54 protein-coding genes, 1 tRNA gene and 1 pseudogene (1 of these 56 only partly in view) are annotated in these 57,223 nt (G+C 63.4%); 30 read left to right on the plus strand and 26 right to left on the minus strand.

Annotated elements, in window-relative coordinates:
• Positions 1–34 precede the first annotated feature (34 nt).
• A complete protein-coding gene (locus YH3_RS20860) occupies positions 35–1,252 on the minus strand; it encodes an acetyl-CoA C-acetyltransferase (protein ID WP_019744600.1) in 1,218 nt (405 codons plus the stop codon).
• 121 nt (positions 1,253–1,373) lie between these two features.
• Positions 1,374–2,345 carry an SGNH/GDSL hydrolase family protein gene (locus YH3_RS20865; protein ID WP_042448870.1) on the minus strand — a complete coding sequence of 324 codons (972 nt, stop codon included), beginning with the start codon at positions 2,343–2,345 and terminating at the stop codon, positions 1,374–1,376.
• 71 nt (positions 2,346–2,416) lie between these two features.
• On the opposite strand from YH3_RS20865, the gene YH3_RS20870 reads away from it, so the two are divergent.
• The 3 genes from YH3_RS20870 (at position 2,417) to ilvA (ending at position 6,318) form a co-directional block, all read left to right on the plus strand.
• Positions 2,417–3,802 (plus strand): cystathionine beta-synthase, encoded by a 1,386-nt coding sequence (locus YH3_RS20870; protein ID WP_003943292.1) that lies wholly within the window; start codon positions 2,417–2,419, stop codon positions 3,800–3,802.
• 44 nt (positions 3,803–3,846) lie between these two features.
• Positions 3,847–5,019: a cystathionine gamma-synthase gene (locus YH3_RS20875; RefSeq protein WP_003943272.1), complete on the plus strand. Its 1,173-nt coding sequence runs from the start codon at positions 3,847–3,849 to the stop codon at positions 5,017–5,019.
• A 135-nt stretch (positions 5,020–5,154) separates the two neighbouring features.
• Complete coding sequence (ilvA, locus tag YH3_RS20880; protein WP_223304414.1) at positions 5,155–6,318, plus strand: threonine ammonia-lyase; 1,164 nt, start codon at positions 5,155–5,157, stop codon at positions 6,316–6,318.
• Positions 6,319–6,324: 6 nt separating this feature from the next.
• Here ilvA and YH3_RS20885 read toward each other — a convergent pair whose 3' ends face one another.
• The gene (locus tag YH3_RS20885; RefSeq protein ID WP_003943281.1) at positions 6,325–7,119 is read right to left on the minus strand and encodes an FAD:protein FMN transferase; all 795 of its coding nucleotides are present in this window, start codon (positions 7,117–7,119) and stop codon (positions 6,325–6,327) included.
• On the minus strand, positions 7,116–7,361 hold the full coding sequence (locus YH3_RS20890; RefSeq protein WP_153211881.1) for a hypothetical protein: 246 nt from the start codon (positions 7,359–7,361) through the stop codon (positions 7,116–7,118). Before YH3_RS20890 ends, YH3_RS20885 begins: the two co-directional genes overlap by 4 nt.
• A gap of 205 nt (positions 7,362–7,566) precedes the next feature.
• On the opposite strand from YH3_RS20890, the gene YH3_RS20895 reads away from it, so the two are divergent.
• Complete coding sequence (locus tag YH3_RS20895; RefSeq protein ID WP_003943296.1) at positions 7,567–8,667, plus strand: bifunctional lysozyme/C40 family peptidase; 1,101 nt, start codon at positions 7,567–7,569, stop codon at positions 8,665–8,667.
• 88 nt (positions 8,668–8,755) lie between these two features.
• Here the strand turns inward: YH3_RS20895 and greA are convergent, their stop codons facing one another.
• Positions 8,756–9,250 (minus strand): transcription elongation factor GreA, encoded by a 495-nt coding sequence (greA, locus tag YH3_RS20900; RefSeq protein WP_007726385.1) that lies wholly within the window; start codon positions 9,248–9,250, stop codon positions 8,756–8,758.
• Positions 9,251–9,477: 227 nt separating this feature from the next.
• Positions 9,478–9,903, minus strand: coding sequence for a DUF4307 domain-containing protein (locus tag YH3_RS20905; RefSeq protein WP_007726384.1), 426 nt, complete (start codon positions 9,901–9,903; stop codon positions 9,478–9,480).
• 303 nt (positions 9,904–10,206) lie between these two features.
• On the opposite strand from YH3_RS20905, the gene mca reads away from it, so the two are divergent.
• The 3 genes from mca to YH3_RS20920 are packed head-to-tail and all read left to right on the plus strand — an operon-like array spanning position 10,207 to position 13,443.
• Positions 10,207–11,085: a mycothiol conjugate amidase Mca gene (gene mca / locus YH3_RS20910; protein WP_007726383.1), complete on the plus strand. Its 879-nt coding sequence runs from the start codon at positions 10,207–10,209 to the stop codon at positions 11,083–11,085.
• A complete protein-coding gene (locus YH3_RS20915) occupies positions 11,082–11,396 on the plus strand; it encodes a hypothetical protein (protein ID WP_003943283.1) in 315 nt (104 codons plus the stop codon). Before mca ends, YH3_RS20915 begins: the two co-directional genes overlap by 4 nt.
• Before the next feature lie 19 nt (positions 11,397–11,415).
• Positions 11,416–13,443 carry a thioredoxin domain-containing protein gene (locus YH3_RS20920; protein WP_047270318.1) on the plus strand — a complete coding sequence of 676 codons (2,028 nt, stop codon included), beginning with the start codon at positions 11,416–11,418 and terminating at the stop codon, positions 13,441–13,443.
• Here YH3_RS20920 and YH3_RS20925 read toward each other — a convergent pair.
• Positions 13,410–14,078 (minus strand): hemolysin III family protein, encoded by a 669-nt coding sequence (locus tag YH3_RS20925; protein ID WP_042920879.1) that lies wholly within the window; start codon positions 14,076–14,078, stop codon positions 13,410–13,412. The two genes, YH3_RS20920 and YH3_RS20925, sit on opposite strands and share 34 nt — an antisense overlap.
• 172 nt (positions 14,079–14,250) lie before the next feature.
• On the opposite strand from YH3_RS20925, the gene YH3_RS20930 reads away from it, so the two are divergent.
• Positions 14,251–15,018 (plus strand): isoprenyl transferase, encoded by a 768-nt coding sequence (locus YH3_RS20930; protein ID WP_003945211.1) that lies wholly within the window; start codon positions 14,251–14,253, stop codon positions 15,016–15,018.
• Positions 15,019–15,024: 6 nt separating this feature from the next.
• Here the strand turns inward: YH3_RS20930 and coaA are convergent, their stop codons facing one another.
• On the minus strand, positions 15,025–15,957 hold the full coding sequence (coaA, locus tag YH3_RS20935; protein ID WP_003945270.1) for a type I pantothenate kinase: 933 nt from the start codon (positions 15,955–15,957) through the stop codon (positions 15,025–15,027).
• A gap of 172 nt (positions 15,958–16,129) precedes the next feature.
• Between coaA and YH3_RS20940 the strand changes: the two genes are divergently transcribed.
• The 5 genes from YH3_RS20940 (at position 16,130) to YH3_RS20960 (ending at position 22,682) form a co-directional block, all read left to right on the plus strand.
• Positions 16,130–17,326 carry a hypothetical protein gene (locus YH3_RS20940; protein WP_007726370.1) on the plus strand — a complete coding sequence of 399 codons (1,197 nt, stop codon included), beginning with the start codon at positions 16,130–16,132 and terminating at the stop codon, positions 17,324–17,326.
• A gap of 76 nt (positions 17,327–17,402) precedes the next feature.
• The gene (gene glyA / locus YH3_RS20945; protein WP_003945195.1) at positions 17,403–18,710 is read left to right on the plus strand and encodes a serine hydroxymethyltransferase; all 1,308 of its coding nucleotides are present in this window, start codon (positions 17,403–17,405) and stop codon (positions 18,708–18,710) included.
• A 152-nt stretch (positions 18,711–18,862) separates the two neighbouring features.
• Positions 18,863–20,296, plus strand: a complete 1,434-nt coding sequence (locus tag YH3_RS20950) for an amidase (RefSeq protein ID WP_007726369.1) — start codon at positions 18,863–18,865, stop codon at positions 20,294–20,296.
• A 26-nt stretch (positions 20,297–20,322) separates the two neighbouring features.
• A complete protein-coding gene (locus YH3_RS20955) occupies positions 20,323–21,039 on the plus strand; it encodes a LuxR family transcriptional regulator (protein WP_007726367.1) in 717 nt (238 codons plus the stop codon).
• A gap of 275 nt (positions 21,040–21,314) precedes the next feature.
• Positions 21,315–22,682, plus strand: coding sequence for a PhoH family protein (locus YH3_RS20960; protein WP_007726365.1), 1,368 nt, complete (start codon positions 21,315–21,317; stop codon positions 22,680–22,682).
• A gap of 60 nt (positions 22,683–22,742) precedes the next feature.
• Here YH3_RS20960 and YH3_RS20965 read toward each other — a convergent pair whose 3' ends face one another.
• The 5 genes from YH3_RS20965 to YH3_RS20985 all read right to left on the minus strand — a co-directional run bounded on the left by YH3_RS20965 (position 22,743) and on the right by YH3_RS20985 (position 27,567).
• Positions 22,743–23,147, minus strand: coding sequence for a carboxymuconolactone decarboxylase family protein (locus YH3_RS20965; RefSeq protein ID WP_003945227.1), 405 nt, complete (start codon positions 23,145–23,147; stop codon positions 22,743–22,745).
• A 30-nt stretch (positions 23,148–23,177) separates the two neighbouring features.
• A complete protein-coding gene (locus tag YH3_RS20970; protein WP_007726363.1) occupies positions 23,178–23,603 on the minus strand; it encodes a limonene-1,2-epoxide hydrolase family protein in 426 nt (141 codons plus the stop codon).
• A 17-nt stretch (positions 23,604–23,620) separates the two neighbouring features.
• Entirely contained in the window at positions 23,621–25,234 is a 1,614-nt protein-coding gene (locus YH3_RS20975) for a serine hydrolase (RefSeq protein ID WP_050656894.1), read from the minus strand.
• A gap of 97 nt (positions 25,235–25,331) precedes the next feature.
• Complete coding sequence (locus YH3_RS20980; protein WP_047270321.1) at positions 25,332–26,903, minus strand: MFS transporter; 1,572 nt, start codon at positions 26,901–26,903, stop codon at positions 25,332–25,334.
• Between the two features lie 97 nt (positions 26,904–27,000).
• Complete coding sequence (locus YH3_RS20985) at positions 27,001–27,567, minus strand: TetR/AcrR family transcriptional regulator (protein WP_064444014.1); 567 nt, start codon at positions 27,565–27,567, stop codon at positions 27,001–27,003.
• A 340-nt stretch (positions 27,568–27,907) separates the two neighbouring features.
• On the opposite strand from YH3_RS20985, the gene YH3_RS20990 reads away from it, so the two are divergent.
• Both YH3_RS20990 and YH3_RS20995 read left to right on the plus strand, forming a co-directional pair.
• Positions 27,908–28,363 (plus strand): nitroreductase family deazaflavin-dependent oxidoreductase, encoded by a 456-nt coding sequence (locus tag YH3_RS20990; protein WP_042920867.1) that lies wholly within the window; start codon positions 27,908–27,910, stop codon positions 28,361–28,363.
• A gap of 59 nt (positions 28,364–28,422) precedes the next feature.
• On the plus strand, positions 28,423–29,142 hold the full coding sequence (locus YH3_RS20995; protein ID WP_076948324.1) for an NADPH-dependent F420 reductase: 720 nt from the start codon (positions 28,423–28,425) through the stop codon (positions 29,140–29,142).
• A 49-nt stretch (positions 29,143–29,191) separates the two neighbouring features.
• Here the strand turns inward: YH3_RS20995 and YH3_RS21000 are convergent, their stop codons facing one another.
• Both YH3_RS21000 and glpX read right to left on the minus strand, forming a co-directional pair.
• Positions 29,192–30,595 (minus strand): class II fumarate hydratase, encoded by a 1,404-nt coding sequence (locus YH3_RS21000; protein WP_003945220.1) that lies wholly within the window; start codon positions 30,593–30,595, stop codon positions 29,192–29,194.
• Positions 30,596–30,696: 101 nt separating this feature from the next.
• Positions 30,697–31,731, minus strand: coding sequence for a class II fructose-bisphosphatase (gene glpX, locus YH3_RS21005; protein ID WP_003945202.1), 1,035 nt, complete (start codon positions 31,729–31,731; stop codon positions 30,697–30,699).
• 180 nt (positions 31,732–31,911) lie between these two features.
• Here glpX and YH3_RS21010 point away from each other — a divergent pair, with 180 nt between their 5' ends.
• A complete protein-coding gene (locus YH3_RS21010; protein WP_003945206.1) occupies positions 31,912–32,481 on the plus strand; it encodes a DUF4245 domain-containing protein in 570 nt (189 codons plus the stop codon).
• A 21-nt stretch (positions 32,482–32,502) separates the two neighbouring features.
• Here YH3_RS21010 and xseA read toward each other — a convergent pair whose 3' ends face one another.
• Together xseA and YH3_RS21025 are read right to left on the minus strand one after the other, a co-directional pair.
• Positions 32,503–33,801 carry an exodeoxyribonuclease VII large subunit gene (xseA, locus tag YH3_RS21020; protein ID WP_238592668.1) on the minus strand — a complete coding sequence of 433 codons (1,299 nt, stop codon included), beginning with the start codon at positions 33,799–33,801 and terminating at the stop codon, positions 32,503–32,505.
• A complete protein-coding gene (locus YH3_RS21025; protein ID WP_030536251.1) occupies positions 33,798–34,397 on the minus strand; it encodes a lipid droplet-associated protein in 600 nt (199 codons plus the stop codon). Before YH3_RS21025 ends, xseA begins: the two co-directional genes overlap by 4 nt.
• A 153-nt stretch (positions 34,398–34,550) precedes the next feature.
• Between YH3_RS21025 and YH3_RS21030 the strand changes: the two genes are divergently transcribed.
• Complete coding sequence (locus YH3_RS21030; RefSeq protein WP_003945273.1) at positions 34,551–35,564, plus strand: 4-hydroxy-3-methylbut-2-enyl diphosphate reductase; 1,014 nt, start codon at positions 34,551–34,553, stop codon at positions 35,562–35,564.
• A 453-nt stretch (positions 35,565–36,017) separates the two neighbouring features.
• On the opposite strand, the pseudogene YH3_RS37360 reads toward YH3_RS21030, so the two are convergent.
• A pseudogene (locus tag YH3_RS37360) lies at positions 36,018–36,389 on the minus strand (DUF6542 domain-containing protein); the annotation flags it as partial.
• A gap of 217 nt (positions 36,390–36,606) precedes the next feature.
• Between YH3_RS37360 and YH3_RS21040 the strand changes: the two are divergent.
• Both YH3_RS21040 and YH3_RS21045 read left to right on the plus strand, forming a co-directional pair.
• Positions 36,607–37,782, plus strand: a complete 1,176-nt coding sequence (locus YH3_RS21040; RefSeq protein ID WP_064444245.1) for an exonuclease SbcCD subunit D — start codon at positions 36,607–36,609, stop codon at positions 37,780–37,782.
• Complete coding sequence (locus YH3_RS21045; RefSeq protein WP_064444017.1) at positions 37,779–40,757, plus strand: AAA family ATPase; 2,979 nt, start codon at positions 37,779–37,781, stop codon at positions 40,755–40,757. The genes YH3_RS21040 and YH3_RS21045 overlap by 4 nt, the downstream gene beginning before the upstream one ends.
• Here the strand turns inward: YH3_RS21045 and YH3_RS21050 are convergent, their stop codons facing one another.
• Positions 40,758–41,951, minus strand: a complete 1,194-nt coding sequence (locus YH3_RS21050) for an AI-2E family transporter (RefSeq protein ID WP_003945249.1) — start codon at positions 41,949–41,951, stop codon at positions 40,758–40,760.
• Between the two features lie 152 nt (positions 41,952–42,103).
• On the opposite strand from YH3_RS21050, the gene YH3_RS21055 reads away from it, so the two are divergent.
• Complete coding sequence (locus YH3_RS21055) at positions 42,104–42,508, plus strand: hypothetical protein (RefSeq protein WP_003945253.1); 405 nt, start codon at positions 42,104–42,106, stop codon at positions 42,506–42,508.
• A gap of 6 nt (positions 42,509–42,514) precedes the next feature.
• Here YH3_RS21055 and YH3_RS21060 read toward each other — a convergent pair whose 3' ends face one another.
• The 3 genes from YH3_RS21060 to YH3_RS21070 form a co-directional block, all read right to left on the minus strand.
• Positions 42,515–42,724: a YbdD/YjiX family protein gene (locus YH3_RS21060; RefSeq protein ID WP_003945213.1), complete on the minus strand. Its 210-nt coding sequence runs from the start codon at positions 42,722–42,724 to the stop codon at positions 42,515–42,517.
• Positions 42,725–42,726: 2 nt separating this feature from the next.
• Positions 42,727–45,009, minus strand: coding sequence for a carbon starvation CstA family protein (locus YH3_RS21065; protein WP_064444018.1), 2,283 nt, complete (start codon positions 45,007–45,009; stop codon positions 42,727–42,729).
• Positions 45,010–45,121: 112 nt separating this feature from the next.
• Positions 45,122–46,699, minus strand: a complete 1,578-nt coding sequence (locus YH3_RS21070; RefSeq protein WP_064444246.1) for an FMN-binding glutamate synthase family protein — start codon at positions 46,697–46,699, stop codon at positions 45,122–45,124.
• 89 nt (positions 46,700–46,788) lie between these two features.
• Between YH3_RS21070 and YH3_RS21075 the strand changes: the two genes are divergently transcribed.
• Both YH3_RS21075 and ychF read left to right on the plus strand, forming a co-directional pair.
• Positions 46,789–47,292 carry a CD225/dispanin family protein gene (locus YH3_RS21075; protein ID WP_030536246.1) on the plus strand — a complete coding sequence of 168 codons (504 nt, stop codon included), beginning with the start codon at positions 46,789–46,791 and terminating at the stop codon, positions 47,290–47,292.
• Between the two features lie 70 nt (positions 47,293–47,362).
• Positions 47,363–48,442 (plus strand): redox-regulated ATPase YchF, encoded by a 1,080-nt coding sequence (gene ychF, locus YH3_RS21080; RefSeq protein ID WP_003945278.1) that lies wholly within the window; start codon positions 47,363–47,365, stop codon positions 48,440–48,442.
• Between the two features lie 18 nt (positions 48,443–48,460).
• On the opposite strand, the gene YH3_RS21085 is transcribed toward ychF, so the two are convergent.
• A complete protein-coding gene (locus YH3_RS21085) occupies positions 48,461–49,423 on the minus strand; it encodes a pseudouridine synthase (protein ID WP_064444019.1) in 963 nt (320 codons plus the stop codon).
• Positions 49,424–49,610: 187 nt separating this feature from the next.
• Here YH3_RS21085 and YH3_RS21090 point away from each other — a divergent pair.
• Positions 49,611–49,686: transfer RNA gene (locus tag YH3_RS21090), tRNA-His, on the plus strand.
• A 296-nt stretch (positions 49,687–49,982) separates the two neighbouring features.
• On the opposite strand, the gene YH3_RS21095 is transcribed toward YH3_RS21090, so the two are convergent.
• The gene (locus YH3_RS21095) at positions 49,983–51,080 is read right to left on the minus strand and encodes a glycerophosphodiester phosphodiesterase family protein (protein ID WP_172827019.1); all 1,098 of its coding nucleotides are present in this window, start codon (positions 51,078–51,080) and stop codon (positions 49,983–49,985) included.
• 62 nt (positions 51,081–51,142) lie between these two features.
• On the minus strand, positions 51,143–51,985 hold the full coding sequence (locus YH3_RS21100) for a PE-PPE domain-containing protein (protein ID WP_037126338.1): 843 nt from the start codon (positions 51,983–51,985) through the stop codon (positions 51,143–51,145).
• A gap of 107 nt (positions 51,986–52,092) precedes the next feature.
• Between YH3_RS21100 and YH3_RS21105 the strand changes: the two genes are divergently transcribed.
• The 7 genes from YH3_RS21105 (at position 52,093) to YH3_RS21135 (ending at position 56,747) form a co-directional block, all read left to right on the plus strand.
• Positions 52,093–53,058: an L-lactate dehydrogenase gene (locus YH3_RS21105; protein WP_039972672.1), complete on the plus strand. Its 966-nt coding sequence runs from the start codon at positions 52,093–52,095 to the stop codon at positions 53,056–53,058.
• Between the two features lie 40 nt (positions 53,059–53,098).
• A complete protein-coding gene (locus YH3_RS21110; protein ID WP_003945275.1) occupies positions 53,099–53,485 on the plus strand; it encodes a phage holin family protein in 387 nt (128 codons plus the stop codon).
• Positions 53,482–53,847 (plus strand): VOC family protein, encoded by a 366-nt coding sequence (locus YH3_RS21115; RefSeq protein ID WP_007726323.1) that lies wholly within the window; start codon positions 53,482–53,484, stop codon positions 53,845–53,847. The genes YH3_RS21110 and YH3_RS21115 overlap by 4 nt, the downstream gene beginning before the upstream one ends.
• Before the next feature lie 75 nt (positions 53,848–53,922).
• Complete coding sequence (locus tag YH3_RS21120) at positions 53,923–54,399, plus strand: SRPBCC family protein (RefSeq protein WP_030536240.1); 477 nt, start codon at positions 53,923–53,925, stop codon at positions 54,397–54,399.
• 32 nt (positions 54,400–54,431) lie between these two features.
• Positions 54,432–55,760, plus strand: a complete 1,329-nt coding sequence (locus YH3_RS21125; protein WP_030536239.1) for a WS/DGAT domain-containing protein — start codon at positions 54,432–54,434, stop codon at positions 55,758–55,760.
• Between the two features lie 20 nt (positions 55,761–55,780).
• Entirely contained in the window at positions 55,781–56,344 is a 564-nt protein-coding gene (locus YH3_RS21130; RefSeq protein ID WP_003945221.1) for a mismatch-specific DNA-glycosylase, read from the plus strand.
• A 52-nt stretch (positions 56,345–56,396) separates the two neighbouring features.
• Positions 56,397–56,747 carry a hypothetical protein gene (locus YH3_RS21135; protein WP_003945214.1) on the plus strand — a complete coding sequence of 117 codons (351 nt, stop codon included), beginning with the start codon at positions 56,397–56,399 and terminating at the stop codon, positions 56,745–56,747.
• A gap of 60 nt (positions 56,748–56,807) precedes the next feature.
• On the opposite strand, the gene YH3_RS21140 is transcribed toward YH3_RS21135, so the two are convergent.
• Positions 56,808–57,223, minus strand: the 3' end of a protein-coding gene (locus tag YH3_RS21140; protein ID WP_007726313.1) for a fumarate hydratase. The gene runs 1,282 nt beyond the window's last position; 416 of the gene's 1,698 nt are visible here — the last part of the coding sequence; its start codon lies beyond the right edge, outside the window; it ends in the stop codon at positions 56,808–56,810.

Below are 57,223 nucleotides of genomic sequence, written 5' to 3' on the forward strand. Positions count from 1 at the left end.
AAGCCGGGCGGCCGCTTTCGACGTGCTCAGGGGATCAGCTGAGGCGCTCGATCACCATTGCCATGCCCTGTCCGCCGCCGACACACATGGTCTCGACGCCGAAGGTCTTGTCCTGCTCCTGCAGGTTGTTGATCAGGGTGTTGGTGATACGGGCACCGGTCATACCGAAGGGGTGACCCAGCGCGATCGCGCCACCGGAGATGTTGAGCTTGTCCTCTTCGATGCCCAGTTCGCGAGCGGATCCGAGGACCTGCACTGCGAATGCCTCGTTGATCTCGAACAGGTCGATGTCGGAGATCGACTTGCCGGCGATCTTCAGGGCGTTCTTGACGGCCTGGATCGGGCCGAGGCCCATGATCTCGGGGGACAGGCCCGAGACGCCGGTGGAGACGATGCGAGCGAGCGGGGTCAGGCCGAGTGCCTTTGCCTTGGTGTCGGACATGATCACCAGTGCGGCTGCGCCGTCGTTGAGCGGGCAGGCATTGCCGGCGGTGACGGTGCCGTCGGGGCGGAAGACGGGCTTGAGGCCGCTGATGCCCTCGTAGGTGGTGCCGGCGCGGGGGCCGTCGTCCTTGGAGACGACGGTGCCGTCGGCGAGCGTGACGGGCGTGATCTCACGCTCGAAGAAGCCGCGAGCGATGGCTTCCTCGGCGCGGTTCTGGCTGCGAACTGCCCAGCGGTCCTGGTCTTCGCGGGTGATTCCGGTGGCGGAAGCGACGTTCTCCGCGGTCTGGCCCATGCCCAGGTACACGTCGGGGATCAGGCCCTCTTCGCGAGGATCGGTCCAGGCGACTCCACCTTCGGCGAGCTTGGCGCTACGGGCCTGCGCTGCGTCGAAGAGCGGATTCTTGGTGTTGGGGAGGCCGTCGGCGTTGCCGGTGATGAAGCTGGAGACGGACTCGACGCCGGCGGAGATGAAGACGTCGCCCTCGCCTGCGCGGATGGCGTGCAGCGCCATGCGGGTGGTCTGCAGCGAGGAGGAACAATAACGGTTGACCGTGACACCGGGGAGGAAGTCGTAGCCGAGCTGGACGGCGACGACGCGGGCGATGTTGAAGCCCGACTGACCGGCGGGCTGGCCGCAACCGAGCATGAGGTCGTCGATCTCGGTGGGGTCGAGCTCGGGGATCTTTGCCAACGCGGCGGCAACCATCTGAGTTGCGAGGTCATCCGGGCGGATGTCCTTGAGCGAACCCTTCATTGCGCGGCCGATGGGCGACCGTACTGCTGAGACGATTACTGCCTCGGGCATGAAAACTCCTTTTGTGTACTGCTCGAGGGCGGCTTGAAACGCCGTCGAGCAGGGCAAGTTGAATGCAGCTTCGACTTACAATTTACGTTGCCGCTCCCAGATGGTGGTCACGCAGTCTCACTCAGTTGACGTCGGGGCGCTGACCTGCAGGTTTGGTGCGTCTCGCGAAGGCTTTCCACTGGGTTGCCGCCGCCGTCAGTCGGGCCGCGACGGTGCGGGCTTGCGCCGCCTCCGAGACGTGGGGGAGTTCGGGTAGCGGGCCACCCTGCCATTCACCCAGAGCCGACGCGAGAACCGGGACGATCTGCTTCGCCGCGAGTTCGTATCCGGCCGCGGACGGATGGAAACGGTCGGCCGAGAACATCGTGTCGGGCGAGGCCAGGAATTCCTTGGCCAGCAGGTCGGCCAGTGGAACGGGATGACCCCCGGCGTTTCTGGTCGCGGCCGCCTGGGCGAGTGCGAGGCGATGGCCCCATTCGCGCACCACGGAGCGCAGAGGTTGCGGGATCGCCGTGACCACCCCCAGATCCGGGCAGGTGCCGACAACAACGACGGCGCCGCTCTCGCGTAAGCGTCGAACCGCGTCGCCGAGGCGTTTAGCCGACGCGTGAATCGCGTTCTTGGCGGTGACGTCGTTGGCGCCGATCAGGATCACCGCAGCGTCCGGGGGAGGACCGGCGACGAACATGGCGTCGACCTGCCCACTCAACCCGCGGGAGGTGGCGCCCCCGATGGCCTTGGTGCTCAAACGGATTCGCTTCCCGGTTTCACTCGCAAGCAGCTTCGCGACCTGAACACCCGGAACTTCCGAGGCCGTCAGCGCGCCCACGCCGGCCGCAGACGAATCGCCGAAGATCATCAAGTGGAGATCGAAGGGCACGGCCCGCCACCAGAGTTCCGGGTTGTCGGCGCCGGGCGCGTACACCCCGTCCGCCTCGGGTGGCTTGGCGATATTGCGACCGATCACCCCGCGGGCCGCCCCCGCCTGCGACATCAGATAGTTGTAGCCCAACCAGGAGAGCGTGCCTGCACTCGATCCGGCCACCACCGTGGCCACCGACGCTTTCAGTCCGGTTCGACTCACACTTGCCAATCTAGCCGGATTGCACCACCTTCGCCCGACGTCCGCGCGCACCGTTTTCTTTCATCTGGGAACATGGACGAATGCGCATCGCGGAACACGTCGTCGACCTCATCGGCAACACCCCACTCGTCAAGCTCACGTCCGTCACGGGCGAAAACTTCGGCACGGTGGCAGCCAAGGTCGAATACCTCAACCCTGGCGGTAGCTCCAAGGACCGCATCGCCGTCAAGATGATCGACGCAGCCGAGGCTTCGGGTGAACTGAAGCCGGGCGGCACCATCGTCGAGCCGACCTCGGGCAACACCGGAATCGGCTTGGCGCTCGTGGCGCAAAAGCGTGGATACAAGTGCGTTTTCGTCTGCCCAGACAAGGTCAGCGAAGACAAGCGCAACGTCCTGCGCGCCTACGGCGCCGAGGTGGTCGTGTGCCCCACGGCCGTCGCGCCGGACAACCCGAACAGTTACTACAGCGTCTCCGACCGTCTCACCCGTGAGATCCCCGGCGCCTGGAAGCCCAACCAGTACTCCAACCCGGGCGGACCGGAGAGCCACTACGAGACCACCGGCCCCGAGATCTGGGCCGACACCGACGGCAAGATCACGCACTTCGTCGCGGGCGTCGGCACCGGCGGCACCATCACCGGCACCGGCCGCTACCTCAAGGAAGTTTCGGGCGGCAAGGTCAAGGTCATCGGCGCAGACCCCGAGGGCTCCGTCTACTCCGGCGGCACCGGTCGTCCGTATCTGGTCGAAGGCGTCGGCGAAGACTTCTGGCCGTCGGCATACGACCCGTCCATCCCGGACGAGATCATCGCCGTCTCGGATGCCGATTCCTTCGAGATGACGCGTCGCCTCGCCCGCGAGGAGGGACTGCTGGTCGGCGGTTCCTGCGGTATGGCCGTCGTCGCTGCCCTCGAAGTAGCCAAGCGTGAGGGCCCCGACGCCCTGATCGTCGTCCTCCTCCCGGACGGTGGCCGCGGCTACCTGTCCAAGATCTTCAACGATCAGTGGATGGCGTCGTACGGATTCCTGCGCACCCCACTCGACGGCAAGACCAACGTCCCCACCGTCGGCGACGTTCTGCGTGGCAAGTCGGGCGAGCTGCCGGACCTCGTTCACACCCACCCGTCGGAGACCCTGCGCGACGCGATCGAGATCCTGCGCGAGTACGGCGTGTCCCAGATGCCCGTCGTGGGTGCGGAACCGCCGGTCATGGCAGGCGAGGTCGCCGGAAGTGTGTCCGAGCGGGATCTGCTGAGCGCGGTCTTCGAAGGCCGTGCGCACCTTGCGGATTCCGTCGAGAAGCACATGAGCAAGCCGTTCCCGCTCATCGGTTCCGGCGAGCCGGTCTCGGCTGCCACGAAGGCGCTCGGGGACACCGACGCACTCATGGTCGTCGACGACGGCAAGCCGGTCGGTGTCATCACGCGCCACGATCTCCTGGGTTTCCTGAGTTCGGATTCCTGAGTTCGGATTCCTGCGCCGGCACCGGCGCCATTAGGCTGGGGACCATGAGTGAGCAACGCAGCAAGGCCGACAACATCAGCTGGCAGGGTTTCTCCACGAAAGCGGTGCATGCGGGTTACGAACCCGATCCGCTGACCGGTGCGGTCAACGTGCCGATCTACGCGAGTTCCACCTTCGCCCAGGACGGCGTCGGTGGAATGCGCAGTGGCTTCGAGTACGCGCGAACGGGTAACCCCACCCGTCGCCCACTCGAGGCGAACCTCGCCGCGCTCGAATCCGGAACCTACGGCCGAGCGTTCAGTTCGGGAATGGCGGCCACCGACTGCCTGCTCCGTTCGGTACTTCGACCCGGCGATCACCTGGTCATCCCCGACGACGCGTACGGCGGAACCTTCCGTCTCATCGACAAGGTGTTCACGCAGTGGGGGATCGAGTACACCCCGGCTCCGGTGTCCGACGTCGATGCGGTGCGCGCGGCGATGAAGTCCAACACCAAGCTGGTCTGGGTCGAGACGCCCACGAACCCGCTGCTCAATATCGGTGACATCGAGCTCCTTGCCGAGGTCGCCCACGAGGGCAACGCAAAGATCGTGGTGGACAACACCTTCGCCTCGCCGTACCTGCAGCAGCCGCTGCAGCTCGGTGCCGACATCGCGCTGCACTCCACGACCAAGTACATCGGCGGACACTCCGACGTGGTCGGTGGCGCTCTCGTCTGCAACGACGAAGAACTGGACACCGCGTTTGCCTTCCTGCAGAACGGATCCGGCGGCGTTCCCGGCCCGTTCGACGCGTTCCTGACGTTGCGCGGAATCAAGACACTGGCGCTGCGCATGGAGCGTCACAGTGACAACGCGGAGAAGGTCGTCGAATTGCTCGACGGCCACCCCGCGGTTGCCGGCGTCATCTACCCCGGACTGGCTTCGCATCCGTCGCACAAGGTCGCGGCCAAGCAGATGCGACGCTTCGGCGGCATGATCTCCGTCCGCCTCAAGGGCGGCAAGGCGGCAGCTCTCGACCTGTGCTCGCGCACCGAGATCTTCACGCTTGCAGAATCTCTCGGCGGAGTCGAATCCCTCATCGAATTTCCCGGTGCGATGACCCACGCCTCGACGGCCGGTTCCGCTCTCGAGGTTCCCGACGATCTGGTTCGCCTGTCGGTCGGCATCGAAGACGCCTCCGATCTGGTCGGCGACATCGAGCAAGCGCTGTCCTGATCTTCGCTCTACAGTAATTCGACTTCGAATCTGCAGTGCGCCTTCACACCTCACGAGGGTGTGGAGGCGCACTTTCTGGAGGCATGCGTGAATCTCGAACAGATAAAGGCTGCACAGCAACTGCTCGCCCCGGTCATGCGACGCACCCCGGTCGTAGCCTCGCGAGTGTTGTCCGAAACCACCGGCTTCGCCGTGAGCTTGAAATGTGAAAATCTGCAGCGCACCGGCTCTTTCAAACCGCGCGGTGCGTACAACCGCATTGCCAATCTTTCCGCAGAGGAACGGGCAGCGGGCGTGGTGGCGGCCAGTGCCGGTAACCATGCGCAGGGAGTTGCCTGGTCTGCAACAGAATTGGGAATCAAGTCGACCGTCTTCATGCCGACGGGTGCGCCGCTGCCGAAGTTGGTGGCCACCAAGGCATATGGAGCTCAGGTCCACCTGCACGGTTCGACTGTCGACGAAGCGCTCGTGGCCGCTCGCGAATTCGCGGACCGAACCGGAGCAGTTCTGGTCCACCCCTTCGACCACGAGGACGTCGTGGCGGGGCAGGGGACTGTGGGGCTCGAAATCCTCGAGCAACTGCCTGAGGTCGGCACGATCCTCGTCCCCACCGGCGGCGGCGGGTTGATCGCCGGAGTGGCCGCAGCCGTCAAAGCTGTGCGCCCGCAGGTCCGCATCGTCGGAGTGCAAGCCGAGACCGCGGCTGCCTGGCCGGCGTCGTTGGCAGCCGGGAAGCCGACCGCCTTGGCGTCGATGTCCACGATGGCAGACGGTATCGCCGTTGGCTGCCCGGGCGAGGTTCCGTTCGCCGAAGTTGCCGCCCATGTCGACGCCGTGGTGACGGTCAGCGAGGAAGCGCTGTCCAAAGCGCTCCTGCTGTGCCTCGAACGCGCCAAGCTCATCGTCGAACCGGCCGGCGTCGCGGCCGTCGCGGCCTTGATGACCTGTACTCCGGAGGAGCTGGGACTGACAGGGCCGGTGTGCGCCGTGCTTTCCGGCGGCAACATCGATCCGCTACTTCTCACGCACGTCATCTCGCACGGTCTGCGAGCGGCCGGACGGTTCCTCGGAGTTCACATCACCATCGACGATCGGCCGGGCGCACTGGTCTCGTTGCTCGAAGTGGTTCGAGCGAACGGCGCCAGCGTGGTCGATGTCATCCATTCCCGTACCGGTGGCGAACTTGCACTCGACGAAGTGGAAGTCTTCCTCACCGTCGAGACGCGTGGTCCGGACAACAAGGCGGAACTTCTGACGGCCTTCGACCGCGCCGGTTACGCAGTACGACTGCAGAACTGAGGCGAGTTACTCGTCAGGCCAGCCGCCCAGAACCGTCACGCGGTACTCCTGGTCGACCAGCCTGGCGGGTACGTCGAGTTGATGTAGCCAGTCGATGGCCGAACCGCCCATGCCGACCGCAACCCGACTGAATGCGGCGGCCTGGGCGCAGGAGGATGCAATCACCGACACCGTGCGCCACATCGGCGTCGCTGTCGATTCGCGGTGCAGTGGCTTGACGGTGCTGGCCGTGGCGATCCCGCAGTCGGACGGAAGTGCTACCTGGCAGGTCGGGTCGCCGGGCAGGTCTTGCACCTGAATCTGCCAGCCGTCTTCCGGCGCCGGGCCGGCAACCGCGATGTCCCCGCCGAGGCCGACCAGAACGCCACACCCGAGAAGAGTCGCAGTGGACGCGGCACAGTGGTCCGCTGAACTGGCGCGGGCCGTCGCGGACAGATCGAGAACGACGTCGTCCGGGCTGTACACGCGGTTGTTCTCGACGCGAATCTTCCACCAGGAGTGAGGGTCTGCCGACCCGGCCGTCGGCGTGAGTTTGCCGTCGGTCAGTCGTGCGACAGCCAACGCGTCTTCGAGGAAGTGCGCGAACATCGGGGTCACGGCGACGCCGTCGACGTTGCTCGCGGCGCTGACATAGGTACGAATCTCGGAGTCGGCACGATCTCGATTGGTAGCGGCGTCGGCAGCGGTGAGGTACCCGCGAACCAGGCTGGCCGCGGAGGGAAGGACTTCAGGGTCGGTGACGACGACCCGGGCCTGAACCCCCCACGTGAGCCACTCGGAGGCCGAGCGCGGAGTACTCACGAACCGTTGGAGACGGCGTCCGGGGTTCCGAATCCGGCGACCACGACGGGCCGCTTCGCTACGGGATTCTTGGTGTGAGAAGCCGACGTGTCCGGCGCGAGTGCCGTGGCAGTGGGAGAAGAAACGAGTGAAAGTCCGCCGCTTGCGAGTGCTCCCGCCACAGCCGTGGCTGCGAGGGCGAGGCGAACGGGTCGATACACCGTAGTGCGTCCCCGGGCGGGTCGTGGCCGATCGTCGCTCATGGACTCAGCTTGCACGCCGAACCTGAGAAAAGCCTTGGCGTCTGTAGTCATTTGCGTAACGCCCGCCGAGATAAATGAGACATTGGTTACAGGAGTCGCGAGACTGAGCCGTGTCGAATGCATGTTCGAAAGAGTAGATGTTCGCACCGACAAGTTTCGGGTACGACCACGTACGTGGATTTTCAGAGGTTTATCGGAGGTTCGGATGGCAGTCGGTGTCCTGGCGATCGCTGTGTCGATCGGCACCGCACTGGGCGTGATGAGTGGAACTCTCGGAGCGCCCGCACAAGTCGAGAAGAACGAGTCTTCGAATGCTGCAGTCTCACTTGCAGCCTGGAACGGACCGGCACGAACTCAGGACACACCTGAGGGAATCGTGCCTTCCGTACCCTCCAACTTTCCGGGAGCGACATTGGCGCCCGTGGGAGCGGTGGCAGTGTTCGCGCCGTGGATCAAAAAGGCCGGTGCTCTGTGCTCGGAGATCACGCCCGCGGTGATCGCCTCGCTGTACTCGGTCGAGAACGGATTCAAGTACGGACCCGATACCGACATCTCACCGGAAGGTGGGCGCGGGCCTGGCCGCTTCACCACCGCAGCGTGGACGGCATACGGCAAGGATGGTGACGGCGACGGAAAGATGGACATCCTGGGCGTTGCCGATCCGGTGATGACAACCGGATACCGGTTGTGCGATCTCGTGAAGCAAGCGCAGTCCTGGCAGAAGTCCGGTGAGGTCGAGGGCGATACCGTCGACCTCGCGCTCGCTGCCTACGACGTCGGGCCGGACGCAGTTCGCGAAGCGGGCGGCGTTCCGGCAGACAAGTCGGGCGAGGTTCCTGCGGAGCAGGCGGTCGCCGCTCCGTTCGTCGCCCAGATCAAATCGTTGCAGGACTCGTTCGCCCTGATGCTTGCGCCCTTCGACTACAACAACCTCGCCGCAGCGGTGGGCGGCGTCGTCGAGGCCGGTCTGAAGTTTCTCGGATTGCCGTACGTGTGGGGTGGCGGAAACATCAACGGGCCGTCGATGGGCGGGTTCGACTGCTCGGGGCTGACGTCGTACGCGATCCACGCGGCCACCGGGGTGACTCTGCCCCGGACCTCGGAGACGCAGTGGGGTGTCGGCGTCGAGATCCCGCTGGATCAGGCGCAGCCCGGTGACCTGTTGTTCGGCAACTGGCAGGCAGGCGGCCCTGGCCACGTGGCGATCTACGTCGGCAACGGTCAGATGCTTCACGCACCCACGTTCGGCGACGTGGTGAAGGTCGGCCCGATCTTCGCCGGCATGAAGGCTCGCCGCGTGGTGTGAGTGGGCAGGAAACGGCGAGCGTCGACAGAGCAAGAAGCGCCACCCGACCGAGTCGGGTGGCGCTTCTTTTCAGAGCTGGTACAGCCGATCAGCTGTGGTAAGGCTCCGCGCTCAGCAGCGTGACCTTCATGGTGCTGCCGTTGGGCAGGTTGTACTCACGCGTGTCGCCGACCTTGGCTTCGAGCAGCGCGCCGCCCAGCGGTGAGTTCGGCGAGTAGACCTCGAGCTTGGCGTCACGTGCGCCTTCTTCGCGGGTAGCGATCAGGAACGTCTCGGTGTCACTCTCGTCGCCGTCGTAGTAGACCTTGACTACGGATCCGGGCAGTGCGACACCGGACTGAGTGGGGGCCTCGCCGACCTTTGCGCTGTTCAGCAGCTCCTGGAGCTGGCGAATGCGGGCTTCCTGCTGACCCTGCTCTTCGCGGGCAGCGTGGTAGCCGCCGTTCTCCTTCAGGTCGCCCTCTTCGCGACGCTCGTTGATCTCGGCGGCGATGACCGGGCGATTGGCGATGAGCTGGTCGAGTTCGTTCTTGAGCCTGTCATGTGATTCCTGGGTAAGCCAGGTCACCTGGGTCTCGGTCATCTCGATCACTCCCTAGTAGTCGGAGCCGGGGGCTCCCTCGACGATCGCTGCAACAGCAGCGAACAACGACACAGAAGCACCACCAGGGATGCAACCTTGCCGTCAAACCTTGCGTCAATGCAGCAATACACGGTTCCACCCGGAACCGTGTATCGGGCAATTCTATCACGCATGACTACCCGCCCTGTCCGGCGTCAAACGTCCGGCAGGGTGGGTGCGTTCCGAGGTCAGCTCTTGGTCAGGTACTCCGGAACGTCGAAGCTGCAGCCGTAGACGTCGGCCATGCCTGGCGGCTGGGACGTCTTGACCTCGGTGTTGAACTCGAGGGTCTGATGTTCCGACGACGGGACGTAGACCTCACGTCGACCGGTTTCGGAGCCGTCCTTCGAGCGTGCGCGCACGATGCACATCGCTTCACGCGACGAGTCGTCGCGTGTGACGGTGAAACGGATCTTCACCGTGGAGTCGTTGGCGATGTCGAACGAGATGGTCTCGGTCTCGATTTCCTTGACCGCAAATTTTCCGTACGCGTAGTACGCGATTCCGCCGCCTACGACGATGACGAGAGCGGTCAGAGCCCACACCATCCACTTGCGGGGACTGCCCGTGCGAGTTGTGCTCGGGTACCGATCTTGGGGAAGCGGTTTGCTCATCACTCTGCTCTCGAAGACTCGAGTTCGCGTGTCGTGCAGCAACTGACTGTGTCCCGCCGGATTACCGAAGGGGTCACGGCTGCGCCAGGAACTCTCGGGTGGAACTATAGAGGACGTATCCCGTCGCGCCGTCGGTAGGTTTGTCGGCAGTCGGTACGTTTGACGGCAACGGCCCGGAGTAATCCGAGCGGTGCACAGCGTGTGATTCGAAGACTGCCGGTGACGGCTACAGGTGAACTGCCGGTGACGGCTACAGGTGAACTGCCGGCAACGGCTACAGGTGAAGTTGAGGTGAACGAACACGTGAGCGGATTCCGGCTCATGGCCGTCCATGCCCATCCCGACGACGAGTCGAGCAAGGGTGCGGCCACCACCGCCCGTTATGCAGCCGAAGGCCACGAAGTGATGGTCCTGACGCTCACCGGGGGTGAGCGTGGCGACATTCTCAACCCGGCCATGGACGTTCCCGGTGTCCGCGATCGAATCAGCGAAGTTCGCCAGGAGGAGATGGCCGAGGCCGCTCGCATCCTGGGCGTGAAGCAGCGCTGGCTCGGTTTCGTCGATTCCGGGCTTCCCGAGGGCGACCCTCTTCCGCCGCTGCCCGAAGGGTGCTTCGCCCTCGTTCCGCTCGAAGAGTCGACGCGCGCTCTGGTCAAGGTGATTCGCGAGTTCCGTCCCCACGTCGTCACGACGTACGACGAGAACGGCGGATACCCGCACCCGGATCACATCCGGTGCCACGAGGTGACGATGGCAGCCTACGAAGCCGCCGCCGATCCCGAGTACTTCCCCGAGGACGGTCAGCCGTGGGAAATCAAGAAGGTCTACTACTCGCACGGATTCATCCGTAAGCGCCTCGAACTCTTCCAGGAGGAGTACGAGCGTCGCGGAGAGCCGTTCCCGATGGCGGACTGGCTCAAGAAGTGGAAGACCGAACGCGGCGACATGATGGTCCGGGTGACCACTCAGGTCACGTGCGGCGACTACTTTCCCCAGCGTGACGATGCTCTGCGCGCACACGCGACGCAGATCGATCCCAACGGTTCGTTCTTCGCTGTGCCGCTCGACATTCAGCAGAAGATCTGGCCCACCGAGGAATTCGAGCTCGCCAAGACGCGGGTCACCACGTCCATTCCGGAAACCGACCTGTTCGCAGGTCTCGAAGAGGACGCTCAGAAGTGAATGCTCTGTCCGCCGAGGTAGTTCTCGGCACCACACAATTTCTTGCTCAGACCCCGAGTAATCCATCCGGCCCGGAGTTCGGAAAGTCGTCTCCGGTCGGCCTGCTGGTGATTCTTGCGCTGCTCATCGGTGTGATCCTCCTGGTTCGGTCGATGAACCGGCAGCTCAAGAAGCTGCCGGAGACGTTCGAACCGGATCATCCCGAACTCGATCAGCAGGCAGACGAAGGCACCGACCGGGGAGCTATCACTGCTCCGAGCCCGGCGGACCCCAACGTCTCTACCGAGAAGAAGCCCAAGCAAGAATCCTGAGACGAACGAGGTAGCGGCGATGGACCCACGGATGCGGAACAACCTGGGTGGGTCCTCGAGCCCTTACCTGCGTCAGCACGCCGACAATCCGGTCCACTGGCAACAGTGGGGCGAAGAAGCGATGGAGTGGGCGCGCGAGCGCAACGTGCCGATCCTCCTCTCGATCGGATACTCGGCGTGCCACTGGTGCCACGTCATGGCGCACGAGTCGTTCGAGAACGACGAGATCGCGGCCGTCATGAACGCGAATTTCGTCTGTGTGAAGGTGGACCGAGAAGAACGTCCCGACATCGACGCCGTCTACATGAATGCGACGGTTGCGATGACCGGCCAGGGCGGCTGGCCCATGACCTGTTTCCTGACTCCCGACGGTTCACCGTTCTACTGCGGCACGTACTACCCGCCGACGCCTCGCGGCGGAATGCCCTCGTTCACACAGCTTCTCGAAGCGATAGTCGACACCTTCACGAATCGGCGCGACGAGGTCGACAACGCGGCGCAGTCGATCGTCACGGAACTTCAGCGCGCGTCGGGCGGGATTCCGTACGGCGGAGCGCCTATCGACGCCGAGCTGCTGAACGCGGCGGGTCGATCGATCCTCGGCGACGAGGACGTCCCGCGCGGGGGATTCGGTGGGGCACCGAAGTTTCCACCGTCGGCACTACTGGAGGGGCTGCTCCGACAGTACGAGCGAACGGGTTCGGGCGAGATCCTCGGCGGCATCGAGCGCACCGCCGAAGCAATGGCACGTGGCGGGATCTACGACCAGTTGGGTGGCGGTTTCTCGCGGTACTCGGTCGATGCCGAGTGGGTGGTTCCGCACTTCGAGAAGATGCTCTACGACAATGCGCTGCTCCTGCGGTTCTACGCGCACTGGGCGCGGCGCACCGGATCGGACCTCGCCACTCGCGTCACCGAGGAGACCGCAAGGTTCCTGCTCTCCGATCTGCTGACCGAGAACGGTTGCTTCGCTTCGGCTCTCGATGCCGACACCGACGGCGTCGAAGGCCTCACGTACGTATGGACGCCGACGCAGCTGGTCGAGATTCTCGGCGCGGAGGACGGGCAGTGGGCGTCGGAGTTGTTCCGGGTCACCGATACCGGAACCTTCGAAGAGGGTGCGTCGGTACTGCAGTTGCTCCGTGACCCCGACGACTGGTCGCGCTGGCAGACGGTCTCCGACGCTCTCCGTGCCGCCCGGGCTCAGCGTCCACAGCCTGGCCGCGACGACAAGGTGGTGACGGCCTGGAACGGGTTGACCGTCACGGCCTTGACGGAAGCCGGACTTGCCCTGGACCGACCCGACTGGATCACCGCGGCGGCCGAGTGCGCAGGCGCTCTTCTCGACCTTCACCTGGTGGACGGTCACTTGCGTCGCGCTTCCCTCGGCGGGGCTGTCGGCGCCCCGACGGGTGTGCTCGAGGATTACGCAATGTTGGCCACCGGCCTCCTGGCTCTATATCAGGCAACGGGATTGGCGCGGTGGCTCGATGCGGCGCAGCAGTTGCTCGACGTCACTGTCGACCACTTCGCTGATCCGGCCGAGCCGGGAAGCTGGTTCGACACGGCCGATTTCGCGGAGTCGCTCGTGACTCGGCCCCGAGACCCGTTGGACGGCGCGACGCCGTCCGGTGCGTCGAGCGTCGCGGAGGCTCTGTTGACCGCAGCGGCGTTGACCGATGCCGAGCGCTCTTCTCGTTACGCCCAGGCCGCGGCGGACGCGCTGGCGAGGGCCACGCTGCCGCTCGAGCGTGCGCCTCGGTCGGCGGGGCACTGGCTCGCGGTGGCGGAAGCGTCGTTGCGTGGTCCGATACAGGTGGCCGTCGTCGGGGAAGGTTCGCTGTTGGCCGATGCCCGCCAGCTTGCGCCGGGTGGTGCAGTGGTTGTCGGGGGTGCCCCGGATTCTTCACCGCTGCTTGCAGATCGACCCCTCGTCGACGGAGGTGAAGCCGCGTACATCTGTCGGGGATTCGTGTGTGATCGGCCGGTGACGACGGTGGTGGAACTGGCGAGTCAGTTGAACACGACGAGCCATACCGCGATGTAGTGGCAGATCGCTGCGACGACCGTCGCGGCGTGGAAGAACTCGTGATGCCCGAACGTCGTGGGCCACGGGTTTGGCCATTTCGTCGCGTACAGAATTGCGCCGACGCTGTAGAAGATTCCGCCGACGAGCAGCAGCACCATCGGCGCCACACCGACCTGGTGCGTCAGTTCACCGACCACGGGAACGATCGCCCAACCGAGGAGCAGGTAGAGCGGGACTCCCACCCATTTCGGGGCGGTGGGCCAGAGCATCTTGAGTGCGACGCCGGCGAGCGCGCCTGCCCACACGATCGCGAGGATGATCTTGCCGGTGTGAGTCGGGAGGCCGAGCATGGCGAACGGTGTGTAGCTGCCGGCGATGAAGAGAAAGATCATCGAATGGTCCGCACGCTTCATCCACGTACGGCCCTTGACCGTCTGCCACTGGATGCGGTGATACGTCGCACTGATGCCGAAGAGGCCGCAGATCGTGACGCTGTAGATCGCGGTTGCCCAAGCCGCTTTGGCGCCGACCTGAGCGCCGGCTACGGAGACGAGAACGACGCCCGCGACGACGGAGACACCGAGCGCCCACAGATGGATCCAACCGCGCATGCGTGGTTTGACCGGAAGCTCGTCGACCCCGAATGCCGTCATGTGCAACCCCTCTCGTTCCGTACTGTTGCGAACCGCGTAACCTACGGTACCGTAGGTTACGCATCAGTAGCATAACCTACCTGCGGGTTTTCGACGCGTACAAAAACCGTGACGGCGCTCGCATGTGGCTGTCACTGCCGGGCGTAGTCTTTGACACCATGGTGATGTCACGGTGAATCTGCGCGGACTGCTGTACAGCATCTACGAGCGACGACTCCTCAGTCATCTCGACGGTCTCGCGCACCCACGGCACGTAGCCGTGATGTGTGACGGAAATCGGCGATGGGCTCGCGAGAACGGCTTCACCGATGTCAGTCACGGGCACCGCATGGGCGCGCTCAAAATTGCCGAATTGCTCGAGTGGTGCGACGCCGCCGGAATCGAGATGGCAACCATCTACCTGCTCTCGACCGAGAACCTGCGCCGCGAGCCGGAAGAGCTCGACACCCTCCTCGAAATCATCACCGACGTCGTCGAAGAGATCTCCGGGCCCGGCAAGAACTGGAGTGTGCAGATCGTCGGTGCTCTCGATCTTCTGCCTCCCGAGCAGTCCAGGCGCTTGCGGGAAGCGGCGGCGGGGACGAGCGGCCGAACCGGGACACATGTCAACGTCGCGATCGGATACGGCGGGCGTCAGGAGATCGCCGACGCCGTCCAATCGCTCCTGCGCGACAAGATCGGTGCGGGTCTGAGCGGAGACGAACTGATCCAGGCCGTCACGGTCGACGGCATCGACGGGCATCTGTACACGTCGGGACAGCCCGATCCGGATCTGGTGATCCGAACCTCCGGCGAGCAGCGGCTCTCCGGATTCCTGTTGTGGCAGAGCGCCTATTCGGAGATCTGGTTCACCGAGGCGTACTGGCCCGAGTTCCGTCGAGTCGACTTTCTTCGAGCCTTGCGCGATTACGCGGCGCGCCACCGCCGGTTCGGCGCCTGAGCCGTCTCAGAGCTTGCGCAGCCGCAGCCGGTTGATCGTGTGGTCGGCGTCCTTGCGCAGCACCAGGGTTGCGCGGGGACGGGTGGGGAGAATGTTCTCCACCAGGTTCGGGTGATTGATCGAGTTCCAGATCTCCTTCGCCGCGATGGTCGCGTCACGGTCGGAGAGGCCGGAGTAGTGGTGAAAGTGGGCGTTCGGATCGGCGAACGACGTGTTGCGTAGCGCGAGGAACCGCTGGATGTACCAGGCTTCGATGTCCTCGATGCGGGCGTCGACGTAGATCGAGAAGTCGAACAGATCGGAGACCATCAGACGCGGGCCGGTCTGCAGGACGTTGAGGCCCTCGATGATGAGGATGTCGGGCTGGCGGATCAGGTGGTACTGGCCCGGGATGATGTCGTACGACGTGTGCGAATAGACCGGTGCCGCTACCTCTTCCGCCCCGGACTTGACTTCGGTGACGAAGCGCAACAGCTTGCGGCGATCGTAGCTTTCGGGAAAACCCTTGCGGTGCATGATGCCCCGACGCTGGAGTTCCCTGGTCGGATAGAGGAATCCGTCCGTGGTGACGAGGTCGACGCGCGGATGGTGATCCCAGCGGGCCAGGAGAGCTTGCAGCACACGAGCAGTCGTGGATTTTCCGACCGCGACCGAACCGGCGACGCCGATGACGAAGGGCACCTGACGGTCGGGATGCTTCTCGCCGAGGAAGGTCGCGGTGGCCGCGAACAGTCGTTGGCGTGCCGCTACCTGTAGGTGGATCAGACGTGCGAGGGGGAGATAAACCTCGGCAACTTCTTCGAGATCGATCTGCTCGCCGAGACCACGCAGGCCGTACAACTCGTCCTCGGTCAACACCAGTGGCGTCGACTTACGCAGTGTCCGCCACTGCTTGCGGTCGAACTCGACGTAGGGACTCGATTCGTTGGTGCGCGCCATCAGCCCAGCTCACCGGCACGTAGTGAACCCGGGGCCCGGCGGACGAAACAGCTATGCGAGCAAGCCAGGCGCGTGTGCGCACGATCCGAGTGCATAGTCGGATTGTGCTCGGTGCCACGTCCGGGACTTTCGCCGGGTGGCATTCCGGAGCGAGCGACTAGGCTCGGTCGTTATGGATCCAGACACACTTGTTCGCCAATACCTGCTGCTCGGACTGGGTTTCGACCGTCTCGAAGACGGGTTCGTCGACGCGTTCACCGGTGACCCGGCGCTGCGAAAGCAGATCGAGAGCGCCCCGAAGCCCGATCCGCGTGAACTTGCCCGCACGGCACGTGAATTGCGGGGCGAGTTGGCCGGAAGTGGTCTAAATGCCGAACGCTCCCACTTCGTCGACGTACACCTTCGCGCCCTGGAATGCTCCGGGCGCAAGTTCGCGGGTGAGGACATCGGCTTCGTGGACGAGGTCGAGGCGTACTTCGACGTCCGAATCGAGAAGGGAAACGAGGACGCCTACAGCGACGCTCACCGGTTGATGGGTGAAGTTCTGCCCGGTCCGGGACCGTTGGCCGAGCGGGTGCAGGCCCATCGCAAGGCCGACGAGATCCCCGCGGCGAAACTGAACGAATGCGTCGAGGCAATGTCGAGTGCGCTGCGCGATCTGGTCCGCGGCACGTTCGGGCTTCCCGCGTCGGAAACCGTCGAATACGAAGTGGTGGGGGACAAGCCGTGGTCCGGCTTCAACTACTACCTCGGTGACTACCGCTCCAAGGTTGCGATCAATTCGGATCTGCCGCAGTTCATGGCCAACCTGCCGCGGCTGATCGCGCACGAGTCCTACCCCGGCCATCACACCGAGCATTGCCGTAAGGAAGCCGGTCTGGTCGGTTCGGGCCAGCTCGAGCAGACACTGTTCCTGGTCAACACGCCGCAGTGCATCATGGCCGAAGGCCTCGCGGATTTGGCGCTGGAAGCGATTGTCGGCCCGGACTGGGGTTTGTGGGCGCAGGACATCTACGCCGATCTCGGCTTGTCTTTCGACGGGGAAAAGGCGCAACGGCTCTCCGCCGCGTCGGGGCAACTGCTGAGTGTCCGGCAGGATGCGGCGCTGATGTTGCACGACGAGGGGCGCAGCCTCGACGACGTGGCGCTGTTCCTCGAACGGTGGTCGCTGTCGACGCCGGAACGCGCTCGCCAATCGCTCAAGTTCCTGTCTTCGCCGCTGTGGCGGGCATACACCAGCACGTATGTCGAGGGATACCGGCTGCTCGGGGGCTGGCTGGACGAGGTGCCGGTGGGCGCGGAGCGCACCGAACGCTTCCGCAGGCTGCTCGACGAGCCGCTGGTCCCCAGCTCTCTGCGTGCTGCCTAGTGCCGGGTGGAGACGGCGGGAGCGAACTTCGTAGACTGGACGCATTCGTTTCCGCATCCAGCTTGGAGATTCCTCGATGACCGCTGTGCCCGGCTCCGACGTCAACTCTGCATCACTCGCCGAACTCGACCCCGAAGTCGCCGAGGCGATGGCTGGTGAATTGGCTCGTCAGCGCGACACGCTCGAGATGATCGCGTCGGAGAACTTCGTTCCCCGCTCGGTTCTGCAGGCTCAGGGCAGCGTCCTGACCAACAAGTACGCCGAGGGCTACCCGGGACGTCGTTACTACGGCGGTTGCGAGCACGTCGACGTCATCGAGGATCTGGCGCGCAACCGTGCGAAGGAACTCTTCGGTGCAGAGTTCGCGAACGTTCAGCCGCACTCGGGCGCACAGGCCAACGCTGCTGTTCTGATGGCACTGATGAACCCGGGTGAGAAGCTGCTCGGCCTCGACCTTGCACACGGCGGTCACCTCACGCACGGCATGAAGCTCAACTTCTCCGGCAAGTTGTACGACGTCGCGTCCTACGGCGTCAGCAAGGAAGATCACCGCATCGACATGGACGAGGTGCGCTCGATCGCCCTCGCCGAGAAGCCGAAGGTCATCGTTGCCGGTTGGTCCGCATACCCGCGTCAGCAGGACTTCGCGGCGTTCCGTGCGATCGCCGACGAGGTCGGCGCGTACCTGTGGGTGGACATGGCTCACTTCGCCGGACTGGTTGCCGCAGGCCTGCACCCGTCGCCCGTCCCGTACGCAGACGTCGTCTCCTCGACCGTCCACAAGACCCTCGGTGGTCCGCGTTCGGGCCTGATCCTGGCGAAGAAAGAGTGGGCCAAGAAGCTCAACTCCGCTGTCTTCCCCGGTCAGCAGGGTGGACCGCTCATGCACGCCATCGCGGCCAAGGCAGTCACCTTCAAGATCGCTGCCGGTGAAGAGTTCAAGGATCGTCAGGCACGCACCCTTTCCGGTGCGCGCATCCTTGCCGAGCGTCTGGGCAACAAGGACGTCGCAGACCAGGGCATCAGCGTCCTGACCGGCGGCACTGACGTCCACCTCGTGCTCGTGGACCTGCGTAACTCGCAGCTCGACGGCCAGCAGGGTGAGGACCTTCTGCACGAAATCGGCATCACGGTCAACCGCAACGCTGTTCCGTTCGATCCCCGCCCGCCGATGACCACCTCCGGTCTGCGTATCGGTACCGCAGCGTTGGCCACTCGCGGATTCGGTGATGCCGAGTTCACCGAGGTCGCCGACATCATCGGTACCGCTCTGGCCGGCAACGCGGATCTGCCGGCGCTGCGTGCGCGCGTCGCCAAGCTCGCTCTCGACCTTCCGCTGTACGACGGTCTCGAGAACTGGGGCCTGCTCAGCAAGAACGTCTAGGAATTCCTTCACCGACGGCCCGGTCCCTTTCGAGGGGCCGGGCCGCTGGTTTCTTTCCAGTCGCGGATTGTGGCATCGGTCACATGACCGATGGTGGCCGAGTTCGGTGCTTCCTAGCCTGAGAGCATCACCCCTCCGGCGAAGGAAACCCCATGACCGAACAGAATCTGCATTGGCTCTCCGCTACCGAGATGGCGGCGTCGGTCGCGTCGAACAGTCTCTCGCCCAACGAGATTGCCGAAGCGATGATCCAGCGCGTCGACGCCGTCAATCCGTCGATCAACGCGATAGTCCAGTTCGATCGCGAGCAGGTGACGCGCGATGCGGCCGAACTCTCACGGCAACAGGAAGCGGGCGAGAAACTCGGCCCGCTGCACGGCGTTCCGTTCACGATCAAAGATCTGACGGCAGTCGACGGGCTGCCGACCACGTTCGGGATGAAGCCGATGGCCGACAACATCGCGACGGGAAATGCCGTCGTCGTGGACAGGCTGCGAGGCGCCGGCGGACTGTTCCTGGGAAAGACGAACACTCCCGAAAGTGGTTACTACGGTGGCACGGACAACCACCTGTACGGGCCGACGCACAACCCGTGGAAGCTCGGCAACAGCGCGGGCGGGTCCAGTGGCGGTGCGTCGGCTGCCGTGGCTGCAGGCCTCGGGCCACTCGCCGAGGGCAGTGACGGCGCGGGATCGGTGCGTATCCCGTCGGCGCTCTGCGGGGTCGTCGGGTTGAAGCCGACCACCGGCGTCATCCCGCAGACCATCCTGGCCGGGCGCTTCTACAACTGGGCGTATCACGGTCCGATCACCCGGACTGTTGCCGACAACGCGCTGATGCTCGACATCATGGCCGGGCCGGACAATGCGGACCCGCTCTCGATCGAGCGTGCCGAGACCTCGTACGTCGAAGCCTCGAAGGGCGACGTGAAGGGCCTTCGCGTGGCGTGGTCGACGAATCTCGGTCTCGGCCATGTTGATCCGGAGGTGCTGGCGGTGTGTCTCGACGCGTTGTCGGCATTCGAGGAATTGGGTGCCCGGATCACCGAGGCGACCCCGCAGTGGGGAAATCCGTCGGAGTCGATGTGGAACGGCATCTGGGTTCCCGGTTTCGCTTCCGAATACGACTTGCTCGACTGGGAGAACCAGCGCGGCGAGGTCGACGACAACCTGATCGAGATCATGCACGAGGCCGAGCGGCTCACCGGTGTCGACGTCGGGCGGGCCGACGCATTCCGCGGCGTCATGTGGGACACGTGGACCGCGTTCATGAACGACTACGACGTGTTGGTCTCGCCGACCTTGGCTTCGGCCACGTTCCCGCTCAGTCAGTTCGCGCCGTCGTGGCTCGAAGGTGCGTCGTTGCGTGAGCAGTTGCTCGATTGGCTCTTCACCTACCCGTACAACATGCTCAACAACCCCGCGATCACCGTGCCGGCCGGATTCACCGCCGACGGTCGACCGGTGGGGCTGCAGATCGCCGCACGCCACCGCCAGGACGCACTGGTCCTGCGGACTGCCGCGAACTTCGAAGCGGTGCGTCCGTGGGCGGACAGGAAGCCGGCCGGTTCACTGGTGGTGGCCTAGCTCACACGATTGGCTAGATTGGTGTGATGACGTCTGTACTGCCTGATCGCGGCGCTGGACCTGACATGTTCGCGCCGCGATCGCCGGCGGCCGGGGCATACGGCATTCTCGGCCTGTGCGCCGAAGAACTCCGCGCACGTGGACTCGCGTACTCGGCTGCGGCGGTCACGTACCGGGACCCGTCGAGCGGACGGCATCGGGCTCTGGCGAGTTCCGGATACGACGCCAGGGTGCTCGAGTTCCTGCTCGACGACTTCGTCGCCGATCGCAATCTCTTCGGCATCATTCGCGAGGCTTCGGGCGTGCCCGTGTTCTGGCAGGACGTGCCACGATTCGAGCAGGTCGAGATGGTTACCGATGTTCTGCGGCCGTCCGGGTACGCCGAGGGCGCGTCGGTCGCATTGGGGTTCTCCGGCCGTGAGGTGACCGGATTGCTGCACATGAGCTTCGCGGATTCCGGCGTCGTCGACCGCGTGCGCGAGGTGGTGGCGGCGTCCAGCGCGGCCTGCTCGCGCGTCGTGGGGGACCAGGTGGCGCTCGATCGTGTCCATCTGAGCCCACGGGAGATCCAAGTACTGCAATTGGTGGCCAGGGGCGCGGGCAATGTCGAGATCGCCGAGGAGTTGTTCGTCAGCCGTCGCACCGTCGCCACCCACCTCGAGAACATCTTCGTCAAGACCGGAACCAATTCGCGGGTTCAGGCAGCGGTGCGCGCCGCCAAGTGGGGTCTGATCGAGTCCTGAGTGACGCCGAATCACACGAGTGGCATTTTGTTACCTGGCGTTCACCAGATGTGCGGCTCGTTCCGTGGCGCGAGTGTCCGATCCGCAGTACCGTCGGCAGTAACGAGTAACCAGAAGTTACTTGTGCGGGAGGTTCTGATCGTGACTGAAACACTCAGTACGAGAGGGCCGGCGCCCGGCCCTTGTTTCAGCTGACACAGCGTCACCTGACACCAGAGCCGTCCGGCCCAGCGAGCTGAGTTTGCGCGGGTGCCGCGCAGACCTAGGAGCCCAACGTGACTGCATCACGCTCCGTCTCTGCCCACTCGGCCCGGGCTGATCAATCAGCCGGGAATCATTCGGGAGATGCACTTCGCACGTACGTCTTGGATACCTCGGTACTACTGTCCGATCCATGGGCTGTCACTCGATTCGCCGAACACCACGTGGTACTCCCACTGGTCGTGATCAGTGAACTCGAAGGCAAACGGCACCACCACGAACTGGGATGGTTCGCCCGAGAATCGCTCCGCATGCTCGACGATCTACGGATCGAATACAGCCGCCTCGACCGTCCGGTGCCGATCGGCACCGAGAACGGGACACTGCAGGTCGAACTCAATCACACCGACCCTGCGGTGCTGCCCGTCGGATTCCGCACGGACAGTAACGATTCGAGGATTCTGGCGTGTGCGCTGAATCTTGCTGCGGAGGGCAAGGATGTAGTCCTCGTCAGCAAGGACATTCCGCTTCGCGTGAAGGCAGGCGCGGTGGGACTACCTGCCGACGAGTACCACGCTCACGACGTCGTGCCATCCGGATGGACGGGCATGACTGAGCTGGACGTCGCCTCGACGGACATCGACGAGCTGTTCAACGAGGGTTTCCTGGACCTCGACGAAGCGCGAGATCTGCCGTGTCACACGGGTCTTCGCCTGCTCGGTGGTTCGTCGAGCGCCCTCGGTCGGGTGACTCCCGACAAGCGCATCCAGTTGGTGCGCGGTGAGCGCGAGGCGTTCGGGTTGCACGGCCGCTCCGCCGAGCAGCGCATTGCGCTCGATCTCCTCATGGACGAGAGCATCGGCATCATCTCTCTCGGTGGTAAGGCGGGCACCGGTAAGTCGGCCTTGGCTCTGACGGCAGGTCTGGAAGCGGTTCTCGAGCGCCGCACTCAGCGCAAGGTTGTCGTCTTCCGTCCGTTGTATGCCGTTGGCGGACAAGAACTCGGCTACCTTCCCGGTAGTGAGAGCGAGAAGATGGGCCCGTGGGCTCAGGCCGTTTTCGACACTCTCGACGGGTTGGCCTCGCCAGAGGTTCTCGAGGAGGTTCTCGCCCGCGGAATGCTGGAAGTGTTGCCGCTGACGCATATTCGCGGTCGGTCGCTGCACGATTCGTTCGTGATCGTCGACGAAGCGCAGTCGCTCGAACGAAATGTTCTGCTGACAGTGCTTTCTCGTCTGGGAACCGGCTCGCGAGTGGTCCTCACGCACGACGTCGCGCAGCGTGACAACCTGCGAGTGGGCAGGCACGACGGAGTTGCGGCCGTCATCGAAAAGCTCAAGGGGCACCCGCTTTTTGCGCACATCACACTCACGCGCAGTGAGCGTTCGCCGATCGCCGAGTTGGTGACCGACATGCTCGAGGAGTTCGGCCCCACTTCCTGAGAAGTGATCTCCCCGTGCGGACTTCGGTCTGCACGGGGAGATGCCTGGGTTTGAAGTTGTTCAGTTTTGCAGCGGTCCCAGTTCGTTGTCGAGAACTTCCTGCACGACACGCATCGCCGCCAGCCCCGCCGGCGCGCCGCAATACGCGCTCGCGTGGATCACGGTTTCGACGATCTCGGTGCGCGTCAATCCGTTTCGCAATGCCCCACGTACGTGGCCTTTGAGTTCGTTCTCGGCGCGCAGCGCGATCAGCATCCCCAGATTGATCAGACTGCGACTGCGGCGATCGAGTCCGGGACGCGTCCATACCGAACCCCAGACGTTGGCCGTCACGAAGTTCTGCAGTTCTTCGCTGTCCGTTCCCCGGGTGCGCTCGAAGGCGGCGTCGACGAAATCGGCCCCCATGACTTCGGTGCGCACAGCCAATCCGGCGTCGAAGGAGTCAGGCGTGGTGTTTTCGGACATGGCAGGTTCGCTCGCTTTCGGCAGGTGATTTCAGGCCGGAGCAAGCCTACTTCGTGTCCCGGTCCCGACGACTGCGCGGCCGACCGCGGTCACCACGCCCCACGCGACGTCTCGCAGACTGAAGTAGTCCCGCCAGACGCAGACCTTGCCGTCGCGCAGTTCGAAAGTTCCGCATACCCAGAACTCGATGCGCAGCGGTCCGACGGTGAGGATGTCGGTGCGTTCGGTGAGCACCGTGGACTCGTCGCCGACGATGTGGTGCATCTCCGCCTCGAATTTCAGTGAAGGCTTGGTGACCAGACGTAGCGCTCGCACGACGGTCTTCTTGCCTCGCAGGGTGGGGAGCGAGACGTTCTGCCAGACGATGTCGTCTGTCATCAATTCGGCTGCGGCGTCCACGTCGAAATCGGTGAGGGCCGCGAACATTGCGTTCACCGTGGCTGTCGAACTACTCATGGGGTGTCCTTGGCTGATTATTCGGCCGGTGTTGCCCGGATGAAGGTACCGAGATGATCGTGATCGAAGTACTCCAAGGTTAGCGAGTTTCCGTCGAAGGTGGCCTTCGAGACCGTCCCGGCCGGTGCGTTCTCGCCGCTGAGCGGGAACGTGAAGGTGTTTCCGTCCCAGTGGGTCAGAGGGTACGTCGCGGCCGCGGGACCCATGGTCAAGGTCAGCGCACCGTTCTGCTGCGTCACGAGCGCGGGACCCCAGTACGGATTGCCGTAGTCGCCGGTCAATTGGTCTGTCGGTGGCGCGGGAGCGGGGGAGGCCGGCGGCGTCTTCCCGGCAAGTTCGCCCTCAGGGTCGGCCTGTGAGGCAAAGGACGCTTCGTACAGCGGGCGCCACTCGCGGGTGATCTTCCCGAACTGCACCAGATCGGCGAATTCAGCGGTCAAAGTCTCTGCGACGCCGGTGGGCGTGCCGTTGGTCAGAACGACTATGCCGACGTCAGCGGAGGGAATCGTCACGAAATTGGTCCCGGCACCGAGCAGGAAGGCGCCGGAGTGGCTGGCGGTCACACGGCCTGCCGCGCTGTCGGAAACGTTGAACCCGTAGCCGTAGAAGCCGGAACGTTCCCCGATTTCCTGCGCATGGCGCGAGACGATTTCCGGGTTGACTGCGGGCACGAGCGCATCCGTCTGAACGACCTGCTGCCCCTGATACCGACCGCCAGACAGCACCATGTCCAACCACTTGGCCATGTCGTTCACCGAGGAGCTGACTCCACCGGCGGGGGATTGGGCGTCGGCGTCCCGAACCGGCCCTACCTTGTACTTTCCGTCTTCGAGGATATGGCCGACTGTTCGATTTTCTCGGGCTTGGTAATCGGCGAACCGCGAAGACGTCGAAGTCATACCGAGCGGACCGTAGATCGTGTTCTGCGACAGCGTTTCCCAATCGGTGCCCGCCGCGGCTGCAACGGCCTCCGCACCGGCTGTGACGCCGAAGTTCGTGTACTCGTATGTGATTCGGAATGGATTGAGCGGTAGTTGGCGAAGTTTTTCGAGTACCTGGGCCCGGTTGTAGCCCAGGTCCTCCAGCCCGTCGCCGGCGTGGTCCGGTAACCCCGACCGATGCGTGTAGAGATCGGAGATCGTGAGGTGGTCGGTCACCCACGGATCGGCAAGCGCAAACCCCGGCAGTTTCGATATCACCGGAGTGTCCCAGTCGACGGTCCCGATTCCGACTTCGTGGGCGACCACCGTGGCCCCGACCGATTTCGACACCGATGCCAGTTGGAACACGGTGTCGGCATCGACGGTGGCGCTCTTACCCAACTCGCGAACCCCGAATCCCTTTGCGTACACAGTCTTACCTCCGTGCACCACGGCCACCGCCATGCCGGGAACACCGGAACTTGCCATGAGATCGTTCGCGAGGTCGTCGAGCTTCCCGACCGCGTCGTCGATTTGCCCGTCCGGGATCGGCACCCCGGCGTCGAGACCCGGGCTGGCGTCGCTGACGACCGGCCCGGGCGCCGAGGTGGTGTCTGAATCGGACGAGCATCCGGCGAGCAGGGCGACCGTCAGTACTACCGGAACCGCAGCTGCCGACAGTCGCGAGCTGTTTCTACTGGTGATGGACACGAGATTCTCCCTAGCAGGGTTGTCGTCGGTACCACTCGGTCAACCCAGTATCGGGGAACGGCGGGCTGATATTGGGACAAATCGGGAAACCTTGTAGCTACTTCGGGGTCTTGGTTGTCAGACTGCCGAGAATGGAGCCTTCCGTGACCGGCTTCCAAGGGAGCAACAACGCGACCAGCAGAGCGGTGATCAATGCTGCTCCGACCGTGAAGTACGACGCGATGGCGAAACCTTCCAGGCATGCGGTCTTCATCGTGTAGATCAGACTGTCCTTCTGCTGCTCGAAGAGCGGACTGATGTCGCGGGAGCGGATCTCGATGACGCTGAGCACGGACTCACGAGCGAAGCCTTTCTCCTGCGCCGACATCACGGCGTCGGGAATGGCGTCGACGATCGGAGCCACCTTGGACGTGTAGTACGAGGCGACGATCGAACCGATGACGGCGACGCCCAGGGTCCCGCCGAGCTCACGCGTCGTGTCGTTGACTGCCGAACCTGCGCCCGCTTCGTCGAGGGGCACCGAGGACATGATGGAGTCGGTCGCCGGTCCCTGGACAATTGCGAGGCCCAGGCCCATGAGGACCATCGAGATCACGACGGGTCCGAGGTAGGGCGTCTCGACGGTCGTCCGACCCGCCAGGAACATCCCGCCGCTGAGGACGAGGAGGCCGAACACCATCACTGCAGTCGTGCCGAGTTTCTGTGCCGCCAAGGTGGCGACTGGGGCGCCCACGGCGACAGCTGCAGCGAAAGGCAAAGAGTGGATGCCGAATTCGAGCGGCGAGTACTCCCGAACGCCCTGGAAGTACTGCGTGATCAGGAACAAGAATCCGAACATGCTGAAGTAGCTGACAGCAATAGCCAAGGCGGGGAAAGAAAACCGCCGGATTCGGAAGAGATTCATGTTCAGGATCGGCGCGTCGGTGCGCAGTTCCCACGCTACGAATGCGGCCAACAACACTGTCGCAGAGAGGTATCCCGTGATGCTGAATGTCGAGACCCATCCGCGATGTGGTGCGTCGATGATGGTCCACACCAGAATGACGATGCCCAGTAGCGACAAGATTGTTCCGACGAAATCGAATCGGCCGACGTGGAGCGCCTTCGATTCCGGAACAACCAGCAGCACACCCACGATGACCAACAATGCTGCCGGAACATTCATCCAGAACACCGAGTGCCAGGAGAAGTGCTCGAGAAGCCAGCCGCCCGCAGTCGGGCCGATGGCAATCGCGAAGCCGGCCATTGCGGTCCAGGCCGCGATGGCGATGGCTCGTTCTCTGGCGTCGGTGAAGATGTTGGTGATCATGGCCAACGTAGCCGGAAAGACAGCTGCGGCAAAGACACCCATGGCGGCTCGCGCCATGATCACCTGTTCGAGGTTGGAAGCCAAGGCGCCGACGAGCGACATCGCACCGACGCCGATCAAGCCGATGATCATCACTCGGCGGCGTCCGAAGCGGTCACCCAGGTGGCCGAAAGTGAGTAGGAACCCGGCGAAGGTCAACGTGTACGCGTCGACGATCCACTGCAGGTCGCTGACGCTGGCGAACAAGTCGACGCTCATCGTCGGCAGTGCGACGTTGACCACTGTGTTGTCCAGCACGACAAGGAGTTCGGCGAGGCAGATGAAGATCAGCGCAGTGAATCGACGGGACTTGGTCATCATGGGCGCCGAGGGCGCCGGTGCAAGTGTGTGAGACATGTTTGTACGCCATCTCTGCTCCTGCGCGGACGGCAGCAGCGGTTGGAAGAAAGAGGGTTGGTCAGCTCGGGGCCGAGACCAGAGCCTTGAGGTGAGCGCCGATGCGATCGAGAGGCGCCGTGGTGTGCTGAGCTTTTGCCATCAGCGTCGCGCCTTCGATTGACGCGATCACGACGGTTGCCCATTGTGCTGCAGTCTCGGACGGCTGTCCCTGCTGCCAGAAGAACGATGTGAGAAGCGATTCCCACGAGGTGAAGGATTCGCCCGCAGCAGTTAATGCCGCCGGCGTCGACGCGCCCTCCACTGCCGCGGCTGCGACCGGACAGGAGGAGGAGAAATCGCTCTCTACCAAGCTGTTTCGAAATATCGTGACAACCGCGTCGATGATCTCCGGTGGGGAAGACTGAGCGATCATCGAACTGATGGCGGCACTGACGCCCCGGCCGAAGTAGGCAACTGCTTCGCCGGCCAGCTGTCCTTTGCCCTCGGGAAAGTAGTGGTACACCGACCCGCGGGGAGCTCCCGAGCGTTCGACGATCTCGGTGAGCGAGGTCGTCGCGATCCCGTGTTCACGGAAGGCATTGATGGCGCCGACCAGCATCAGAGTGCGGGAATCGGAGTCGGCCATCCCGCCATCGTATGCAATCGCAGTGCTGTTCGAATCATCTGGTGCCGCTGATTCTCTTGGTACTCCCCACTTGCGACGCGCTGCGGCGATCGGACAACGCGTCTGCGGGCCGGTCATGGCAACGAGGCGTCTCGAGGTGTGTTCATCACTGCCTCCCAGTATGTCGATCGGTATAGGAACGAATCTGAGACTAGATGTAACTGACAGACACAGTCAAGTGTTGTGTGCAGGTGGTGGGTATCGACGGAGATTCTTGGTGGCAAAACTCCCCGAACAGTGGTTATATCGTGCGGTATAGAGCTGTTGCTTCGAGCACCAGCTTCGGAGGAGAGGAAACGACATGCCGGTACCGACGTCAGTTGCACGAAAACGAAGAATCGAAGTCGCAGTCGGGAAGTATTTCGCCAATCCGCTGGTCACCGGATTGAATCGGATCGGTTTGATGCCGTCGTTGATGACCGAGATCGAGACGGTTGGACGCCGAACCGGTCTGACCCGCCGAGTGCCCGTTGCGATCACCTACGACGGTGACGAGGCGTGGGTCATTGCGCAGCATGGCACCGGCACGGGGTGGGGTGCCAATATCTCTGCGACGCCGAAGGTTCGGATCCGTCGCCGCGGCGAGTGGGTGGACGGACAGGCCCAGATCATGCCGGACGACGACGTGCCGGCGCGGGTGAAGACATTTGCGTCGGGGAAGATCAGATCGGCGCTGACGGCCTCTGCCTTTCGCGGATTGCAGACCGACCCGGTCAGTGTTCGCATCAAACTCGCACTCGATTCGTCAACCGATTGAATCAACGGGAGTTGAAATGGCCGGTGCGGAATGACCCGGTGCGTTCTCGTCGTTGACGAATGCAGCGGTGGCGCGATCGCCACTGCACACGACGAAGGAGCAGGGTCATGCGCATCGGAATCATCGGAGCCGGTCAGATCGGTGGCACGCTCACACGTAGGCTCGCTGCGCTCGGTCACGACGTGCGCGTCTCGAACTCGCGGACACCGGACACGCTTGCAGAACTGGAAGCCGAGACGGGTGCGAAGGCAGTCCGCAGCACCGAGGCCGCCGAGGGTGCCGAGCTGGTCATCGTGAGCATTCCGCAGAAGAACGTGGTTGATCTACCGGCGGGGATTCTCAGCGGTGCGGTCGCCGGTGCCCCGGTCATCGAGACCAACAACTACTACCCGCAACAGCGTGACGGTCTGATCGCCGCCATCGAGGACGGACAGACCGAAAGCGGATGGGTGCAGGAACACCTGGGTGTACCGGTGTTCAAGGCGTTCAACGGAATCTGGTGGAAGCATCTCCTAGAGAAGGGCCTTCCCGAAGGTGCAGAGGGGCGCATTGCGCTACCCGTCGCCGGCGACGACGACGCGAACAAGCAGGTCGTCTTCGATCTGATCAATCAGTTGGGCTTCGATCCCGTCGATGCGGGAACGATCGACGATTCCTGGCGTCAGCAGCCGGGAACTCCCGTGTACGGCAAGGATTTCGATCGCGAAGCGACGCTGAAAGCATTGGCCGAGGCGAGCCCCGATCGCACCGACGAGTGGCGGGCAACCACTACGGTGTAGGGAAAAGAGTGGCGGTTTCCGAAGTGGAAACCGCCACTCTGTTGTTTGTTCAGTCCTTGACCTTCGCCATCGCCAGAACGTCGAGACGCTTGTCGAGTTCTTCCTCGCTCAGCTTGTCCGGGACGAGTCCGCGCTCGATGACGACCTGACGGATCGTCTTCTTCTCCTTGAGTGCCTGCTTCGCGACGGCTGCGGCTTCCTCGTAACCGATTGCCGAGTTGAGGGGCGTCACGATCGACGGCGACGATTCGGCGAGTGTCTTGAGGTGCTCCTCGTGCGCGACCAGTCCGCTCACGCACTTGTCGGCGAACAGTCGAGAGACGTTGGCCAGTAAGGTGAACGACTCCAGCAGGTTGCGAGCCATGACCGGGATGTAGACGTTGAGTTCGAAAGCTCCGGCTGCGCCACCCCACGCGATGGCGGCGTCGTTTCCGATCACCTGAGCCGCAACCTGAGTAGTTGCCTCGGGCAGGACCGGGTTCACCTTTCCGGGCATGATCGAGCTACCCGGCTGCAGATCGGGGAGTGCGATCTCGCCGAGCCCGGTCAGCGGACCCGATCCCATCCACCGAATGTCGTTGGCAATCTTCGTCAGTGAGACGGCGATGGTCCGCAGCGCGCCCGATGCCTCGACCAGTCCGTCACGCGCGGCCTGCGCTTCGAAGCTGTTCTTCGCCGGAGTCAGCGCGTCGACACCGGTCGACTTGACCAGTTCGGCAACAACTTTGGGGCCGAATCCATCCGGAGCATTGAGACCGGTGCCGACTGCTGTTCCGCCGATCGGCAGCTCGCCGAGGCGGGGGAGTGTTGCGTTGACGCGCTCGATGCCGGCCTCGATCTGACGTGCGTAGCCGCCGAACTCCTGACCGAGCGTGACCGGCACAGCGTCCATCAGATGGGTGCGTCCGGATTTGACGACGGTCTTCCACTCGGTCGCCTTCGTGGCAAGCGCAGCATGCAGATGTTCCAGTGCCGGAACAAGATCGGTGACCGCTGCTTCGGTAGCTGCGACATGCGTGGCGGTGGGGAAGGTGTCGTTGGAGGACTGCGACATGTTGACGTGATCATTGGGATGTACGTCCACACCGGCGGCCTTCGCGATGGATGCGATGACCTCGTTGGCGTTCATGTTCGAACTGGTTCCCGAGCCGGTCTGGAAGACGTCGATGGGGAACTGATCGTCGTGCTTGCCTTCGGCGATCTCGTTCGCGGCGGCGATGATTGCGTCGGCCTTGTCCGCGTCGAGGAGTCCGAGGTCCTTGTTGACCTGCGCACACGCTGCTTTCAGCAGGCCCATTGCGCGGATCTGGGTGCGCTCGAGCGGGCGCCCGCTGATCGGGAAGTTCTCGACTGCACGCTGGGTCTGTGCTCGCCACAGTGCGTCGATGGGCACCCGAACTTCGCCCATGGTGTCGTGTTCGATTCGGAACTGTTGATCGTTGCTCTCCGTCATGGCTCCACATTGCCACTTTTCGAGAGCGGGTAGGGGACTACGTCCCCCGTGAGCGGTTAAGGAGTGCAGGGACTCCCTAACCACTCACGGGGCGGAGCCCATCAGAACGTCGGGGGAACCGCGCCCTCTTCGCCGTCGAAGTCGACGGAGCTGTACTCGCGCAGCTTCTCGAGACGGTGGTACGCGTCGATCATGCGAACGGTGCCGGACTTGCTACGCATCACGATGGACTGCGTGCTGGCGCCGCCGCCGTAGTAGCGGACGCCGCGCAGGAGGTCACCGTCGGTGACGCCGGTGGCGCAGAAGAAGACGTTCTCGCCCGAGACGAGATCTTCGGTGGACAGGATCCGATCGAGATCGTGACCGGCGTCGATGGCCTTCTGACGCTCTTCGTCGTCGGTGGGGGCCAGCTTGCCCTGCAACGATCCACCCATGCAGCGCATGGCTGCTGCGGCGATGATGCCCTCTGGCGTTCCGCCGATGCCCACGAGCATGTCGGTGCCGGACTCCGGACGCGCTGCGGCGATCGCGCCGGCAACGTCACCGTCGGAGATCAGACGGATACGAGCGCCGGTGTCGCGAACGTCCTGGATCAGCTGGTTGTGACGCGGGCGGTCCAGGATGCAGATCGTGATGTCGGAGACCGACGCCTTCTTGACCTTGGCCACGCGCTTGATGTTCTCGGCGATCGGTGCGCTGATGTCGATGACATCTGCGGCATCCGGCCCGACAGCGATCTTCTCCATGTAGAACACGGCCGACGGATCGAACATCGCGCCGCGCTCGGCAACAGCCAGAACAGAGATCGCGTTGGGCATGCCCTTGGACATCAAGGTGGTGCCGTCGACCGGGTCGACGGCGAAGTCACAGTCGGGGCCGTCGCCGTTTCCGACCTCTTCGCCGTTGAACAGCATCGGCGCTTCGTCCTTCTCGCCTTCACCGATGACGACGATGCCGCGCATCGAGACTGAGGAGACGAGCTGACGCATGGCGTCGACGGCTGCTCCGTCGCCGCCTTCCTTGTCGCCGCGGCCTACCCAGCGGCCGGCAGCCATAGCACCGGCTTCGGTGACTCGGACCAATTCGAGTGCGAGGTTACGGTCCGGGGTCTCACGATGAGTGCTGCTGGCCGTCATGTGCGGTGCCTCCTGGCGCGGTCGCGGTCGACGGGGTGTGTCGACGCAGTGGTTTCTTCAGGCGTCATTGTCCCAGATGGGAGCGGCTACGTGCGCTGTCGGGTCGCCGCAGAGACGTTTTGTCTCGCTCGAGGGGGACCGGGAATCGTATCTACTGCGGAGTACCTGGATACTGGGGGTGTGGCATCGAAGAAACCCCGCATTCTCGAAGACAACAAAGACATGGTCTGGTCTCTCGTACCGTTGGTGCTGTTCTGCATCATCATTGCGGGCATCGCCAGCCAGTGCACGTTCAGTCCTGGCGGCCCGACACAGGGGCCTATCCCGAGCGTCGACGTGGACGCAGCTCTGAACTACGACGCGAAGGAACTCGGATTTCCCATCCGTAATCCCGGTGTTCCGGACGGGTGGACTCCGAACTCCGGCAGTCGCAAGATCATCTCCGGCGACGGCGGCGGAGATTCGAGCACTGTGGGATTCATCACGACCAGTGGTCGCTACATCCAGCTGACACAGAGCAACGCCGAGGAATTCCCGTTGGTGTCACATGTTGCCGGTGGACAGCGATTCGCGACCGGAGTCGAGACCGTCGGTGCCGATACGTGGAACGTCTTCGGCGGCGAAGGTGTCGAGTCGATCTGGGTCACGGACGTCGGGGATGTTCGCCTGTTGCTCACGGGCGCGGCGACGCCGGAAGAGTTCCGGATTCTTGCCGAGAAGGTCGGTGCAGCGCAGCCGATCACGCCATAGGATTTGCGGTCGGAGCGGACGTTACTCGTCCGCTTCGGCCAGAGCCTTTTCGACGCGGGCCCTCGCGCCGGCCAAGTGCTCTTCACAGCGCTTGGCCAACGCTTCGCCTCGCTCCCACAGTGAGAGTGACGCGTCGAGGTCCAGACCGCCCTGTTCGAGAATCTTCACGACGCTCACCAATTCGTCGCGGGCTGCTTCGTAGCCGAGTTCGTTGATGTCGGTGTCGGTGGCGTTGCTCATTTTTCTCTTCCCATCACTGCGGCGCGAACGGCGCCGTCTGCAAGTCGAACTCGAATCTGGGTTCCGGGTGGCGCGTCCTCGACCGAGCGCAGAACCTCCGGATCGCCGTCGGCGACAACACGTTGCACGACTGCGTACCCGCGGGCCAGCGTCGCGGCGGGGCCCAGCGTGGTGAGCCGGGCGCGCAGATGCTCGATCGTTCGGGACATCCGCAACCAGGGCAGCTTCCGCAACCGCGTCGGGTACGACGCGCTTGGCCGCGTCCGTGGGTGTGGCTGCGCGCAGGTCGGCGACGTGGTCACTGAGCGGGCTGTCCGGCTCGTGTCCGATGGCACTGACGATCGGCGTCGTGCAGGCCACGATGGCGCGGCACAGCGCTTCGTCGGAGAACGGCAGGAGATCCTCGACGCTACCGCCGCCGCGAGCGAGGATGATGACGTCGACTACCGGGTTGGCGTCGAGTTCCTTCAGCGCTTCGATGATCTGGGGAACAGCAGTCGGGCCCTGAACCGCGGTGTTACGCACCGCGATGGCAACTGCTGGCCAACGACGATGGGCGACTGAGACGACATCCTTCTCGGCCGCACTGGCTCGGCCCGTGATCAGGCCGATCGTGCCGGGCAGAAACGGAAGCGGCCGTTTGAGCCGCGGATCGAACAAGCCCTCGGCGGCGAGCAAGGCGCGCAGTCTCTCGATGCGGGCAAGCAGCTCACCGATACCCACGGCGCGAATCTCGGTGACACGCAACGACACCGTTCCGCGTCCGGTGTAGAACGAGAGCTTGCCGAACATCACGACTCGCGAGCCCTCGGTCAACGGCACCGGGGAGTTGTGCAACAACTGCGGTGAGCACGTGATCGACAGCGACATGTCTGCCGACGGATCACGCAGGACGAGAAAGGCCGTTCGGGTGCCGGGGCGTGCATTGATCTGGGTGATCTGACCTTCGACCCAGATACTGCCGAGCCGATCGATCCAGCCGGCGACCTTGGCGGAAACCGTGCGGACCGGCCACGGCTGCTCAGCGCTGCTGGCGCCGGACGATCGCTGCGATGAAGCGGGGGGCGTTGCGGAAGTCACTTTGCCTTGGCTGTGGTGATGCGGTTAGTGAGCATGGTCTGGAACGGTGCGCGAGCGAGCGTCGCATTCTCGTAGTCCAGGACTGCGGTCAGCTCGTCGATGCTGAGCGTCCGGATGCGCGCACGGAGCTGTGCGAGTGTGAGGTTGGGGTAGTCGAGTTCGGTGACGATCTCGGGCTCTTCGGCAGGTCCGTCCGTCGTAGCTGCCGTGGATTCGGACTCGGCGACGGGTGCGGGTTCCTCGATGGGGGCAGTCGGCTCGAGCGAGTAGAGCGCGAAGCGACCGGCGTTGGTCGGGGTGTCAGCGGTGGTCGATCCGGTGGAAGGCGTCGGGTCAGCAGGCGCATCGACGTCTTCGTCGAAGACCGCCCACTCGGGCTGTTCGTCCTCGGAAGACCAATTGATCAGTGCAAATGCCTGATCGCCCTTGATCGCCAGCGAGGTGATCGACTGCTGCACGCGCATGCTTGTCTGCAGCATCTGGCTCACGGCGGTCATCGGCAGGGCGACGGCGGTGGTGGGCAACTTCTTTGCCTCTTCCATCGCGGTGACGGCGAGTCCCGCGGCAACGCGCGCCACGAACGGTGGTCGGATCATTCCCACAGCTTGCCGCAAAGCTCCGACAATCGGTAGCCGACTTGCCTGTGACGGCTGTACTCGTTTACTTCGGAACCTTCGATCGGAGCCCGAAACCGAGGTGTTCACGTTTGCCGGAGTGTCTCACGTTCGAGGTGCCAGTAGGCTGATCACATGTCTTCGGCTGTTCCTCTCAATCTCGGTATCGCGCACTCGGCTGATTCGCCGTCCACCCGCAAGGGCAGCGCCAAGCGCGTGCTCCTCGCCGAGCCTCGCGGCTACTGCGCCGGCGTCGACCGCGCGGTCGAGACCGTCGAGAAGGCCCTCGAGAAGCACGGCGCTCCCATCTACGTGCGTAAGGAGATCGTCCACAATCGCCACGTCGTCGAGACGCTCGAAGATCAGGGCGTGATCTTCGTCGACGAAACCGACGAGGTTCCCGAGGGATCGTTGCTCGTGTTCTCGGCGCACGGTGTGTCGCCGGCCGTCCACGACTCGGCTGCCGAGCGGAACCTGCGCACGATCGACGCAACGTGCCCCCTGGTCACGAAGGTGCACCAGGAAGCGAAGCGATTCGCCCGCGACGATTACGACATTCTGCTCATCGGCCACGAAGGCCACGAGGAGGTCGAGGGCACCGCAGGTGAGGCTCCCGATCACGTCACCATCGTCGACGGCCCGGATTCGGTCGACGCGGTCACGGTTCGTGACGAGTCGAAGGTCATCTGGCTTTCCCAGACCACACTGAGCGTCGACGAGACGATGCAGACCGTCGCGCGCCTGCGTGAGCGCTTCCCCAATCTGCAGGACCCGCCGTCCGACGACATCTGTTACGCCACGCAGAACCGTCAGGTCGCGGTCAAGGCGATGGCTCCCGAGTGTGATCTCGTGATCGTGGTGGGTTCGCGGAACTCGTCCAACTCGGTTCGCCTGGTCGAGGTCGCGCTCGGGGCGGGCGCTGCCGCGTCGTACCTGGTCGACTACGCCCGTGAGGTCGATCTCGCGTGGCTCGAGGGTGTCCAGACAGTCGGCATCACGTCAGGCGCATCGGTACCCGAGGTGCTCGTGCGCGGCGTGATCGAACTTCTTGCCGAGCACGGATACAACGACGTTCAACCCGTCACCACTGCCAACGAGACTCTGGTGTTCGCCCTTCCCCGTGAATTGCGAGCAGCGCGCACGTCCTGAAACAAGAAAATGCGGGGCACCTTCCATCTGGAAGGTGCCCCGCATTTTTTGTGCTACCGGGCGCGTCTGTTCAGGGCTCTTCGCGATCGCGGTACCGAACTCGCGGCGGCGGATACGCGGGAAGATCGACTCCGGGTGGGCGGCGGCGAGGGGGCAGCGGCGGCGATACGTCGTCACCCGAAGCGAAGAAGGGCTCCATCCGCTCCTCACGTCTGGGCGACGGAGTGGGCTCGGGCGCCCGGCGGCGACCGTACGACGGGTAGTCGTCGTCTGCCACGGGCCGACTGTCGGGCTGGGGGCGACGCGTAGGCGGTTGGTGCGTGCGATCGACCCTGGGTGGCTGAGGGCCGAGCGGCGGGAGCGGGTCGAGCGCGCGGGCCCGGTGGGGCGCTGATTGAGCAGGAAGTACCGGAAGCCACCGATGATCAGCACGACCACGGTTGCGGCCAACATGATCGGAAAGCGGTTGACCAACGGGTACGCGATGTTGATCGCGATATCGCGCAGCGCGGTGCTGTTGTCCTTGCCGATGAGCGTGTGCCCGATCGGCACCGCAGCGAAGAGCAGCAACGGCGGTTGGGCCATCGCGGTGAAGAGGGCCTTGTTCGAAGCGGCAACCACAGCGAAGAGACAGCCCAGGAAGTAGAACGTCGAGAACACCGCGGTGAGCTCTCCGCCGCCTCCGGTGGCATCGATCAGTACGCCGACGGCGGTCACACCGGCAGCAAGCAGGATCACTCCCCACCAGGGCAGGCCGGGGACGGTCACGATGAGCGATCGCTTGTCCAGCGGTACCCCGGAGCGAGCACGTTGGGTTGCAGACACATAACGACATTAGCGGTTCTTGCGTTGTCGGCCGTGTTTGTGCGGGTCGTGGCTGGCGCATTTATCGACGCGATGGCGCGATGGTTTCGGGTTCTTCGCCAAACGAACCGGACGGATTGTGTGCAGGGTCACCGGACGCTCGTGGGTTGGGGCACACCGACGAAGCCGTCAGCGTGGGAGATCGGCGGTGTCGGTGGGCTGCTCTACCGTCGGATTCATGAAGATTCTGCACACCTCCGATTGGCATATAGGTCGCACCTTTCACGGCGTCGATCTGCTGGCCGATCAGGCGAGTGTGCTCGGTTCCATCGCAGATTCCGTCCGCGAACACGGCGTCGACGTCGTGGTCGTGCCGGGGGACATCTACGACCGCTCGATTCCCAGTTCCGACGCGGTCACCGTGTGCAATCGAGGCTTCGAGGCAATCCGGGCGGCGGGGGCGGTCATCGTCGCGACGTCCGGCAATCACGATTCCGCGGTGCGGCTCGGAGCCGGGGCATCCTTTGCCGCTGCCGGCGGCTTGCACTTGATCACCCGAGTCGGCCAGATCGGTACTCCGGTGATGCTGAGCGATCAGTTCGGGCCCGTCGCCTTTTACGGGATTCCGTATCTCGAGCCGGAGATCACGCGCGTCGAGTTGGACGTGCCCCGGGCTCGTACTCATTCCGACATCCTCGGAGCGGCCATGTCGCGTGTTCGGCGAGATCTCGCCGAACGAACGGCTGCCGACCCCGCGACTCGATCGGTATTGCTCGCCCATGCCTTCGTCGTGGGCGGTGAGGCCTCCGAATCGGAACGCTCCATCTCGGTCGGCGGAGTGGAGACCGTCGCAGTGGGCGAATTCGACGGCGTCGACTATGTCGCCCTCGGACACCTGCATTCTCCGCAGATGCTCTCGGAGAGTGTGCGGTACTCAGGTTCACCGTTGCCGTATTCGTTCGGTGAGCGCAGCCACCGCAAGGCTGCGCTTTTGATCGAACTCGACGCAGCCGGTCTGTCGTCGGTGCAGCGCCTCGATCTTCCGGTGATTCGAGGGCTGAGCCAGGTGACGGGAACTCTCGAGGAACTTCTCACCGAGTCGAAGTACGCCGATTCCGAGCAGTGCTACGTCTCCGCTTTGCTCACCGACCCGGTTCGTCCCGTCGATGCCATGAGGCAGCTCCAGGCACGTTTCCCCTTTGCCGTTCACCTCGAATGGCAAAGGCCGGAAGGACAATCGGATCTCAAGTATCGCGACGCGGTACGGGGTCGAACCGACATGGAGATCGCCCGCGGCTTTGTCTCGGCCGTGCGTAGTGACCCGTCCGAGCGGGAGGTCACGTTGATGGCCGAAGCGCTCAGCGCTGCCGCGCGCGCCGAGGAGTCCACGGTAGAACTGAGTGAAACCGCGTGAGGCTGCACAAACTCGAAGTCAGCTCTTTCGGGCCCTTTGCCGACACTGTCGAGGTCGACTTCGACCGACTGGGTGCAGACGGGCTGTTCCTTCTGCACGGCGACACCGGTGCAGGCAAGACCACGATCCTCGACGCGGTTTCCTTTGCCCTGTACGGGCGGGTTCCGGGTGCGCGCAACGAGGGCAAACGGCTACTGTCCGATCACGCGCCCGCCGGTTCGGTGCCGCGCGTGGAACTCGAAGCGACCATCAGTGGTCGCAGAATCAAACTTGTTCGTAGTCCAGAGTATTCGCGCCCGAAGAAGCGTGGCACCGGTTCGATCACAGAGAATGCAAAGGCCACACTGACGTGGTTGGACGGCCGCGGCGAGAATCTTTCGCGCATCCCTGACATCGGTGACGAGATCAACCGCCTCATGGGCATGAGCGCTGATCAGTTCTTCCAGGTGGTGCTCTTGCCGCAGGGTGAGTTCGCCAAATTCCTGCGTGCCGAGAGTGACGAGCGAGGCAAACTGCTCGAGCGTCTGTTCGACACCAAGCGTTTTGTCTCCGTCGAGGCATGGTTCGACGCCAAGCGAAAGGCAAGTGCGACCGCGCTCGCGGCCAGGGAGCAATCCGTGCGGCTGCTGCTCGCGAAGGTCGAGACAGCTGCGGGACTCGAGGTAGGCGCCGAGGCACACCCACTGGAATGGTCGCGCAAACTCCTCGCCGAGGCTCAGGACACCCGCGATACAAGTCTTGCGGAGCTGGTGACCGCGAAAGATGCAGCAGCCGAGGCTAATCGGGTTCTGTCGGCGGCGCAGCGAACCGCAGATCTGGTCGCTCGCCGTAATCGTGCGACCGCTGAACTCGCAGCATTCAATACGGGCGCCGCCCAAAGAGCTGTGATCGGCGCTGAACTCGAGACCGCCAAGCGCGCACTGCCGGTGGCCGCTGTCGCCGGCGATGTGGACGCTGCCGGCTTGCACCTCGCTGCCGCACTCGAATCGATGACCGCAGCGATGTCGACCTACTCCGCAACGGGCGGTCCGGAGATTTTCGTGCCGGAGGTGTGGCCACCCACCGACGACGAGCGTCAACGCGTCGTAGCTCGGATCCGGACCTGGCGTGACGAGATCGTTCGTCTCGACGCGATGGCGGAGGACGCTCGCAGAGCCGATGCGGCGGAAGCCGAGATCGAGAAACTCGGAGTTCGGCGAGACGCCCTGTCCGAGCGCATGGATGCCATCGCGGTTGAACGAACTCAACTACCGGAACTGGTGCGCTCGGCCGGCCAAAGATTGGACGATGCGCAACGCGCGCATGCCACTCTGCCCGGCCTCGAAGCTGCACTGGCCAAAGCATCGGATGCTGCGGCAGCGGCTCATGAATTCGTCTCTCTGCGTGCGCAAGCCGAGAAGATTCGTGTGCAGGTGTTGGATGCGCGCGACGCCCATCAGAGTGCTCGCGGGCGCTGGCTCGACCTCGTGCAGAAGCGTATCGAGGGCATGGCGGCGGAGTTGGCGAGTTCACTCGCGCCCGGTGACCCATGCCAGGTGTGTGGTTCGCGTGAACACCCTGCGCCGGCGCAGTCTGATGTCGTGACGGTCACCGAGCCCGATCTGGAAGTCGCGTCCGCAGCCGAGCGTGCGGCCGAGAAAGCCCTGAGCAAGGTAGTCGACCGCCAGGTAACCGTCGACCGTGACATCGACCGGGTGATCGCCCGCGGCGGGGACGGCGACGTCGCAGAACTCGACAGGCTCCGCGCCGCGGCTCGGAACGCCGTTGACGAGGCGACCCACTCTGCCGGTCAGGTTGGAGGGTTGGCCGACAAGCTCGGGCATCTCAACGAGCGTGACGGCGAGCTGCAACAGGAATCCGCTTCTCTGACGGCCGAATTGGCGGCACTGACCGAGCGTACGACGACTCTGTCGGCCACGGTCGAGCAGATTCGAGCGGCGATCGTCGCTGCGGTGGGAGAAGATTCGACCATCGCTGCTCGGCGCTCGTGGTTCGAAAGGCTTGCCTCCGCTGCCTCGGCGGCGTCTGAGATGCGTGACGACGCCGTTCGTGCGCAGGCGCGATCGGCGGAACTGTCGACCAAACTGGCCGCTGCGGCGGCCGCTGCTGGATTCGATTCGGTCGAGGCTGCGATCGAAGGGGTGAGATCGCCGGCCCGAATCGCGGCGATCGAAACGGAACTCGCCAAAGCACGCGACCTCGAGGTGGCCGCTCGGACGGTCCTCGACGACCCCGAGGTCGTTGCGGTGAGCGAAGTCGAGACAGTCGACGTCGACGGTCCTCGCGAGCGTGCTCTTCAGTGCGCCGAGGTGGTGAACTCGGCTGTTGCAGCTGCTTCCCTGGCCGAGAACCGTGTGTCGGATCTCGAACGGTTCAGCGGACAACTCGAGAAGGCATACGAAGCGGTTGCACCTGAGCGGGAACTGCACGACGAACTCGCGGCGCTTGCCGACGTGATCGCCGGTAAAGGGCAGAACAGTCGCAAGATGTCGCTGAGGGCTTATGTACTCGCGTCGCGGTTGGAAGAGATCGCCGTGTCGGCATCGGTTCGGCTGCAGCGGATGTCCGGGGGCAGATACGAGTTCGTGCACAGTGACGAGGCAGGTTCTCGGGGTCGCCGCGGCGGTCTGGGGCTCGACATCCGGGACGACTTCACGGGTGTCGTTCGCTCGGCGAAGACGCTCTCGGGCGGTGAATCATTCTTGGCGTCATTGTCTTTGGCCCTCGGACTTGCCGATGTGGTTGCGGCGGAGTCCGGCGGAATCGTTCTCGACACGATGTTCATCGACGAAGGATTCGGCACTCTCGACGCCGACACCCTCGACTCGGTGATGGCTGTGTTGGACGAGCTTCGCGACGGTGGACGAGTGGTGGGCATCGTCAGTCACGTGGACGAGATGAGGCAGCGAATCCCGAGTCGCCTGCACGTCATTCGCGGACGTGCAGGCTCCTCGGTGAAGGTGATCGCGGGCTGATCAGGCCTTTTTGTTCTCTACCTCTGACTCGGCGTCGTCGTCTTGATCCTCGAGGATGTCCGACGCATCGCCGGCGGGCATCGGCTCGTTGTCGCTTGCGCGTTCGTCGATCTGCTCGCCGATGTACCGGATGACAACTGCTGCCACAGCGGCGACGGGCACTGCGAGGAAGGCGCCGACGATGCCGTACAGCGAGCTACCGGCGGCCACGGCAAGCAGCACGATGACGGCGTGGAGTTTCATCGACTTGCTCTGCAGCACAGGCTGAAGGACGTTTCCTTCGATCTGCTGAACGGCCAGGATGATGATCAACACGATGATGGCGGTGGTGAGACCGTTGGCCACCAGCGCAACCAACACAGCCAGGGCGCCGGCGACAAAGGCACCGACGATCGGGATGAAGCCACCGATGAACGTGAGAATTGCCAGCACCGGTGCCAGCGGGACCCCGAGTATCAGCAATCCGGCGCCGATGAAGACCGCGTCGATCAGACTCACCAGTGCTTGTGTCCTGATGAATCCGCCGAGCGTGTCCCACATGCGGGTGAGGACCTCTTCGAGATGCCGACCGGCGCGGCCGCCGCCGACAGCGTGGAGCCAGGGGATGAACCTCGGTCCGTCCTTGATGAAGAAGAAGGCGAGAATCAGGACCAAACCGAGCGTGACCAACAACGAGCTCGCTGTGCTCACGCCGCTGAAAACGCCTGAAGCGATGGCGGTTCCACTTTCCTGCACCTTGGTGATGACGGCATGGACGGCGTTGTCGATCTGGTCGTCCTTCAGGTTCAGCGGCGGACCCTGGAGCCAGTCCTGAACCTGGTTGATGCCCTCGGTGGTCTTGTTCGCGAGCTCGGGGGCCTGGCTGACCACTGACGGAACGATGCCTGCGATCACACCGGCGAGGATTCCGATCGAGAGCACCAGGGTGATGCCGGCTGCTGCGGCCGGTGGCATACCGCGCTTGATCATGCCGCGGGTCGGCGGCCACATGACTGTCGCAACAACGATAGCCAGAGCCACCGGCAGGATGATGACCCAGAGCTTTTCGATCAGCCAGCCGAAAATCCAGGCGCCCAGCGAAATCGACGCCAACACCAACGACCATTTTGCGAGCCACATACCCCCTTGCCCGATGATCTCGCCGCGGTCGCGCTTGCGCACCCCTGCGGACGTCCCCTTGTCTTGCTCGCTCACTGATCGTCCTTTCCGTCGGCGCAGGGATCTCCTCGCCGATGTGCGAATCCGGTGATCTAGCTGAGCTGATCGTAACGACTGCATGCGATAACTCGTGTGTTGCGCTGCAATACTGTGTTTTGAAGCATGCTGATCGGACTAACATTTCCGTCATGAGAATCGCAGCAGCAGTCGGGGCAGCAGCAATCGTCGTTCTCGGGCTCACCGCGTGTAGCACCGAGGATCAGGACAACGCGCAGAACAAGATCAGCGAGGCAGTCACGAGCGGGCAACAGGCGCTCGAGACGGCGAAACAGTCAGCGGGCAACGCCATCGATCAGGGCAAGACGGCGCTGTTCGTCGCCACGTTCCGTGGGGCTTACGCACCGTTGGCGGAGAACCGCGACGACGCAGACATCGAGGAGATCTTGACGACCACGTGTACCGAGGTCGCCAACGGCACTGACGAGGCGGAGGTCAAGACCAAGATCACCGACCTGGCCGAGAACAACGGCAACAAGCCCACCGACGAGCAGGCCGGCCACATTTACGAACTCGCGAAGGCCACCTGCCCCTGACCGGATTCAGCAGCAGCGGGCGCCTGGGTTGGCGTCGGCTGCTGCGTGACGGCGGCGCCAGAACTCTCGTTCGCTGATCACCGGTGAGTCGGCGTGGTGGCGTCGGGTGTGCTCGACGTAGCGCTGATAGTCGAGATCACCCATCACCGAGCGAACCCACCACAGCGTTCCGCGGAACGCTGTGGTGAGTTTTGCCGTCATGGTCGCCGTCGTCATGGTCAGTGCCCACCTCCGTGTGCGGCGCCGGGCGCCCGGACTTTCCCGGCTTTGATCAGCTCGTCCCATTCTTTCTGGATTTCCTTCTCCGCGGGCGTCGGAATGAAGCTGGCGGGTCCGAAGATTTTCGACGGTTCTTCCGGGGACTCGGTGGTCGGCAGCCCGCCCGCTCGGATTGCCTTGGCACATACGATGATCCCGGCGATGACCACGACGATCACCAGTGACGCGAAGATGATCGACAACGTGCCCTGGATGAAGGTGTTGCGAATGACGGCATCGATGGCCTCCGGAGTCTTCGCGGAACCGTGCGCCGTCTCGCCGGCAGCCTTCGCGTCCTTGAACACGTTGTGCTGAGCCCAGTACCCGATCGCGGGGTTGTCGGAGAAGATTTTCTGGTACGACGCGGTCATGGTTACGACCAGGTCCCACACCAGCGGGACGCCGGGAATCCAGGCCCATTTGAACAGGCCCTTCTTCATGACGATCGTCATGACCACCGTCAGCGCGATCGCGGCGAGTAGCTGGTTGGCGATGCCGAAGAGCGGGAAGAGTGTGTTGATCCCGCCCAGCGGATCGGTGACACCCATGAGCAGAATCGCGCCCCAGGCAGCGACGACGATCAGCGAGCACAGCCACGCGCCGATGCGCCACGACGGGTCCTTGAACTTCTTTGCCGGACCGCCGAAGTTGCCGAGCGAGTCGGAGAGCATGAATCGAGCGACGCGGGTGCCGGCATCGATCGTGGTGAGGATGAAGAGCGCCTCGAACATGATCGCGAAGTGGTACCAGAACGATTTCAGCGAGTCGCCGCCGAAGACGTCGCTGAGCACTTCGGACATTCCGAACGCGAGCGTCGGGGCGCCGCCGGTTCGCGAGATGATCGATTCTTCGCCGACGGCCTCGGCTGCCTGAGTCAGCACGTCCGGTGTGATGGGGGCAGTGCCGAGGGGCAGATTGTTGACGTATTCGGCTGCGGTTTCCGGTGTTCCACCGGTCAGTGCCGCGGGAGCGTTGAGTGCGAAGTACAGGTGCTGATCGAGGATGCAGGCGGTGACCAGAGCCATGATCGCGACAAACGATTCGGTCAGCATGCCGCCGTACCCGATCATCTTGGTCTGGCTTTCCTTCTCGAGCAGCTTCGGCGTCGTACCGGACGCGATCAGTGCGTGGAAGCCCGAGAGCGCGCCACAGGCAATGGTGATGAACAGGAACGGGAACAGTGAACCGGCAAAGGCCGGGCCTTCGCCGTTGGAGGCGAACGGCGTCACTGCCGGCATGTTCAGCGCGGGTCGTGCGACCAGAATTCCGATGGCCAGCAGCGCGATGGTGCCGACCTTCATGAACGTCGACAAGTAGTCGCGCGGTGCCAGGAGCACCCAGACCGGCAGCACCGATGCGGCGAATCCGTACGCGATCATCAGCCACGCGATGGTGACCTTCGAGAGTGTGAACCAGTCTGCGCCCCAACCGGTATCGGCAACCCATCCGCCGGAGACGATGGCAAGGAGAAGCAGGACGACGCCGATCAAGGAGACCTCGGAAACCTTGCCCGGCCGCAGATACCGCAGGTACACGCCCATGAACAGCGCGATGGGGATGGTCATCGCGATCGAGAACACTCCCCACGGGGACTCGGCGAGCGCATTGACGACCACAAGTCCGAGCACCGCGATGAGGATGATCATGATGACGAACACGCCGATCAGTGCGGCGACGCCGCCGACAAGGCCGAGTTCTTCGCGGGCCATCTGACCGAGGCTGCGCCCGCGGCGCTTCGACGAGATCCACAGGACCATGAAGTCCTGCACCGCCCCGGCGAACACGACGCCGACGATGATCCAGATCGTTCCCGGAAGATATCCCATCTGCGCGGCCAACACGGGTCCGACCAGGGGACCGGCACCGGCGATTGCCGCGAAGTGGTGACCGAACAGCACCCGACGGTCGGTCGGCATGTAGTCGGCGCCGTTCTCCATGATTTCGGCGGGAGTTGCGACGTCGTCGCGAGGCTTGACGATTTTGCGTTCGATCAACCGCGCATAGAAGCGGTAGGCGATCAGATAGGTACAGATTGCGGCCAACACGAACCACACAGCGCTGATGTGTTCACCGCGGACGATCGCAATCATGTACCAGGCGCCCGCGCCGACCAGTCCGAGAACAAGGAAGACGACGCGCGCAGTCGTGGAGATGGGTGTTTTGTCGATGACGCCGACAGGTGGCAGGTCAGGATCGGTTTTCAGGTACTCGACATTTGGTTCCGGCGCAGTCGTCAAGCTCATCGTCGAACTCCGTCCACTAGTGCACGTGTGGCCGCCGTCACAGCGGGCCATCTGTCACTGTAGGACCAGAAGGGTGAATCCGCGCGATCTGAAACGCGGGAGTCGACCGACGTCAGAATCGGTGAGCGTCGGCGTCGATCCAATCGGTGAGCCAGCTCTGCGGCGGGGAGTCGAGCAGTTCGCCCGGCATCAGCCAGTCGAACAGGTCGGCATAGGTGCGAGTGGTGAGACCGTCGACGCGGCGGTTGAGCATTCCCGGTTGCAGTTGGTCGAAGGAATCGATGCCCATCGACGCGATCATCTGTTGCGCGCTGGCGACGGTTGCCTTCTGGAATCGGTAGACGCGCTCGCTCTTGTCGGGGATGTCGAGTGCGCGGGTGCGTGCCGGATCCTGAGTGGCAACGCCGACCGGGCAGCGGTTGGTGTGGCACATCTGGGCCTGAATACAGCCCACTGCGAACATCATTGCGCGGGCCGCCATCGTGAAGTCTGCGCCCTGGATGATGCGTTTGACGATGTCGGAACCGCTCGCCACCTTTCCGGAAGCGCCGACTTTCACGAGAGGGCGCAAACCAGTTCCCACCAGAGCGTTGTGCACCAGCATCAGGCCCTCGGTCAACGGCATGCCCATGTGGTCCTCGAACTCCACCGGACCTGCGCCGGTGCCGCCTTCGGAACCGTCCACGATGATGAAGTCGGGCGTGATGCCGCGTTCGATCATCGCCTTGCAGATTCCGAGGAATTCACGACGCGAGCCGACACACAGTTTCATCCCGACCGGCTTGCCTCCCGACAGTTTTCGCAGGGTCGCGATGAAATCGACCAGTTCGACCGGGGTGCTGAACGCGGTGTGCGCGGGTGGCGAAATCACAGTCTGGCCGACGGGTACCCCGCGGGTTTCGGCGATTTCGGGGGAGACCTTGACTCCGGGAAGCACGCCACCCAACCCGGGTTTCGCACCTTGCGAGAGCTTGATCGAAATGGCCTTCACCTGATCGAGTCCGGCACGCTCGGCAAAACGGTCAGGATCGAATCGGCCGTCCTCGGTTCGGCATCCGAAGTATCCCGAGGCGATTTCCCAGATCAGATCGCCGCCGTGTTTGCGGTGATACGGACTGATCGCGCCTTCGCCCGTGTCGTGAGCGAAGCCGCCTTTGGCTGCGCCGGCGTTGAGGGCCTCGATTGCGTTGGCGGACAACGACCCGAAGCTCATCGCGGAGACGTTCAAGAGAGCGATGTCGTACGGCTTCGTGCAATCGCATCCGCCGAGGCGAACTCGGGGAACGGTGTCGGGGGCGGTCCGTGCGCGAATCGAATGCGTCATGAACTCGTAGCCGATCGCATTGACGTCGCGCTCGGTCCCGAAGGGCTCTTCCGCCAGTGTTCCCTTTGCCCGCTCGTAAACCAGATCTCGCGTTTCGCGATCGAATGGCATTCCATCGGTGGATGATTCGACGAAGTACTGCTGGATCTCCGGTCGAATTTTCTCGAGGAGGAATCGCGCGTGCCCCAGGACCGGATAGTTACGGAGGATGCTGTGGGACTTCTGAGTGAGGTCGTAGGTGCCCATGGCCGCCAGCGCGAGTGTGACGACAGCGATCACCCACCATCCGGGCGAGGCGACAATCGCGAGCGCGGCGGTGCCGAGACCCACTATCCATATCAAGAGCACGATCAGCATCCGAGTCACCTCGAGAGCGTAGGCGCTCACTGTGACACGGCAGCGGTAAGTCTCCACTAGGTTCTGCGATAGAGAACCGAATCCGACTCTTTGGGGGAATGATGACCGAACCGCAATATCCGACCGACCCGCAGGATCCGAAGGAGCAGCAGTATCCGGCAGGCCAGCAGTATTCAGCCGGTCAGCAATATTCAGCAGGCCAGGAATATCCGACGGGCCAGCAGTACCCAACCGACCCGCAGTACTCAGCCGGACAGCAGTATCCGACCGGTCAGCAGTACAGCGCAGCCCAGCAGTACAGCGCTGCTCCCACGTACGCGGCGCCTCAGTACGGTCCGCCGAAGTCCAACGCGGGATGGGCCGTCGCGTCGATCATCTTCTTCTGGCCTATCGCGTTCGCCGCGTTCAACCATCTCCACGACATCTACCCGAAGTGGGCGATGGGCGATCACCAGGGCGCGCAGTACGCGTCCGAGCGGGTGAAGAAGCTCGGGCAGATTTCGCTCCTCATAGCCGTCATCTGCTGGGTGCTGTTCATCGCGTTCTACGTCATCTTCCTGGTTGCGATCGTGTCATCCGTCGATTCGTATACCTACAACTGATCACCTGCCGCGACGTGACGGTGGGGCGAGTACCCGTCACGTCGCCGCGAGGCCGTAGAATCCACAGACCGTGAGCCTTACCCTCGGAATCGTCGGACTGCCCAACGTCGGCAAGTCCACCCTTTTCAATGCACTGACCAACAACGACGTGTTGGCAGCGAACTACCCGTTCGCGACCATCGAACCCAACGTCGGTCTGGTCGAGCTGCCCGATCCGCGGCTGCAGAAGCTCGCCGAGATCTTCGGCTCCGAGCGCATCCTCCCTGCGACCGTGTCGTTCGTCGACATTGCCGGCATCGTCAAGGGCGCGTCCGAGGGCGCAGGCCTGGGTAATAAGTTCCTGGCCAACATCCGTGAAGCGGACGCCATCTGCCAGGTAGTTCGCGTCTTCGCCGACGACGACGTCATCCACGTCGACGGCAAGGTCGACCCGGCCTCCGATATCGAGGTCATCGAGACCGAGCTCGTGATCGCCGACATGCAGACTCTCGAGAAGGCTCTCCCGCGTCTGGACAAGGAAGCTCGCAAGAACAAGGAGCTCAAGCCGGCCCACGACGAGGCACTCAAGGCTCAGGCATTCCTCAACGAGGGCACGACGCTCTTCAGCGTCAAGGACAAGCTCGATTTCTCGTTGCTGCGTGAGCTGAGCCTGCTCACCACCAAGCCCTTCCTGTACGTCTTCAACGCCGACGAGTCTGTGCTCACCGACGCAGCGAAGATTGCGGAATTGCGCGCATCCGTCGCACCGGCCGACGCTGTGTTCCTCGACGCGAAGGTCGAGCAGGAACTTCTCGAGCTCGACGAGGAAGACCGCCAGGAGATGCTCGACTCGATCGGTCAGACCGAGCCCGGCCTGCACGCTCTCGCGCGCACCGGCTTCCACACCCTCGGACTGCAGACTTACCTGACGGCTGGTCCGAAGGAAGCTCGCGCCTGGACCATCCACAAGGGTGACACCGCTCCCCAGGCTGCCGGCGTCATTCACACCGACTTCGAGCGCGGCTTCATCAAGGCTGAAATCGTGTCCTTCGACGATCTCGTCGAGGCGGGTTCCATGGCCGCAGCCAAGGCTGCCGGCAAGGTCCGCATGGAGGGCAAGGAATACGTCATGGCCGACGGCGATGTGGTGGAGTTCCGCTTCAACGTCTAAATCCGCGGCTTCTGGTCGTCACCCCACGGGCATCTCGCTGAGCGTCCGACGGGTGACGAACCGCCGCGCTTTCCCCGACAGCGGGTCGGTGAATTCGAGTTCCCTCGCGAGCAATTGGAGTGGGAGAGAATGATCGTCCGGGGCGTCGGGAAGCAGGTCGGGGTATCGCCGGTCGCCCAGGATCCCGGCGCCGAGAGCTGCCAGATGCACCCGCAACTGGTGCATCCGTCCGGAGCGCGGACGTAGAACCGTGTGCAGCACAGCACGTCCGGAGGCGCTCACGCCCGTCCCTCGTGCCTCGATCATGGTCTCGGAGTTGGGTTCACGGCTGTCGTCGACGACGACTCGCAACTCGCCGCGTCGAGCTTCGATGTGGTTGCGGTAAACGAGAGGGACGTCGAGCGCTGGTGCATCCCGGCCCCGCCGGGTCGGTCGCGCCGACACCGCCTCGTAGACCTTCGTGACCTGACGCTTCTCGAACAGTGACTGGTACGCGCCGCGCGTCGCGGGGCGGGCCGAGAACATCACCACCCCTGCGGTGCCGCGGTCGAGTCGATGGATCGGGGTCAGATCTGGGTTGTCGAGACGAACCCGCAGGCGGACGAGCGCCGACTCACGCAGGTATCGCCCGCTCGGAGTGGTCGGGAGAAAATGTGGCTTGTCGATGACGACGAGATTGTCGTCGGTGTGCAGGATCTGCTCGTGGAACGGCACCGGATCCTCTGTCGGCAACTCACGGTAGTACCAGACGAACCGGTGCGCGCTGAGTTCTGTGTTCCGGCAGATCGAGTGGCCGTCGATATTCACGAACTCGCCGTCGTCAAAACGCTGATACAGTTTTTCGGCGTCCAGATGGTCGAACTTGTCCACGACGTACTCGGCGATCGTCGCCCACGGCCCAGAGAGCGGGATGCGTAGCCGCGTCGGGCCAACCCCGTTCTTGACGGGCAGCGGTGCGGACATGGACACACAGGTAATCATCCCATCGACTGCTGGTCAGCGGTGATTCGGTGTGGCCTTGCCGGAGACGTCCCCGCGGGGACGCGGAACCAAACTCGCAGCGGTAGTCGGCATAGATCGTCGAGTCGAAAATCAGTGGCGCGGACGACAGGCGGGTCCGTATGGTTCGGCAGAGAAAGATCGCAGTCGAAAAGCGCTGCGGTCCATACCTTCTGTAGCTCAATTGGTGAGAGCACCCGACTGTGACTCGGGCGACGGCGGATCGTAACCGCCCAGAGGGACCAGCTCAGATACGGCTGAGGTCGGGCTTCTAGGCGCAGAGGCCGGCGGCCCTTTGCCTGCACAGTTGTCGAACGAGCCTGAGCCGGTATTCCCTGAATCGCCGGACAGCATTCCAGTCGCCGGCCATTTCCGCGTCGGCAAGTAGGTATTCGCAGTTGTCCAGTTGGTCCTTCAAAGACATCATCAGAATTCACCTCCGATCACCCGAGCAAGTACCTGTCCAGGATGCGTCCGGTAGGACCCCGGGGACATCGGCCGTAGTACCTGTTCAGGTACCTGCTTCGGTGCGCGGTGGAGGCTACTTCTTGACCGCAGGTGCAGGTAGTGGCATGCCTCGCTCGGCCAGAACGGCTCGGAGACGATCGGGGTAGTCGGTGATGATCCCGTCGACACCGAGGTCGATCAGGGCGTGCATGGTGGCGGGATCATCGACGGTCCACGGGATGACCTTCATGCCACGCGCATGTGCGCTCGCGATCATGTCGGCTGTCGGATAGAGGGTGAAACCGGGATCCCCGACCTTTCCGCCCTGCGGAGTTCCTTGGACGGGGGAGTAGGCGGAGGCACCAAAGGTTGCTACCGCCGCGATGCCGTCGCCACCGAAATCATCGATGTCCAGACCGCCGAGCCACGGTGACGCTCCGTCCTTGCCTACCTGGAGAAAGTCGCCGTTTGTGAGCGCAACGACGGGGACACTCGGCGCGAGTTGACGGGTGAGCATGAGCGAGCCCCAGTCGAAGCTCTGAATGGTGACGCTGTCCAACAATCCGGCTGCCCGGATCGTATCGAGGACTACAGAGACGAACTGCTCACGCGGGGCGGTCTCGTGAGGCGCTCCCGCTTCCACCTTGGTCTCGATGTTGAGCTTGATTCCGGGTGCGTTGTACGACTTCACCAGGGCAAGCACTTCTTCGAGCGTCTGCATTTTCGCTCCCGGAACATTCTGCTGTTCAGGGTATCCGGCAAGGGGGAGAGTGCCGCAGTCCATGGTCTTGATCTGCTGCAGGCTCAGCGTGTTGACGAATTTGCCGACGTACGGGAACTCCGGGTCACCCGCAGTTGCGGGCTCGGTGTCGAGGCATTTCTTGTTCGAGATCTTACGATCGTGCGTGACGACAGCGATCCCGTCCTCGGTGATCTGGGTATCGAGTTCCAGTGTGCTGACGCCCATTTCGAGGGCATTCGCGAACGCGGCCAGGCTGCTTTCCGTGTACAGGCCGAGCCCGCCGCGGTGGGCTTGGACGTCGAACGTCGAAACCGGCTGGGGTGCTGAACTACCGAACGAACCGGACCAGTCGAGACTGCCGGTTGGCGATGCGCCGGCCGGGGCCGCCAGGGCGGTGAGGGGGAGTGCGACGGTCACGGCGGCACACGACAATATTCTGCTCAGTTGCATGAAAGGAACGTAGAGGCGTCGAATGGCTCGCCGGGGTTCGTTAGGTAAACTAACGGTAAAGGTCAGGCCGCGTGAATGCGCTGCCCGACGCCGCTCGCGTGGACCTTCATCCACGACGCCAGAAGCTCACACCCGGTCAGTCCGCTCTCGTCGAGAGGTTCGATCGCGTAGCTGATGTGTCTACCGCCGCGAGGGTTCTTGAGCTGAAATCGGTTCAGGTTCAACTTCGTCGGCAGGTAACCAAGTACTTCGAGGAACGCGGTGCGAATGCGTCGTAGATCGGTACGCCACTGTTTGGGACTGAAACGAGTCTTCTGCGCATTCTGGAAAGCATTGCTACGAAGTAGTTCCCAAACCTTTCCTGCCCACACGCGTGCCTGCGAGAAGGACATCCAGCGCGTCAAGTCTGCGATGTCGCGAATGTAGCTGTCGTCGCTGGCATTACAGATCATGTCCTGCGGGTGCCCGATCCACTTGACCGGAATCCACGGCTGGATCTCGGGTCCGTCGCCGGCAACTCCGTGTCCCTCACAACCTTCGATCACGCCTGCCGGTTGTTGAGGATCGGAGATCAGTCCGACTCCGATGATGTTGGCGCGGTTCAGCGTCGGAAGAGCCGAGCGGATCACGGTGCATCCCTGTGAGTAACCGATCAGCATGACCGGGCCGTCTGTCTGTGCGATTTCGGCGGTGAGGGCCTTCACCCCCATCGCGGTGCTGTGCCGAAAGCTCAGGCCACCGTCGGCGACCGGACCGTACGACGCGGGATAAGCGACCCAGCGAGAATCGAATCGACTGTCGAGTTCGTCGGTGACGGCACTGAGGAGTCCGCGCACACGGGCGCCGTGGTCGCCGACGTGGGATTCGCCGGTGCCGCCAACTGCAAGAACGGTTACCTCAGCCATGTCAGCGATCATCCACGTCGATTCTGAGAGGTCGGCATCCAAACCCTGAGAAGAGACTGGCAATCCGTTGTACTGCGAAATCGTTATCGAGCGAGCACCATTTACCCATGACGACGCCGAATCGTTCATCCAGACGAAAAGTGTCCGTTGTCGGTGCGGGAAGCGTCGGCACCGCAATTGCGTATGCGTGCCTGATACGCGGATCGGCCGACGCGCTCGCCCTCTACGACACCAACAGCGCAAAGGTCCGGGCCGAAGTTCTCGATCTCAACCACGGCACCCAGTTCACACCGCCGTGCACTGTCGACGGAGGCGATGACATCTCGGTCACCGCGGGATCCGACTTGGTCGTCGTCACCGCGGGCGCCAAACAGCATCCCGGTCAGTCGCGGCTCGAACTTGCCGCGGTGAACGTCAAGATCGCGCAGACACTGACCGAACAACTGTTGGCGGTGTCACCGGACGCGGTCCTTCTCTTCGTCACCAACCCGGTCGACGTGGCGACCTACGCAGCGATCCAGGCCGCGGGACCGTCGTACCGCGGCCGAATTTTCGGATCTGGGACCGTGCTGGACACGGCCCGATTGCGATTCCTGCTGGCTACCGAACTCGGAGTCGCGGTGGAGAACGTTCATGCCTTCATCGTGGGCGAGCACGGGGATTCCGAGATTCCGCTCTGGTCGAGCGCAACCATCGGCGGAGTGCCGGCAACCTCGTTCGTGGGACCGTCGGGTGGCGTCCTCGGCCCCGACCTACGCGCGAAAGTAGCGAAGTCTGTAGTCGAGAGTGCTTACGAGATCATCGAGGGTAAGGGTGCGACCAACCTCGCCATCGGATTGTCGAGCGCATTCATCGCGGAAGTCGTGTTGCGGGACGAACAACGGGTTCTGCCGGTGTCGACTTTGCAGAGCGGCGTCCACGGACTCGAGCACGTTTGCCTGTCCCTTCCCACGATGGTTGGTCGTGCTGGTGCCGGCCGAGTCCTCGAAGTACCGCTATCGGAAAAGGAGGCTTCGGGGCTCCGATCTTCTGCCCGGACATTGCGAGAGGTGCAGGAATCTCTGGGATTGTGAATATCTGTTCTCCTCGATATCCGACATATAGGATCAACAAATGATCAGCTTCCTGATTCGCGCCGCGATCTTCCTGGGTTCTGCCGCTGTCGGGCTTCTTGTTGCGTCGTTGATTCTTTCGGGCTTCTCGGCGCCCACATCCGGATTCATCGTTGCGGTCGTGATCTTTGCGATTGCGCAGTCGGTCCTGGCGCCGTTCATCGCCACGGTGGCAAAGCGCCATGCACCGGCATTTCTCGGCGGAATCGGATTGGTGTCGACATTTGTCGCGCTGTTGGTGGCGTCGCTCTTCTCCAATCTGTCGATCTCCGGTGTCTCGACGTGGATTCTGGGAACCGTCGTCGTGTGGCTGGTAACCGCCGTTGCGACGCTGGTTCTTCCGTTGTTGTTCGTGCGTAAGAAAGTTCAGGAGAAGAAGGCACAGTGACGCGCCCGAACATCGGTATGGACTACGCAGTCCTGGACTGCCCGGATCCGGCTGCATTGGCCAACTTCTACGTCCAGGTCCTCGAGTGGAAAAGTGTTCGCGACGAGGATGATTGGCACGTGATCGAAGGACCCGGCGGGGAGCGGCTCGCGTTTCAGCTCGCTCCGGATTTTGTTCCGGTGGACTGGCCGACCTCCGGTGTCGGGATCCATCTGGATCTGTTCGTGGATTCTCTCGACCCCGCCGAGGCTTGGGTGACGAACCTTGGAGCGCAGCGGGTGACCGACATTCCGGAGCATCAGACTTTCCGCGTGTACCGCGACCCGGTCGGTCACTATTTCTGCCTGTGCCTGCGGGACTGAGTGTCGACTCGCTCCGATCTCGTCGACCGTGGATAATTCCGAACACTTGTCACGCCCGAGAATTGGAGATCGACGATGGCTTCGCAGAATTCCAACGAATTCCTGGTAGAACGTACGAAGATCGTCAAGGCAGAAGCACCGGTCGTCTTCGCGTTGATCAACGATTTCCATCAGTGGACTCAGTGGTCGCCGTGGGAAGGTCTCGACCCGGCGATGCAGCGGACGTACGCGGGGCCTGACGCGGGCGTCGGGGCTTCGTACGCCTGGGCGGGAAACAAGAAGGCGGGCTCCGGTTCGATGGTGATCACCGAATCCGTCCCGAATGAACGAGTAGTTTTGGACCTGGCCTTCCTCAAGCCGTTCAAGGCGCAGAACGTCACCACGTTTCTCATCTCGCCGAATTCCGGTGAAGTTCAGGTGACGTGGAAGATGACCGGAAAGAAGAATCTGTTCTTCAAGATCTTCGGTTTCATCTTCAGCATGGACAAGCTTGTCGGAAAGGATTTCGAGAAGGGCCTGTCCCAGCTGAAAGCTGCTGCAGAAAAGAGCTGACAAGCCGGTGGTACCGTCTCCCGGTGTTACGGATGACGCCCACCGATGCCCAAACCTTCTGGATTTCGGAGAAGATCCCGAACGATCAGCTGCTGCTCTACTGTTTCGACGGGCAGAGCCAGCACATGGACGAGCTACGACGCTCGGTGGTCGAAAGAGCGTCGCTCATTCCGGATCTCAATGTTCGGATTCGTGAATCGCCGTGGCACCTCGACTATCCGGTGTGGGAGCCCATGCCGGTCGACGCCTCCTTGGTGAGAGTGCATGAGCTGCCCGAAAACTCGTGGCTCTCGTGCATTCACGGAATCGAGAAACTACTCGAGAACCACGTCGACCCGCGCGAGTCCCCGTGGACGCTGCACCTGTTTCACGGCGTCACCGGCGTGCCGCGCTGCAGTGGCCCGGCGCTGATCGCAGTTCTGCAGGTCGCTCATTCTCTGGCGGACGGCAAACGCGCGTCGGCGATTGCTCGCCAACTGTTCTCGCCGCAACCGCCCGCGAAGCAGAAGACGGACGTGCGGCGTAGCGGATCAGCCGAGATTCTGGGCCGCGCCGCCCTGCGCCTTCCGGGCCAACTCGTTTCGCTGTTCCGCGACGGCCGGGCGGGGCACCGCGCGCAGTTACAGCTGCAGGCGGACACCGAATCGGGAGTTGTTGCGCCGCAGGCGGCGAGCCGTCCGAAGGTGCGCTCGAACATCCCTCCCGGACCGCACCGACTGGTGCGCATGGTCGTGCGGGACAGCGCCGATTTCCGTGGCGACGGCGTATCCGTCACAGTCGGAGCGATGACAGCCATCTCGGTAGCGATGGCGAACTACCTCACCGAGCGAGACGGCTCGGTACCGCCCGAATTGGGAGCTGAGGTGACCATCGCCAAGGCAGGTACACCCACGGCGCGCAATCACTTCCGCAATGCAGGTGTCGGGCTGTTCCCGGAAGTCGATGATCTTCGTGAGCGAGCCCAATTGATCAGGGAGTCGATGGACGAGCGTCGCGCACGTGCGTCCCATCCATCCAGCGCAGCGTCGGATCTCGCGCTGAACGCGGTTCCCGGCCCGCTGGTCCGTTGGGGCGTGCAGCAATACGATTTCACGGCAGTACCCGACGAGGTCACTGGAAACACCGTGGTGTCGAGTGTCGCGCGCGGTGACGCGGATCTGGTGCTCGGAGGCGGCGTCGTTCGGTTCACAGCGGGCTTCCCGAGTTTGTCGCCGGTCATGTCGTTGACCCACGGCGTACACGGGATCGGGGACACTGTGACGATCAGCATCACCAGCAGTCCGGCCTCGATTCCGGACATCGATGTGTACGAGCAGATGATGCACGACGCGATCGACGAGGTGCGCGAAGCGCTGTCGTGACGGCCTGATGTACTGGCTGCATGGGATTCACGCGCGCCGAACTGGAATCGTTCCGAGACGCCGAGATCGAGGATCTGATCGGGCCGGATTGCCGGCTGTTGTTCGTCGGTATCAATCCGGGACTGTGGACGGCGGCGACCGGCGCGCATTTCGCCAGACCGGGTAATCGGTTCTATCCGGCACTGCTGCGGGCAGGCATAATCGAGCATGCGATCGATCCTTCCGCGGGTATGTCGGACGCTGACACACAGCATCTGATCGATCGGGGAGTGGGCATCACCAATTTGGCGGTGCGGGCAACTGCGCGCGCCGATGAATTGACGTCGGAGGAACTCGCAACTGGCGGAGTTCGGGTCCGAAACATCGTGCGCGCAACCAATCCAGTAGTCGTTGCCTTCGCCGGGATCACCGCCTATCGAACAGCTTTCGGTGACAAGAAGGCGAAGGCCGGGCGTCAGGACCGTGATTTCGAGGGGGCAAAACTGTGGATCGTGCCCAATCCCAGTGGTCTCAACGCACACGAGACGGTGGACACCTTGGCAGCGAAATATCGTTCCGCCGCATCCGAAGCCGGAATTCTCTGAGAGAAGTCGCAGTTCCGTTCGGCCAGAACAAGGTACAAGTTAAAGTGCTTGTATGTCTGTTCTATACAACGTCTTTGTAGTGATTCACCTACTCGGCATGGCTGCCCTGGTCGGTAGCTACTTCACCGTCCTCAAGGCTCCTTCGATCACCGAGGTCATGGTGTGGGGTGCCAGGATGCAGTTCGTGTCCGGCCTGATCATCGTCGGGTTGGGCGAAGGCGCCCTGGACAAGAACTACATTCACGCGAAGATCGCTGTGAAGCTGGTGCTTTCGCTGGTCATCGTGGCGCTTGCCGAGATCACCCGGGCGAAGCAGAAGAAGGGCCAGCCCAATCCGAATCTGGTACACGTCGTCGGCGGGTTGTCGATCGTGACCGTATTCGTGGCCGCGCTCTGGACCTGACAAAGACACAAAAGAGCCCCGGCGATCGAAACTCGCCGGGGCTCTTTGCTGTTGACGTGTCTACAGACCCGGGCGCTTGCCGATCGTCAGGGTCACTTCACCGGTGTGCGCAAAGAAGTCGTTGCCCTTGTCGTCGACGACGATGAAGGCGGGGAAGTCCTCGACGTCGATCTTCCAGACGGCTTCCATTCCCAGTTCGGCGTACTCGAGGATGTCGACCTTCTTGATGCAGTCGAGCGCCAGGCGAGCGGCCGGTCCACCGATCGACCCGAGGTAGAAACCGCCGTGCGAGTTGCAGGCGTCGGTGACCTGCTTGGAGCGGTTTCCCTTGGCCAGCATGATCATCGAGCCACCGGCGGCCTGGAACTGCTCGACGTACGAGTCCATACGGCCGGCCGTGGTCGGGCCGAACGAACCGGACGCCATGCCGTCGGGCGTCTTGGCGGGGCCGGCGTAGTACACCGGGTGATCCTTGA

The organism is Rhodococcus sp. YH3-3 (genome assembly GCF_001653035.1).
GTDB classification, from domain to species: Bacteria; Actinomycetota; Actinomycetes; order Mycobacteriales; family Mycobacteriaceae; genus Rhodococcus_F; species Rhodococcus_F qingshengii.

Bases quoted from the DNA above. Each gene is read 5' to 3' on its own strand.
- YH3_RS20860 (WP_019744600.1), bottom strand. From the start codon at position 1,252: ATGCCCGAGGCAGTAATCGTCTCAGCAGTACGGTCGCCCATCGGCCGC.
- YH3_RS20870 (WP_003943292.1), top strand. From the start codon at position 2,417: ATGCGCATCGCGGAACACGTCGTCGACCTCATCGGCAACACCCCACTC.
- YH3_RS20875 (WP_003943272.1), top strand. From the start codon at position 3,847: ATGAGTGAGCAACGCAGCAAGGCCGACAACATCAGCTGGCAGGGTTTC.
- ilvA (WP_223304414.1), top strand. From the start codon at position 5,155: ATGCGACGCACCCCGGTCGTAGCCTCGCGAGTGTTGTCCGAAACCACC.
- YH3_RS20890 (WP_153211881.1), bottom strand. From the start codon at position 7,361: ATGAGCGACGATCGGCCACGACCCGCCCGGGGACGCACTACGGTGTAT.
- YH3_RS20895 (WP_003943296.1), top strand. From the start codon at position 7,567: ATGGCAGTCGGTGTCCTGGCGATCGCTGTGTCGATCGGCACCGCACTG.
- greA (WP_007726385.1), bottom strand. From the start codon at position 9,250: ATGACCGAGACCCAGGTGACCTGGCTTACCCAGGAATCACATGACAGG.
- YH3_RS20905 (WP_007726384.1), bottom strand. From the start codon at position 9,903: ATGAGCAAACCGCTTCCCCAAGATCGGTACCCGAGCACAACTCGCACG.
- YH3_RS20920 (WP_047270318.1), top strand. From the start codon at position 11,416: ATGGACCCACGGATGCGGAACAACCTGGGTGGGTCCTCGAGCCCTTAC.
- YH3_RS20925 (WP_042920879.1), bottom strand. From the start codon at position 14,078: ATGACGGCATTCGGGGTCGACGAGCTTCCGGTCAAACCACGCATGCGC.
- coaA (WP_003945270.1), bottom strand. From the start codon at position 15,957: ATGGCGCGCACCAACGAATCGAGTCCCTACGTCGAGTTCGACCGCAAG.
- YH3_RS20940 (WP_007726370.1), top strand. From the start codon at position 16,130: ATGGATCCAGACACACTTGTTCGCCAATACCTGCTGCTCGGACTGGGT.
- glyA (WP_003945195.1), top strand. From the start codon at position 17,403: ATGACCGCTGTGCCCGGCTCCGACGTCAACTCTGCATCACTCGCCGAA.
- YH3_RS20950 (WP_007726369.1), top strand. From the start codon at position 18,863: ATGACCGAACAGAATCTGCATTGGCTCTCCGCTACCGAGATGGCGGCG.
- YH3_RS20955 (WP_007726367.1), top strand. From the start codon at position 20,323: ATGACGTCTGTACTGCCTGATCGCGGCGCTGGACCTGACATGTTCGCG.
- YH3_RS20965 (WP_003945227.1), bottom strand. From the start codon at position 23,147: ATGTCCGAAAACACCACGCCTGACTCCTTCGACGCCGGATTGGCTGTG.
- YH3_RS20970 (WP_007726363.1), bottom strand. From the start codon at position 23,603: ATGAGTAGTTCGACAGCCACGGTGAACGCAATGTTCGCGGCCCTCACC.
- YH3_RS20980 (WP_047270321.1), bottom strand. From the start codon at position 26,903: ATGATGACCAAGTCCCGTCGATTCACTGCGCTGATCTTCATCTGCCTC.
- YH3_RS20985 (WP_064444014.1), bottom strand. From the start codon at position 27,567: ATGGCCGACTCCGATTCCCGCACTCTGATGCTGGTCGGCGCCATCAAT.
- YH3_RS20990 (WP_042920867.1), top strand. From the start codon at position 27,908: ATGCCGGTACCGACGTCAGTTGCACGAAAACGAAGAATCGAAGTCGCA.
- YH3_RS20995 (WP_076948324.1), top strand. From the start codon at position 28,423: ATGCAGCGGTGGCGCGATCGCCACTGCACACGACGAAGGAGCAGGGTC.
- YH3_RS21000 (WP_003945220.1), bottom strand. From the start codon at position 30,595: ATGACGGAGAGCAACGATCAACAGTTCCGAATCGAACACGACACCATG.
- glpX (WP_003945202.1), bottom strand. From the start codon at position 31,731: ATGACGGCCAGCAGCACTCATCGTGAGACCCCGGACCGTAACCTCGCA.
- YH3_RS21025 (WP_030536251.1), bottom strand. From the start codon at position 34,397: ATGATCCGACCACCGTTCGTGGCGCGCGTTGCCGCGGGACTCGCCGTC.
- YH3_RS21030 (WP_003945273.1), top strand. From the start codon at position 34,551: ATGTCTTCGGCTGTTCCTCTCAATCTCGGTATCGCGCACTCGGCTGAT.
- YH3_RS21040 (WP_064444245.1), top strand. From the start codon at position 36,607: ATGAAGATTCTGCACACCTCCGATTGGCATATAGGTCGCACCTTTCAC.
- YH3_RS21055 (WP_003945253.1), top strand. From the start codon at position 42,104: ATGAGAATCGCAGCAGCAGTCGGGGCAGCAGCAATCGTCGTTCTCGGG.
- YH3_RS21060 (WP_003945213.1), bottom strand. From the start codon at position 42,724: ATGACGACGGCGACCATGACGGCAAAACTCACCACAGCGTTCCGCGGA.
- YH3_RS21065 (WP_064444018.1), bottom strand. From the start codon at position 45,009: ATGAGCTTGACGACTGCGCCGGAACCAAATGTCGAGTACCTGAAAACC.
- YH3_RS21075 (WP_030536246.1), top strand. From the start codon at position 46,789: ATGATGACCGAACCGCAATATCCGACCGACCCGCAGGATCCGAAGGAG.
- YH3_RS21085 (WP_064444019.1), bottom strand. From the start codon at position 49,423: ATGATTACCTGTGTGTCCATGTCCGCACCGCTGCCCGTCAAGAACGGG.
- YH3_RS21095 (WP_172827019.1), bottom strand. From the start codon at position 51,080: ATGCAACTGAGCAGAATATTGTCGTGTGCCGCCGTGACCGTCGCACTC.
- YH3_RS21100 (WP_037126338.1), bottom strand. From the start codon at position 51,985: ATGGCTGAGGTAACCGTTCTTGCAGTTGGCGGCACCGGCGAATCCCAC.
- YH3_RS21105 (WP_039972672.1), top strand. From the start codon at position 52,093: ATGACGACGCCGAATCGTTCATCCAGACGAAAAGTGTCCGTTGTCGGT.
- YH3_RS21110 (WP_003945275.1), top strand. From the start codon at position 53,099: ATGATCAGCTTCCTGATTCGCGCCGCGATCTTCCTGGGTTCTGCCGCT.
- YH3_RS21120 (WP_030536240.1), top strand. From the start codon at position 53,923: ATGGCTTCGCAGAATTCCAACGAATTCCTGGTAGAACGTACGAAGATC.
- YH3_RS21125 (WP_030536239.1), top strand. From the start codon at position 54,432: ATGACGCCCACCGATGCCCAAACCTTCTGGATTTCGGAGAAGATCCCG.
- YH3_RS21130 (WP_003945221.1), top strand. From the start codon at position 55,781: ATGGGATTCACGCGCGCCGAACTGGAATCGTTCCGAGACGCCGAGATC.
- YH3_RS21135 (WP_003945214.1), top strand. From the start codon at position 56,397: ATGTCTGTTCTATACAACGTCTTTGTAGTGATTCACCTACTCGGCATG.